This window comes from Streptomyces sp. 1114.5 (genome assembly GCF_003635085.1).
Taxonomy (GTDB): Bacteria; Actinomycetota; Actinomycetes; order Streptomycetales; family Streptomycetaceae; genus Kitasatospora.
The window spans coordinates 344,664-401,235 of record NZ_RBXE01000001.1 but is presented as its reverse complement, the minus strand read 5'-3'; the positions used below and the strand labels follow the sequence as shown (position 1 = coordinate 401,235).

Sequence of the window (56,572 nt, the reverse complement as noted above, 5' to 3'; positions counted from 1 at the left end):
CGGCGGGAAGTTCGTCGCGGGCACCGGCACCATCGACGACGACGGCAAGGTCGGCCCGATCGGCGGGATATCGATGAAGCTGATCGCCGCCCGGGACGCCGGGGCCGAGTACTTCTTCACCCCGTCCTCGAACTGCGCCGAGGCCACCAAGAACACCCCGTCCGGGCTGACCCTGATCAAGACGGACACCCTGGACGGCGCGCTGAAGTCGCTGGAGCAGCTCCGCTCCGGGCAGACCCCCGCGCTGCCGTCCTGCCCCAAGTAGTCCTCGGGTAGGGCCCGGGCTCGTCCTCGGGGGCGTCCTACGCGAAGGTCGCCAGCAGGGCGTCGGTCAGGCCGGGCACCAGGTCCGGGCCGGTCAGCACCTCGCGGGCGACGTCCTTGGAGCGCAGCCGCAGGGCGATCTCCTTCTTGCCGTCGCGCAGCACCGCGGCGGTGATCCGCACCTCCTCGCGCTGGGGGTGATTGGCCACCCAGTCGGCGAGCTGGGCGTCGGAGGCGCCGCGCGGGCGGGACTGCTCGGCGCCCGGGGGCAGCATCAGGCGCTCGACGACCAGGGCGCAGCCGGCCACCGCGTCGGGCCAGGCGATGGTGCCGAGGAACTTGTCGAGCTCCATGCCGGCCGGCAGCTCGTCCTGCTCGACGGGGGTGAGGCCGGGCTCGTCGCTGTCGGCGAGGCCGAGCTGCTTGGCGACCCGGGGGTCGGCCTTGCGCAGGGCGGCGCTGTCCACCAGGGCGAACAGGCGGGCCGGGAGGTCCCAGCCGAGGGTGGCGGCGTACTCGTCGATCTCCAGCGCGGCCCGGGTGAGCGGGGACGCGGCCGGGAGCTTGGAGACGTCGTCGGGGGAGTTGGTGAATGCAGACGCGTCGGACATGCCTCAATCCTCACACGTCGGGCGGGGCGCGCTCGCCGGGCGGCCCGGGCGGCCGGCCCGGGGGTCGACCGTCGGTGCCGGATCAAGAGCGCCCCGGAGGCGAGCGGGCGGGCAACCGTAACCGTCTGCTAACGGTGGGAACTCGGCCAAAGCCTGGTTAAGTTGCTCTGACGACCGATCGATCCCAGACGACACAGCTGAGGTGCCACCGTGGTATTCCAGATGCCGGAACGCTCAGGGCCGGGTTTCCGGCGAAGGGTGGGTCCGCCCTCGCGGCGGGCGCGGGTGGCCCTGCTGACCCTGGGCGTGCTCGCGGTGCTGTTCCTGCTGTTCGTCATGTTCGCGGGCTTCTGGACGGACTGGCTGTGGTTCAGGTCGGTCCACTACTCCTCGGTGTTCACCACCCAGCTGTGGACCAAGATCGGGCTGTTCGCGGTGTTCGGCCTGCTGATGGCGGTGATCGTCGGCTTCAACATCTGGCTGGCGCACCGGCTGCGGCCGCCGCTGTCGGCGATGTCGGTGGAGCAGCAGAGCCTGGACCGCTACCGGGCCGGCCTGGCGCCGTTCAAGCGCTGGGCGCTGATCGGAGTCTCGCTGGTGATCGGGCTGGTGGCGGGCGCCGCGGCGTCGGGCCAGTGGCGGACCTGGCTGATGTGGACGAACTCCACGTCCTTCGGGGAGAAGGACGCCCAGTTCGGGATGGACGTCTCCTTCTACGCCTTCGACCTGCCGTTCTACGAGTTCGTGCTGGGCTTCGCGTTCAGCGCGGTGATCGTCTCCCTGCTGACCTCGGCGCTGGTGCACTACCTGTACGGCGGGTTGCGGCTGCAGGGCCCGGGCCGGCGGGCGAGCGCGGGCGCGCAGGGGCACCTGGCGGTGCTGCTGGGCGTGTTCGTGCTGCTGAAGGCCGTGGCGTACTGGCTGGACCGGTACGCGCTGGCGGTCAAGACCGGTTCGTACAAGGGTGTTTCGGGCTGGACGGGCCTGCGTTACGTGGACGCGAACGCGTTCCTTCCGGCCAAGACCATCCTGTTCTTCGTCGCGATCATCTGCGCGGTGCTGTTCTTCCTGACCCCGGTGCGCCGCACCTGGGCGCCGGCCCTGATCGGGCTGGGGCTGATGGTGCTGTCGGCGGTGCTGATCGGCGGCCTGTACCCGGCGATCGTGCAGCAGTTCCAGGTCAAGCCGAACGAGCAGGCCAAGGAGACGCCGTACATCCAGAAGAACATCGACGCGACGCGGCAGGCGTACGGGATCGCGGACGCGCAGCCCACTCCGTACACCCCGCAGGGCTCGACCACCGGTGACGCGCTCAAGCCGGACGCGCAGACCATCGCGGACGTGCGGCTGCTGGACCCGAACATCGTGTCGCAGACGTTCCAGTCGCTGGAGCAGCAGCGCAACTACTACGCCTTCCCGAGCACGCTGGACGTGGACCGCTACGGCAAGGGCGCGGACAAGCAGGACACCGTGATCGGCCTGCGCGAGCTCGACCTCAACGGCGTGCAGCGCAACTGGATCAACGACCACTTCAAGTACACCCACGGCTACGGTGCGGCCGTCGCCAAGGGCAACCAGGTCGACGACAAGGGCGGGCCGGTGTTCACCGAGTCCGGCCTGCCCGCCACCGGTGCGCTGGGCGACTACGAGCAGCGGATCTACTACGGCGAGAAGACGACGACGTACTCGATCGTCGGCGGCTCGAACAAGGAGATCGACTACACCGACACCAAGACCGGCCAGAACGTGGAGTACACGTACGGCGGTGCCAGTGGCGTCTCGCTGGACAACCCGCTCACCCGGGCCGCGTACGCGGTGCGCTTCGCCGAGCCGCAGATCCTGTACGCGGGGGCGATCACCGACGGCGCCAAGGTGATCTACAACCGGACGCCGAAGGAGCGGGTGGAGAAGGTCGCGCCGTGGCTGTCGATCGACGCCGACCCGTACCCGGTGGTGCAGGGCGGGCACCTGGTGTGGGTCGTGGACGGCTACACCACCTCGGACGGCTTCCCGTTCTCGTCGAAGACGACGCTGGGTGCGGCGACCAAGGACTCGTTGACCAACCAGCGCGGTGAGCTGCTGACGGTGGCCAACCAGGTCAACTACATCCGCAACTCGGTGAAGGCCACGGTGGACGCCTACACCGGCGAGGTGAAGCTCTACCAGTGGGACGAGAAGGACCCGGTCCTGAAGACCTGGATGAAGGCCTTCCCGGGCACCGTCGAGCCGAAGGCGGACATCCCGCAGTCGCTGCTGCCGCACCTGCGCTACCCGCAGGACATGTTCAAGGTGCAGCGCGACCTGCTCGGCCAGTACCACGTGACCGACGCCAACTCCTTCTTCAACGGCAGCGACATCTGGCAGGTCCCGGTGGACCCGACCAGTGACACCAAGCAGGTCCAGCCGCCGTACTACGTGACGCTGCGGATGCCGGACGCCGCCGCCGCGAGCTTCTCGCTGACCAGCACCTTCGTGCCCAACGGCCGCCCGAACCTGGCGGCGTTCCTGGCCGTCAACGCGGATCCGGGCGACGACTACGGGAAGATCCGCCTGCTGAAGATGACCGGCGAGTCCGGAGCCCCCGGCCCCGGGCTGGTGCAGTCGAAGTTCAACTCCCGCCAGGAGGTGGCCAACCAGATCTTCGCGCTGAAGAGCGGCGGGGACACCGAGCTGGAGTACGGCAACCTGCTGACCCTGCCGGTCGGCGGCGGGCTGCTCAACGTCGAGCCGGTGTACGTGCGCGGGCGCGGCGCCAAGTACCCGACGCTGTCGAAGGTCCTGGCGGTGTACGGGGACGACAACGTGGCGTTCGAGGACACCCTGGAGAAGGCGCTGACCAAGCTGTTCGCCGGGCAGGCCCCGCCGGCCACGCCGGTGGCGCCGTCCAACCCGGGCAACGGGACGGCCCCGGCCTCCCCGACGACGCCGACCAGCCCGACGGCCCCGGCGACGCCCGCGCCCACCGCTTCGGCCACGCCGGCGCCGGGCGGGACGATCTCGCCCGAGCTGCAGAAGGCGCTCTCGGACGCGGCGAAGGCGTACAGCGACAGCCAGACCGCGTTCAAGAACGGCGACTGGGTGGCGTACGGCAACGCCCAGAAGGCGCTCGGCGACGCGCTGAAGGCGGCCGACGCGGCCCGCGGCGCCGGCCCGGCCCAGGCCCCGACCGCGCCCGCGACCCCGGGCGCCACCCCCGCCCCGGGGGCCGGGGGCAGCGGATCGCCGAGCCCCCAGCCGTAGCCCCAGCCGTGACCGCGGCTGCGGTCCGGCGGCCGCGGCTTCCGGCCGTGGCCGCTGAGCTGCGGCAACCGTTTTCCGATCCACCCCGCGTCCGTGCTATGGTTCAACCACCGACGCGGGGTGGAGCAGCTCGGTAGCTCGCTGGGCTCATAACCCAGAGGTCGCAGGTTCAAATCCTGTCCCCGCTACAAAGGCCTGAGGCCCGGAGGATCCTTCCTCCGGGCCTCAGGTGTTTCCCGGGGAGAGTTTCCGCCCATAAGCGGTGGGAACCGCTCCGGTACTATCGACCGTCGCCAAGGAGGACGGCAGCGGGGTTTGTGAGGTTGACGTGTCGGGAAATCGACAAAGCGCCGAAGCAATGTCGTCGGCTTCGGGTCAGCCCCGCCCGAATTCGGCCGGGGCAGGTGTACGCGGGTAGCGGGTGATGCGACGATGGGACACATGGGGGACGGTGCACGGCCGCTGATCGGCCGTCGGGTCCGGCGCCTCTCCTGGGAGTCCCCCCGGCCGCACGCCGGGGCACGATGCCGCGACACTCTGGGGGAGCGGGAGTCGGCATGAGGCTGATCGGCAAGTCAGGAGGCAAGCCCTCGGCGGCCGTCGAGGCGGACACCGACGCGTGGGCGGAGAGCGCCGAGAGCCCCGAGAACCGTCCCGGAACCCTGCCCGCCCAGCGCACCAGCGGACTGTCCGAGCGCCCCGCACCGGGCTGCGGCCCCGACAGCCTGGTCCACGTGTCCACCCGTCAGTTCGCCGCCGCCGTCGGCGCGTACGGCGAGCCGGCCGGCGGGGAGAGCGCGCCCGGCGCCGCACTCGACCCGGCGGGCCTGGACCCGACCAGCTTCGAGACCGCGCTCGCCGCCCGGGAGTCCGCCGCCCTGGAGGCCCGGCACCGGCAGGCCGCCGACGGCGGGGACGCGGACGCCGCCGGCCGGCTGGGCACCCTGCTGCTGCGCCGCGGCGACCTGGAGGACGCCGAACCGTACCTGCGCGCCGCCGCGGCCGCCGGGGTGCGCGCCGCCGCCAACAACCTCGGGGTGCTGCTGCACCAGCAGGGCCACCGGGGCGAGGCCGCCCAGTGGTGGCGCCAGGCCGCCGTCGCGGGCAGCGCGCCGGCCGCGCACGCGCTCGGGCTGCAGCTGCGCGACCAGGGCGAGGAGGAGGCTGCCGAGTACTGGCTGCACTTCGCCGCCGACCACGGGCACCCGCTGGGCGCCTACGCACTGGGCGACCTGATGGAGCACCGGCGGGACGTCCGGGCCGAACGCTGGTTCAAGGTCTCCGCCGACGCCGGGCACCGCGAGGCCGCCTACCGGCTGGCCCGGATGCGCGAGGCCGCCGGGGACAAGGACACCGCCGAGGCCTGGTACCGCACCGCCGCCGCCCGCAGCCACGCCCGCGCCGCCCTGCGCCTGGGCGTGCTGCTGGAGGAACGCTCCCGCACCGACCAGCCGCTGCTGGAGGAGGCGGCCCGCTGGTACCGGCAGGCCGCGCAGAACGGGGAGCCGCGCGCGGCCTGCGCGCTGGGCTTCCTGCTGCGCGACTCCGGGGACACGGCCGCCGCCGCCGACTGGTGGCAGGAGGCCGCCGAGGCCGGCGACGGCAACGCGGCCAACGCGCTCGGCGCCCTGCACGCGAGCCGCGGCGAGGTCAAGGAGGCCGAGCACTGGTACCGCGCGGCACTGGACGCGGGCGACCAGAACGGCGCCTTCAACCTGGGCCTGCTCTGCGCCGGCGAGGGCCGCGAGCAGCAGGCCGAGCAGTGGTACCGCCGGGCCGCGTACGCCGGGCACCGGGAGGCCTGCAACGCGCTGGCCGTGGTGCTGCTGCAGCGCGGTGACGAGTCCGGCGCCGAGCCGTGGTTCTCCAAGGCGGCCGAGGCCGGCAGCGTGGACGGCGCCTTCAACCTCGGCGTGCTGCACGCCGGGCGCGGTGAGCAGCAGCAGGCCCAGGAGTGGTACGCGCGGGCTGCTGCCGAGGGGCACGGCGAGGCGGCGCTGCAGCTCGCCGTCGCCCAGGAGCAGCGCGGCAACCTGTCCGGGGCACTGGAGCGCTACCGGCAGGCGGCGGCCGGCGGTTCGGCGGAGGGGGCGTTCCGGCTGGCCTCGCTGCTGGACCGGCGCGGGGACGCGGACGAGGAGGCCGAGCACTGGTACGCGCTGGCCGCCGACGCCGGGCACCGGCGGGCCCAGGTGCGGATGGGCGTACGGGCGGCCGAGCGCGGGGCGCTGGAGATCGCCGAGAGCTGGTACCGGCGGGCGGCCGAGGCCGGCAGCCGCAGCGCGGCGTTCAACCTGGGGCTGCTGCTGGCCCGGCAGGACAGCGAGGCCGAGGCGATGCTCTGGTACACCCGGGCCGCCGACGCCGGGCACGGGCGGGCCGCACTGCGTCTGGCGCTGCTGGCGCTGCGCCGGGGTGAACCGGTGCAGGCGGAGAACTGGTGCCGGCGGGCGATCGACTACGGGCCGGCCGAGGTCGCGGAGCGGGCCGGGCGGCTGCTGGGCGCGCTGCACGCCGAACTGAGCGCGTAGGCCGGCCTGTGCCGGAACTACCCCGCTATGGGCGGCAGTTCGGGCACAGGCCGCGGTAGGTGACCTCGGCGGCGGTGACGGCGAAGCCGAAGCGCTCGGTGGCCGGCAGTGCGGCGAGCGGGTCGCCGTGCGGGTGGACGTCGCGGATCGCGCCGCAGCCCGAGCAGACCAGGTGCTGGTGGGCGCGGTGCGCGTTGGGGTCGTAGCGCCGTGCGCGGCCGTCGGTGGCGACCTCCAGGACCTCACCGAGGGCGACGAGTTCGCCGAGCGTGTTGTAGACGGTGGCGCGGCTGATCTCGGGCAGCCGGGCCGCCGCGCGGGCGTGCACCTCGTCGGCGGTCAGGTGCACGTGGTCGCCGTCCAGGACCTCGGCCACGACCCGGCGCTGCGAGGTCAGCCGCCAGCCGCGTCCGCGCAGTCTCTCCAGCAGGTCGCTCATGGGATTCAGGGTAAGCCAGGTCTCGGATTGGTTCCAGTGTTGACTTGGACAAAGTCCAAGTTAGGATCGTGTCATTACGACCGGACCCCCGTGGAGGCACCCGCATGACCACCCAGGACGAGCTGCGCCCGATCCTCACCACGGAGGCGGGTGCCCCCGTCGCCGACAACCAGAACACCGAGACCGCGGGCATCGGCGGCCCGGCGCTGATCCAGGACCAGCTGCTGTTCGAGAAGCTCGCGCACTTCAACCGCGAGCGGATCCCGGAGCGCGTGGTGCACGCCCGCGGCGCCGGGGCGTACGGCACCTTCACGGTCACCGCGGACGTCACGCCCTGGACCCGGGCGGCCTTCCTGTCCGAGATCGGCAAGCAGACCGAGGTCTTCCTGCGCTTCTCCACCGTCGCGGGCAACCTCGGCGCGGCCGACGCGGTGCGCGACCCGCGCGGTTTCGCGCTGAAGTTCTACACCGAGGAGGGCAACTACGACCTCGTCGGCAACAACACCCCGGTGTTCTTCATCAAGGACGCCATCAAGTTCCCCGACTTCATCCACACCCAGAAGCGCGACCCGTACACCGGCTCGCAGGAAGCCGACAACGTCTGGGACTTCTGGGGCCTGTCGCCCGAAGCCACCCACCAGGTCACCTGGCTGTTCGGCGACCGCGGCATCCCTGCCTCGTACCGGCACCTGAACGGCTACGGCTCGCACACCTTCCAGTGGCAGAACGAGGCCGGCGAGCACTTCTGGGTCAAGTACCACTTCAAGACCGACCAGGGCATCCGCAACCTCACCCAGGCCGAGGCCAACGCCCTCGCCGGCGAGGACCCGGACAGCCACCAGCGGGACCTGCGCGAGGCGATCGAGCGCGGCGAGTTCCCCAGCTGGACGGTGCAGGTGCAGATCATGCCGGCGGCCGACGCGGCGACCTACCGCTTCAACCCCTTCGACCTGACCAAGGTCTGGCCGCACGCCGACTACCCGCCGATCGAGATCGGCCGCCTGGAGCTCAACCGCAACCCCGACAACGTCTTCGCCGAGGTCGAGCAGTCGGTCTTCTCCCCGGCCCACTTCGTGCCCGGCATCGGCCCGTCCCCGGACAAGATGCTGCAGGGCCGGCTGTTCGCCTACGCCGACGCCCACCGCTACCGGGTCGGCATCAACGCCGACCACCTGCCGGTGAACCGCCCGCACGCCACCGAGGCCCGCACCAACGGCCGCGACGGCCACCTCTACGACGGGCGGCACGGGCGGCAGAAGAACTACGAGCCGAACAGCTTCGGCGGCCCCGTGCAGACCGGCCGCCCGCTGTGGGCCGCCACCGCCGTCGACGGCAGCACCGGCAACCACGCCGCGCCCTCGCACGCCGAGGACGACGACTTCGTGCAGGCGGGCACCCTGTACCGGCTGTTCTCGGAGGACGAGAAGCAGCGGCTGATCGCCAACCTGGCCGGCTTCATCGCCAAGGTCTCGGCCGACCGCGAGGACATCGTGGAGCGGGCGATCGACAACTTCCGCAAGGCCGACGCCGACTACGGGCAGCGGCTGGACGCGGCGGTCCGGGAGCTGCGCAAGCAGTAGCCGCAGCCGGGCCGAGAAAGCAGCAGGCCCTGTGACCAGCTCCCACTGGTCACAGGGCCTGCACTGTTATTCGCCCGCACTGTTACTCGCCCGCTCGCCTTCGGCTCGGGGCGGGGACTCGCCCGATCGGGGCGGGGCTCAGACCGAGAGGCGGCGCAGCGCTTCCTCGTGCAGCAGGCCGTTGGAGGCGACGGCGTCGGCGCCGCCGGGGCCGGGGACGCCGTCCAGGCCGGTGAAGCGGCCGCCGGCCTCCTCGACGATGACGCAGTTGGCGGCCATGTCCCACAGCGACAGCTCGGGCTCGGCGGCGATGTCGACGGCGCCCTCGGCGACCATCATGTAGGACCAGAAGTCGCCGTAGGCGCGGGTGCGCCAGCAGGCGCGGGTGAGGTCCAGGAACGGGTCGAGGCGGCCGCGCTCCTCCCAGCCGCTGAGCGAGGAGTACGAGAAGGAGGCGTCCTCGATCCGGGAGACGCCGGAGACGTGGATCCGGGAGGCCTTGGCCAGGCTGCGGCCGGCGAAGGCGCCCAGGTCCTTGGCCGCCCACCAGCGTCGCTGCAGGGCGGGGGCGGAGACGATGCCGACCACCGGGCGCTCCACGCCGTCCGGGCCGTCCTCCAGCAGGGCGATCAGGGTGGCCCAGACCGGGACGCCGCGGATGTAGTTCTTGGTGCCGTCGATCGGGTCGATCACCCAGCGGCGCGGGCCGGAGCCCTGCAGGCCGAACTCCTCGCCCAGGACGGCGTCGCGCGGGCGGGCGCGCTGGAGCACGCTGCGCACGAGCTCCTCGGCGGCCTTGTCGGCGTCGCTCACCGGGGTGAGGTCCGGCTTGGTCTCGATCTTGAGGTCGAGGGCGCGGAAGCGCTCCAGGGTGACCGAGTCGGCCGAGTCGGCGAGGACGTGGGCGAGTCGGAGATCGTCGTGGTAGTCGGCCATGTCCGAAACCCTAGCGAGCCCACCCGGATCGGGACAGCCGGGCTCGCGGAGCGGGACGGGGGCTGAGGGCGCGTGGGCCCCGCCGCGAGCCACCCCGAGGGCGAGTGGGCGAGAACGCCGCCCCGAGCCGAAGGGGCGCGCCGGTGCCGAAAGGGAGAACGCGAGGGAGCGACGCAGGAGCGAGGGAGCGCCGGCCGTCGGCGCCGGGTCGGAGCGTCCCGGAGGCGAGCGGGCGAGATTTCAGTGCGCCGTGCCGCTGAGCTGGAGGCCGATGACGCCGGCGATCACCAGGGAGATCGAGACCAGCTTGAGCACCGAGGTGGTCTCGTCCAGGAAGACCATGCCGTAGATGGCGGTGCCGGCCGCGCCGATGCCGGTCCACACCGCGTAGGCGGGACCGACCGGCAGGCTCCTCAGGGAGAGGGTGAGCAGACCGAAGCTGCCGAGGGCGAACACGCAGAAGCTGACGGTGGGCCAGAGCTTGGTGAAGCCCTCGCTGAGCTTGAGGTTGATCGCGAAGCCGGTCTCCAGCAGGCCGGCCAGGACCACCAGGGCCCATGCCATCGCGTGCCCTCTCTGTCGATCGACGGGTCGGGCCGCGCTGTGGCCCGACTTTCCTATGATCGCCAGGCGGGCGCGGTCCGACACCTCGAACGGGCCGCGGACCCGGGGGAGCGGTGCGGCGGGGCCGGCTCAGTCGCCCTCGCGGGCCTCCTTGCTGGCCAGCAGGCGGCGCAGCGAGTAGAGCCGGGCGGCCTCGGCGTGGCCGTCGGCGACCCAGGCGTCCAGCGCGCAGTCCGGCTCGTCGTGGCTGCAGGCGCGCGGGCAGTCGGCGGTGCCGGGCTCCAGGTCGGGGAAGGCGTGGATGACCCGGGACGGGTCGATGTGCGAGAGGCCGAAGGAGCGGAAGCCCGGGGTGTCGATGACCCAGCCGGGGTTCAGCGCCTTCTTGGAGCCCGGCTTGGCGCCGGGCGGCGGGGGCAGGCGCAGCGCGAGCGCGGAGACGGTGGTGTGTCGGCCGCGGCCGGTGACCGCGTTGACGTGGCCGGTCTGCCGCTGGCGGTCCGGGACGAGGGCGTTGACCAGGGTGGTCTTGCCGACGCCGGAGTGGCCGATGAACACCGTCGACAGCCCGCGCAGGTGCTCGCGGACGGCCTCGGCGCCGGTGGTCTCCAGCTCGTCGCGGCGGGTGACCACGTAGTCGATGCCCAGCGGCGCGTACGACTCCAGCAGGGAGGCGGCCGGTGCGAGGTCGGACTTGGTGAGCACCAGCAGCGGCTCCATGCCCGCGTCGTAGGCGGCCACCAGGCAGCGGTCGATCAGGCGGGGGCGTGGCTCCGGGTCGGCGAGGGCGGTGACGATGGCCAGCTGCTGGGCGTTGGCGACGACGATCCGCTCGTACGGGTCGTCGTCGTCCGCGGTGCGCCGCAGCACCGAGCCGCGCTCCTCGACCCGGACGATCCGGGCGAGGGTGTCGGTGTCCCCGGAGAGGTCGCCGACGATGTTGACGACGTCGCCGACGACGACGCCCTTGCGGCCCAGCTCGCGGGCCTTCATGGCGACGACCTGGCGCTCCTGCTTGGTGCCCGGGTCGACCAGGCAGGTGAGCCGGCCGCGGTCGATGGTGAGCACCATCGCCTCGGCGGCGTCCTCGTGTTTGGGCCTGATCCGGGTCCGCGGCCGGGAGCCCCGGCGGGCGGGGCGGTTGCGGATGTCGTCCTCGTCGGCGTCCTTGCCGTAGCGGCGCATGGCTTCAGTCTCCGCTCAGGCGTCCGCCGCCGCTTCGCCGAGCAGTTCGGTCCACATCCCGGGGAAGTCGGGCAGGGTCTTGGCGGTGGTGGCGACGTTCTCCACCTCGACGCCGGGTACGGCGAGGCCGAGCACGGCGGCGGCGGTGGCCAGGCGGTGGTCCTCGTAGGTGTGGAAGACGCCCCCGTGCAGCGGGCGCGGGCGGATCCGCAGGCCGTCCTCGGTCTCGGTGACGTCGCCGCCCAGGTCGTTGATCTCCTTGGCGAGCGCGGCGAGCCGGTCGGTCTCGTGCAGGCGCAGGTGGGCGATGCCGTACAGGTGGGACTCGGAGTCGGCGAGCGCGGCGACGGCGGCGATCACCGGGGTGAGCTCGCCGACGTCGTGCAGGTCGGCCTCGATGCCGTGGATCCGGCCGGTGCCGGTGAACTGCAGGCCCTCGTCGGTGAACTCGTAGGCGCCGCCCATCCGGGTGTAGATCTCGCGCAGCTGGTCGCCGGGCTGGGTGGTGTGCTTGGGCCAGTCGCGGACGGTGACCCGGCCGCCGGTGACCAGGGCGGCGGCGAAGAACGGCGCGGCGTTGGACAGGTCCGGCTCGACCACCAGGTCGCGGCCGATCAGGGCGCCGGGGGTGACCCGCCAGACGTCCTTCTCGCCGCCGTCCTCGGGGGCGTCGACCTGGGCCCCGGCCAGGCGCAGCATCTCGACGGTCATCCGGATGTGCGGCAGCGACGGCACCGGGCCGCCCACGTGCCGGACCTCGATGCCGTGGTTGTAGCGGGCGCCGGAGAGCAGCAGCGCGGAGACGAACTGGGACGAGGAGGAGGCGTCCAGCTCCACCGGGCCGCCGTCGAGGGACCCGGTGCCGTGGACGGTGAGCGGGAAGGCGCCGCGGCCGCCGTCGTCGATGCGGGCGCCGAGCGCGCGCAGGGCGTTGATCACGCCGTGCTGGGGGCGCTCGTAGCAGCGCGGGTCGCCGTCGAAGTGGACCGGGCCGTCGGCGAGGACGGCGAGCGGGGGCAGGAAGCGCATGACCGTGCCGGCGTTGCCGACGTCGACCGAGGCGGGGCCGCGCAGCGCGGGGGCGGGGATGACCCGCCAGGCCTCGCCGCCGCCGGTGCCGCCGGCGTCGTTGTTGACCTTCTCCTCGATGGTGACCCCGAGGGCGCGCAGGCCGTCGGCCATCAGCTGGGAGTCGCGGCTGCGCAGGGGGCGGCGCACCCAGCCGGGCTTCTCGGCCAGTGCCGCCAGCAGCAGGGCCCGGTTGGTGACCGACTTGGAGCCGGGGATGGTGACGGTGGCGTCGACGGGGCTGGTCGCGACGGGGGCGGGCCACAGGGTCTCGGTCATGTGGCAAGTCTAGGGGCCGTACCGGAACGGTTCCCGCGCCGGTTGGGCGGCGGGCCCGGGGCGGTTCGGTGCGGGGGTCGTGGACGGTTCGGCGCGGTTCGGTGCAGGGGCTGGAGTCAGTGCAGGGGCTGGAGGAGCCAGTCGGCGCCGAGGGCGAGGCAGCCGAGGGCGACGAGCAGGAAGACGGTGACCCAGGCGAGGGCGGGGACGTGGGTGAGCCGGGCGAGCTGGTCGGCGTCGGAGTCGCGGGCCCAGCCGATCCGGCGCTGGTGCTGCAGTTCCAGGACGGGCCGTACGGCGCCGAACAGCAGGAACCAGCAGCCGAGGTAGGCGAAGCCGGCCTGGACCTGGGCGCTGCCGAACCAGGAGACCAGGAAGAAGGCGCCGCCGGCGACCAGGACGACGAACAGGCCGAAGGCGTTGCGGATGCGCAGGAGCAGGGCGAGCAGCAGGACGATCGCCAGCCACAGCAGCAGGGTGATCCGGTCGGCGGCGAGCAGGGCGGCGCAGCCGAGGCCGAGCAGGGCGGGGGCGGTGTAGCCGGCGGCGGCGGTGAGGATCATGCCGGGGCCGGTGGGGCGGCCGTAGGAGAGGGTGAGGCCGGAGGTGTCGGAGTGCAGCCGGATGCCGGCGAGCTTGCGGCGGGTGGCCAGGGCGACCAGGCCGTGGCCGCCCTCGTGGGCGATGGTCACGGCGTTGCGGGCGACGTGCCACAGCGGGCGGGCGAGGACGGTGAGCAGGGCGGCGGCGCCGGTGGCCAGCACCAGCCAGCCGGGCGGGGCGGTCTGGGTGCCGGTGACCTGGTCCCACAGGGCGCTCAGGGTCTGATCGTCGGTGCTCATGCGGTCGTCCCCGCCTCCGTTCGCTGCGTTGGGCCGTTCGGGGCAGCCTCCCATGCGGGGACGGGCGGGCGGCAGCCGGTGGTTCTGGTGCGGGCGTGAGGAAGCGGTGAGAACGGTCGCGTGGCGGGGACGGGCGCAACGTGAGGACCTGGTCTCGTGATGAGGACGGGCCGGTGGCGGCGCCGGCGGCGTGGCAAGCTGGCCCGCATGTGCGGTCGGTTCGCAGCCAGCAGCAAGCCCGAGTCCATCGTCGAGCTGTTCGACGTCGAGCAGTGGGATCCCGAGGAGACCCTGGACCCGAACTGGAACGTCGCGCCGACCAACAGTGCCTTCGTGGTGCTGGAGCGGATGAGCAGGGAGCAGCCCCGGGCGGTGCGGCAGCTGCGGGTGCTGCGCTGGGGGCTGGTGCCGCAGTGGTCGAACTCCGCGGAGACGGCGGTGAAGATGATCAACGCCCGGTCGGACACGGTGCACGAGAAGCCCTCGTACCGGCAGGCCTTCGCCGCGCGCCGGTGCGTCCTGCCGGTGGACGGCTACTACGAGTGGCAGACGCTGCCGGGCGAGCGGGGCAAGGCGCGCAAGAAGCCGTTCTTCGTCTCCCGGGCGGACGGCGCCCCGCTGGCGCTGGCCGGGCTGTACGAGTTCTGGCGCAACCGGGCGGTGCCGGCCGGGCACCCGGAGGCGTGGCTGGTGACCTTCACGATCGTCACCACGGACGCGGAGGAGTCGCTGGCGCCGATCCACGAGCGGATGCCGCTGTTCCTCGACCCGCAGTCCTGGGACGAGTGGCTGGACCCGCGGCTGACCGACCCGGACGAACTGCGCCGGCTGCTGATACCGCCGCCGCCCGGCGCGCTGCTGGCCACCCCGGTGTCGCCGGCGGTCGGCAGCATCCGCAACAACGGCCCGGAGCTCAAGGAGCCGTGGGCCGAGGTCGAGTACGAGACCACCCTGTTCTGACGTGCCTCGCAGCATTGGAGTAGCGGAGATGACCACCGAACCCGTCGCCACCGGACCCGTCGCCACCGAACCCGTCGCCACCGAACTCGTGCCCACCGAGGCCGGGGAGGCCCGGATCACCCACCACCGGGCGGCGGCGCCGAAGGCCGTCCTGGCGCTGGGGCACGGCGCGGGCGGCGGGATCGAGGCCCGGGATCTGGTGGCGCTGGCCGCGCGGCTGCCGGCGCGTGGGATCAGCGTGGCGCTGGTCGAGCAGCCCTGGCGGGTGGCGGGGAAGAAGCTGGGCCCGGCGCCGAAGACGCTGGACCTCGGCTGGCGGCCGGTGGCCGAGCACCTGGCCGGGCAGGGGCTGCCGCTGGTGGTGGGCGGGCGCAGCGCCGGGGCGCGGGTGGCCTGCCGGACGGGGGCGCAGACCGGGGCGGTGGGGGTGGTGGCGCTGGCGTTCCCGCTGCATCCGCCGGGCAAGCCGGAGAAGAGCCGGGCGGAGGAGCTGCTGGGCTCGGGGCTGCCGACCCTGGTGGTGCAGAGTGCGCAGGACCCGTTCGGCGGGCCGGAGGAGTTCCCGGAGCTGCCGGCCGGGCACGAGCTGGTGGGGGTGCCGTACGGCAGTCACGGCTTCGCGGTGCCCAAGCGGGCGCCGGTGGGGCAGGACGAGGTGCTGGAGCTGATCTGCGCGGCGGTGGGGGACTGGGTGCTGCGGCTGGTGTGAGCGGCTGCTGTCCGCAGGGTCGTGCGCGGCAGTCGTGGGCGGGAATGCGGGCGGGGCCGGGGTGGTTGTCGTGTCCGTCAGCACGAGTCACCGGTGAGAGGCAGGGCAGATGGGTTCGATCGCGTGCCCCGAACGGCCTGAGGAGCGCGAGGCCACCACGGCGTTCGCCCCCTCCTGGCCGGAGTGGTTCGACGCGGGCGAGAAGCCCGTCAGCCCGATATCCTCCATTTCTGGGCGGCCCGCCGTGGGCCGTGCCCGTCATGCCGAGGAGGTGGGTACGGTCGTCGGGACCGAGCACGAGGCCGAGTCCGGCCGTGGCCCGGACGAGGTCCGGCCTGCGGGCGAGGCGCTCACCGGTGAGGAGCTGGCCGACGCGATCGGTGAGGACACCTACCGGGTGTCGTCGGAGGAGAGCGAGGAGGCCCGGCGGGAGCGCTTCGAGCGCGACGCCCTGGGCTACCTGGATCCGATGTACTCGGCCGCGCTGCGCATGACGCGCAACCCGGCCGACGCGGAGGACCTGCTCCAGGAGGCGTTCGCCAAGGCGTACGCGTCCTTCCACCAGTTCCGTGAGGGCACGAACCTCAAGGCCTGGCTGTACCGCATCCTCACCAACACGTTCATCAACTCGTACCGCAAGAAGCAGCGGGAGCCCCAGCGCACCGCGGCGGAGGAGATCGAGGACTGGCAGCTCGCCAGGGCCGAGTCGCACATGTCGACCGGCCTGCGCTCGGCCGAGACCCAGGCGCTCGACCACCTCCCCGACAGCGATGTGAAGGACGCGCTCCAGGCCATCCCGGAGGAATTCCGGATCGCCGTCTATCTCGCGGACGTAGAAGGCTTTGCGTACAAGGAGATCGCGGACATCATGGGTACTCCCATCGGTACGGTGATGTCCCGGCTGCACCGTGGCCGCCGTCAACTGCGCGGCATGCTGGAGGATTACGCCCGCGAGCGCGGGCTGGTCCCGGCCGGCAGCGGGGCAGGGCAGGAAGCGAAGGGCTCGGGCTCATGAGCTGCGGCGATCCGCACGACACCGAGTGTGGCGAGGTCCTCGACCACCTCTATGAATTCCTCGACAACGAGATGGCCGAGGGCGACTGCGCCAAGCTGCGCGTGCACTTCGAGGAGTGCTCGCCCTGCCTGAAGCAGTACGGGCTGGAGCAGGCGATCAAGGCGCTGATCAAGCGCTCCTGCGGGTGCGACGACACCCCGGCCGACCTGCGCAGCAAGGTGCTGGCCAGGATCGACTCGATCCGGTCCGGGCAGCGTTCGGGCGAGCAGGTGGTCGTCGCGGTGGAGCCCACCGTCGAGCTGCACGCCGAGTCCGCCCGGCCGGCGCCGCGGCCGGCGAAGGCCGAGGCGGCGCAGGAGCCCCAGCGGGAATCGGCCCAGCGGGAGTCGGCCCAGCGCCCCGGTGCGCCGGTGGAGGCCGGCGCCCCGGCGGAGTGAGCTGTCGGCCGGTCGCGTGTCGACCGGTCACTTGTGAGGAGCCAAGCGGCCCCGGGAGCGTGCGCCCCCGGGGCCGCTCCCGTTCTGCTCGCATGCGCCCTCACTCGTTCGGGTGAGTTGGCGGTGCGCCAACTGCGCCATTGGGCCATCATGCGTCCCCGCGCCCGGACGGCGGCCTATCCTCCTGACGGGCACTCACCGCCGGTCTCCCCGGCGTGCTGAGGCAACACGGGGTCCGGACGGCGGGGAGGTCGAGATCGCTACCGACAGTGGAGGCGCGACCCTGCCGCCGGGCGCGGCGCGCTACCTGGTGGCCGTTCCGGTGGCGGCGCTGTGCTGCCTGGTTCCGCTGCTGCCCGCGGCCATCGCCCCCGGGCTGCCGCGCTGGCTCGGCGCACCGGTGGACTGGCCCAAGGTCGGGCTGCTGGCCTTCCTGCACGGCTGCTGGGAGTCGCTGGCCCAGGGCCAGCCCACGCCCTGCCTGGTACTGGTGCGCCGACTGCTGCGCCGCCCGGCACTGCCCGAGCGGATGCCCGCCCGGTCCGGGGCGAACGCCTTCTTCCCGGTGCTGTTCGCCGGAGTGCTGATGCTCCCGCCGGCCGCCGCCGCCCTGGTCGCCGTCCCCGCCGCGGTGCTCGGCGGCCCGAACGGGCCCGGCTGCCGCCGGCGCCAGCTGTTCAACGGCGCCCAGCTCGCGCTGTGCGCCTTCGCCTCCTCGGCCGCCTTCCACCTGCTGCGCGGCCCGCAACTGCTGCTGGGCTCCCGCTTCCCGGCCGCACTGCTGCCCGGATTCGCCGCCGTCGCCGCGTTCTGCCTGGTCAACGGGGTGGTGGTGGGCGTCATGTTGATGCTCAGCGAGGATCGCCGCGCCGGGGTGCTGCTGCGCGGGGCCTGCGCGGTGTGCGGGCTGCCGGTGCTGGTGCACGCGGCCGGCGGGCTGATGGTCGCGGTGCTCTGGCAGGGCCCGTACGGCGCGTTCGCGGCGCTGCTGGCGCTGCTGCCGCTGTCCATCTCCGCCTGGGTGTTCGCCCAGGGGCAGCGCGAGCGGGACGCCCACCAGGCCACCGTCCAGTCCCTGGTGCAGGCAGTGGAGATCAAGGACGCGTACACCCGCGGGCACAGCGAACGGGTCGGCCGGGCCTCGGTACTGATCGCCACTCAGCTCGGCATGGAGGCCGACCGGCTGCGCACCCTGCGCTTCGCGGGCATCCTGCACGACGTCGGCAAGCTCGGCGTGGCCACCGAGCTGCTGCGCAGAAACGGTCCCCTCACCGAGGCGGAGCGCCGGGCCGTGGAGGTCCACCCGGTCTACGGGTACGAGCTGGTGCGCGGGATCGACTTCCTCGGCGACGCGCACGCCGGGATCCTGCACCACCACGAGCGGATGGACGGCCGCGGCTACCCGAGCGGGCTGGCCGGCGAGCAGATCCCCGAGTTCGCCCGGATCATCTCCGTCGCCGACGCCTTCGACTCGATGACCTCCACCCGCTCCTACCGGCGCGGGCGCCCCGTCGCCGAGGCCGTGGCCGAGCTGGAACGCTGCTCGGGCAGCCAGTTCGACCCGGCGATGGTCCGGGCCCTGATCGACGCGCTGGCCGTGCACGACTGGCAGCCGGTCGTGCACTCCGAGGACTGCATCCAGGCCGTGCCGGACATCCCGCTCGGGGTGCCCGAGCCGGCCCGGGCGGCGCCCGGCCGGGTGCCCGCCGGCGGCGGGAGCATCCCCACGGCCGGGCCGTCGTGACGGGGCACGGGCGCAGCAGGTCGGGCCGTACGCGGCGCGACGGTACGGGGGCGGGCCGTACGGGGCACGGGCGTACGGGGTCGGGCCGTACCGGGTGCGGGCGTGCCGGGCACGGCCGTGCCGAGTACGGGCGGGCGGCGTGCGGGCGCACCGCCCGGGCGGTGCACGTGGGGGCGGCCGCGCTGCTGGCGCTCGCGCTGGGCACGGCCGCGCTGCGCGGGGTCGCCGAGCCCAGGGTCGCGCTGGCGTTCACGGTGCTGATCGCGCTCGGCGAATGCGTCCGGATCACCCTTCCGGGCGATCGCGAGCAGGCGCCCATCGGCGCGGCCGGCGCGCTGGCGTACGCCCTGCTCGGGCCGCTGCGCGGAGTGCCGACCGCGCACGGCACGCTGCAGGTCGTGGCGGTGACCGGGGCGGGACTGCTGCTGGCCTGGCTGCCCGGGCTCGCCCTGCCGCACCACCCCGGCCGCCCGCACCGCCGGCCGCCCTGGGCCGACCCGGCCCGCCGGGACAGCGCCGCCCGCCGGCTGCTCGCCGTCGGCTTCGCCGCCGCCGTCTTCCAGCCGCTCTACAACGGCGGCCTGGTCGACCGGTTCTCGCCCGAAGGTCCGGCGTACGGGGCGTTCCTGACCGCCGTCGCCGCGCTGGCCGCGCTCTGCGACGCGACCCTGGCGGCGCTGCTGCGCTGCGACTGGGTCGGCCGGCCGGAGGCGGGGCTGCCGGGGCCTGCGGGCTCTCCCGGCGTGGAGGGCGGGCCGCGGTTCCCGGCGGCGCTGGAGGACGAGCTGCGCTCGCTGTTCGGCATCGGCTCGGCGATCGTCGCCACCGGCATGCTGGTCAGCCTCGCGGCCGGCGAGGTCGGGCTGTGGGCGCTGCCGCTGTTCTGCACCCCGCTGCTGCTCGCCCAGGTGTCGTTCCGGCGGGCCGCCGCCGTACGCGCCACCACCGGGCAGACCATCGCGAGCCTCGCTCGCGCCACCGAGGTGGCCGGCTACACCCCGCACGGGCACGCGCGCAGGGTCGCGGACACGGCGTGCGCGCTCGGGCGCGAGCTCGGCCTGGGCACCCGCGAGCTCGCCCTGCTGGAGTACGCCGCACTGATGCACGACGTCGGCCAGCTGTCCCTGGTCGAACCGGTGCCGGACGGCGCCACCGCGCTGCTGCCCTGCGCCGAGCAGCAGCGGATCGCCCGCCTCGGCAGCGAGGTGATCAGCCGCACCGGAGTGCCCCGGCAGGTCGCCGAGCAGGTCGCCCGGCTGGCCGACCCCTGCCCCGGTCCGGTCGCCGGCGAGGGCCCGGTGCCGCTCGCGGCCCGGATCATCCGGGTCGCCAACGCCCACGACGACCTGCTCACGGCCGCCCGCGGCCGGGGCGTCGGCGAGGCGGTGGGGCGGCTGCAGGCGCTGGAGGTGCTGCGGCTGGGGCGCGGGCGGGTCTACGACGCGCGGGTGGTGGACGCCCTGGCCAGGGTGGGCGGGCAGGCCCGGGGCTGACGGTCCCCGTGCGGCGCTCGTGCGCTGGCCGTGCGGTGCTCGTGGGGTGCTCGTGCGGTGCTCGTGCGGTGCCGGAGCGCGGCTGCGGCTCCGCCAGGGGTTGAGAGGCTGCCATCGGGCGGGCAGGCTGGGGAGGGCGGGCCCCAACCTCGGCGGTGGGGAGCGCGGGCGGGGGCGGGCGTGGTTGGATGCGGTCGTAGCGTGGAACACCGACCCGGGGCAGCGGGCCTCGTACCCCCGCCGAGGCGGTACGGGCACGGTGGCACGGGACTTGAGCGGACGACGACGGCAGGGACGAACGTGAGGATCTTCCACCGGGCACGGCACCGGCCGTCCGCCACCTGGCGGCAGACGACCGACCGGGCCTTCACGCTGATCGGCGACGGCCGCTACGAGGACGCCGGCGCGCTGCTGGTGATGGCCGCCGACCTGGAGCCGTGGCTCTCCGACTCCTGGTTCAACCTCGCCCTCCTGCACAAGTTCCGCCGCGACTGGGAACAGGCCCGCTCGGCCGGCCTGCGCGCCGTAGCCCTGCTCGACCGCGAGCACGGCGCCCCCGACTGGTGGAACCTCGGCATCACCGCCACCGCCCTGCAGGACTGGCCGCTCGCCCGCCGGGCCTGGCAGGCCTACGGGCTCAAGCTGCCCGGCGGCCCCGGCGGGCTGCCCGACGGCCCGGTCAGCCTCGACCTCGGCACCACCCCGGTACGGCTCTCCCCGGACGGCGAGTCCGAGGTCGTCTGGGGCAGACGGCTGGACCCGGCCCGGATCGAAGTGCTGTCCATCCCGCTGCCCTCCTCCGGCCGCCGCTGGGGCGAGGTCGTCCTGCACGACGGCGCCCCGCACGGCGAACGCGTCACCGACGGCGTCGCCTACCCCGTGTTCGACGAGATCGAGCTGTGGGCGCCGTCCCCGGTGCCGACGTACGTGGTGCTGCTGCAGGCCGCCACCGCCGGGGACCGGGACGCGCTGGAACGGCTCGTCGCCGACGCCGGGTACGCGGCCGAGGACTGGACCTCCTCGGTGCGGCTGCTCTGCCGCGCCTGCTCGGAGAGCCGGATGGCCTCCGACGACGGCATCGCCGCCCATCACGACCCGCACGACGACGGCGACGCCTCGCACCCCGGCCACCTCAGCCACCTCAGCCAGGGCGGCGCCGCCGGGATGTCCTGGCTGGTCGAGCGGGAGTGCGGGATCGCCGCCCCCGCCCACCTGGTGCGCACCCTGCTGGACCGCTGGGTCGCGGCAGCCCCCGCCACCCGGGCGTACCGGGACCTCGAAGAGGTCTGCTGAGCCCGCCGAGTGCCGCTGAGTACCCTGGTGAGGTACGCGGTAGACCTAGGGAAAGCGGAAGACGGAGACATGGCGGAGCAGGCCGAGCAGCACGACCACTCGCACGAGCACGAGCACGACGTGGAGGGGGCGGCGCCCGAGACCCCCGTGAAGGTGATCGGCGAGGAGCCCGACCTCACCAAGGGCACCGCCCGTCCGATCACCGTCGTCGGCAACCCCGTCCTGCACCGCGAGGTCAAGGACGTCACCGCCTTCGACGGCGAACTCTCCGCGCTGATCGACGACATGTTCCAGTCGATGTACGCCGCCGAGGGCGTGGGCCTCGCCGCCAACCAGATCGGCGTCGACCTCAAGGTCTTCGTCTACGACTGCCCGGACGACGAGGGCGTGCGCCACATCGGCCACGTGATCAACCCCAAGCTGGAGGAGTACCCGGCGGACCGCCGGCGGGTGCTGGACGACGGCAACGAGGGCTGCCTGTCCGTCCCCACCGCCTACGCCGAGCTGCCGCGCCCGGACTACGCCGCCGTGACCGGCGTCGACAAGGACGGCAAGGCGATCCGCGTCGAGGGCACCGGCTTCTTCGCCCGCTGCCTGCAGCACGAGACGGACCACCTGTACGGCACCCTCTACATCGACAAGCTGTCGAAGCGCGACCGCAAGGACGCGCTGAAGCAGATGGCCGAGGGCACGGCGAAGTACGCGACGGTGCCGAACGCCTGACGGCGGGGCGGTGGTCGGCCGCCGGTTGTCGTCGAAGGCCGGTGCGGAGTTGTCCGCGCCGGCCTTCGGGCTTTCCGGGGCCGGGGTGATGTCACGTTCTTCCGGGGTGTCCGGTCCATCTGTCGGGTGTGACCGCGAGCGGGAGGAGAACCGTCATGAGGGCCGTCATCGTCTGCGCCTCCGTGTCCCACGGCAACACGAGGAGGATCGCCGAGGCCATGGGCCGGGTGCTGTCGGCGCCGGTGGTCGAGCCGGAACGGCTCGATCCGGCGGGGCTCGCCGCGTACGACCTGGTGGGATTCGGCTCGGGGATCTTCTCGGGGCGGTTCCATCCGCTGTTGCGCGGGTTCGTCCGGTCGGTCCCCGAAGGGCAGTGCGGCAGGGCGTTCGTGTTCGCCACCAGCGGGCTGCCGGAGCTGCGGGTTCGACCGTTCAGCCGGCCGCTCGTGCGGGAGCTCGAACGGAAGGGGTTCGAGGTGGCCGACACCTTCGCGTGCCGGGGCTTCGACACCTGGCTCCCGTTCAGGCTCGTCGGCGGCATCAACAAGGCGCGGCCCGACGGCGGCGACCTGGCGGCGGCGGGTGCGTTCGCCGAGGGACTGCTGCGGACCGGCGGGCGGTGAGGACGGGGCCGGTGCGGGGAGCGCCCCGCACCGGCCCCCGGACCGGGCTAGGGGATGAAGAGCCACTCCGGGCCGTAGAAGGAGTTCGGGTCGGAGGGGAGCTTGATGGCGTTCAACCTCCGTGCGGTGACGGCCAGATCGCTCATGCTGCTGGTCGCGTCGAACAGCCGGTCCGGCTGGCCGCCCCAGGCGTCCTGGAGGGCCCTCAGCATGTCGCTGTAGGTGGTGTTGAAGTCGTGCAGCGCGGCGGCGGTGGACAGGTCGGGCGCGTTGGCGGGGTCGTTGGCCCAGCCGCCGGAGGGGACGCGGGGGACCGGCGCGGTGGGCGGGAGCGGGACGTCGGCGCCGGTGAACTCGAACCTGCCCGTCGCCGGGTTCTTCACCAGCTTCTTGCCGACGGCGATCTCCTTGAAGGAGTAGTAGTGGGCGAGTTCGCCCGGGGCGCCGAAGAAGGGGTTGTCCGGTGAGGTCGTGGTGCCCTCGCCCTGGGTCTGGATGATGTTGATCGCCTTCAGGACGTCGCCGATGGTGTTCATCGCCACGATGTCGTTGCCGGCGCCGTGGCCGATCGCCCCGAGGGGGAAGGTCACCTGGTTGTTCCCGGTCAGCAGGTGTGCGAAGTTCGGGAAGACGTTGGCGATGCGCTGGTAGAAGGCGCCGATCGTGTTGCCGTCGGCGGCGAAGGCCAGCGGGTTCTCGGGCTTCTCGATGGCGGCGAAGAGGGCGGCCGACTCGCGGGTCAGCCCGCTGAGGAACACCTCCAGCCCCGGGTTGACGCCACCGGGCAGCTCGCTCGGGTACTTGGGGACGGTGAGCGGGTCGATGAGCTGGACCGTGCCGCCGATGCTGGTGAGCATGTTGCAGACCAGGCCGAAGTGCGACATCTCGTCGAAGACGATCTCGCGGATGGTGTGGGCGACGGGCTCGTCCTTGTTCGGGTCGATGATCGACCAGAGGGCGGTGGCGTAGGGCGGGATGGTGGAGAGCTCCAGCATGATCGCCCGCTGGAGCGCGTCCTTGAGCTCCTGCTCGGTCCAGTCCTCCTCGGGGATGCTCATGAGCTGGACGATCGCGTCGCTCTCGTAGTCCAGGATTCCGGTCGTCGTCACGCTGGGCCCCTTTTCGTTCGGCTGTGCGCCGGACGGTAATCGGGGGCCGGCCGTGCGCATGCGTACCGGGCCGGTGCGGCCCGGGAGTTCAGCCGGACGGGCGGCGTGAGTGGGTGGCCACCCCGCCCGGCATCTGCGCCGGGCGGAGCGGGCGTCGGAGGTGGGGTGCCCTTACGAGCAGCCGCCGCCGCACTGGCAGGAGCCACCGTTCTGGCACCCGCAGGAGCAGCCGGGGCCGCACTGACAGCCCGAGGAGACCGTGCCCTCTGTTGACGTCGTCATCGCAACTTCCTTCCAGCGGGAGCGGATTGACCAGGAGGCGTCGCCGGATCGCGACTGAACCTGCCCGCTCCCGGAATCGGTACGCACACCTTCACGCGAAGGAGCTGTCTCTCCGTACCTGGCTTGACAGTTGGACCGTCTGCCGCGGTGGGCCGAAGCGCAGGAAGTCGACGGGGCCGACTTCCTGCGCATGTAGGTGGGCCCGTGATGTGGCCCGGACCAGGCGTGCTGCAGCCGAGGCCGAGCATCGTAGAAGGCGCTTATGACACGCCTGTGCGGTTGGCGAACTCTCGCACGCCGGCTACGGTCGTCGGCGCGTAGAGCAGATCGGCGGTCAGTCGGCCCGCCGCCATGATCCCCCCCCTGCACCAGCCCGTCGCCCGGTAGCCTGCCGAGCAGCGACCCGGACGCCGCAGCCCGTGTGTGCCCGGTCTGCGGGTCGAGTGCCACTTACTGGACGGCCGTTGGTGCTGCACCTCGTGCGGCTCCACCTGGGCCTGAGAGAGCGAGGAGGCCGGCAGCATGCCGATCTGCGCGGAGTGCCGCACTGCTGAGGCGGCTATCGAAGACCTGGACGTGCACCCGCCCCGACCGTGGTGCGGGGTTGCGCGAGCGCGCTGGTCAGGGCGGGTGATCCGGTGCTCAACTACCGTGCGCTGACCGGGGAGGCTGCCGACTACTCGCGCGTTCTGGCCCAGCGGAGCACCGCTGTTCTCCCGTTCGGGTGACCGGCCCGGCGGGCGGTGGGATGCGGGCCAGGAGCTCCTGGGCCACCTGGGTCAGGTCTGCGGTGATCCTGTGCGGGGAGCCGCTGTGCTCCGCGGGGCCCAGCATGGCGTCGATGAGGGGGCTCAGTTCCTCGCAGCGGCCGTAGGGCTCGGCGACCTCGTAGAGGATGAGTGAGGCGCCTTCGAAGGGGTCGAGCCAGCCGCCGACGATCTCGGTGGCCCACCAGCGGGCGAGTGCGAGTCGTCCCTCCCAGTAGTCCTCGGGCGGGTGGAAGCCGAAGCCGAGTTCTTCCATCACTCGGTCGAACAGCTCCGGGGCCTGCTCGTGTTCGAGGCTGCTCAGTGCGGCGAGGTGCAGCAGTGAGGGTGAGTAGCCGCCGGCGGTCAGGGCGCGGAGCGCCGCTTCGATCAGGAGCTCCGGGGCGGTGCGCCGGCCGTCGACCCAGCTGTGGGCGATCTCCCGGAGTTCCCGTACGGCCTCGGGTGCTGGGTTCGTCTCCATGGCCGCATGCTGCCACGCGTCGCGGGGAGTCAGAAACGGATTCGGTGGCGTTGCTGCCAGTCGGTGAACGGCTCGGCGTGGTGCAGGGCGGTGTCCCGGTGGTGGATCCAGGTGTGGGGTTCGGGCTGTTGTTCGGCGCAGAGGAAGCTTCCGGTGGTGCCGTAGGCGAGTGAGACGGCGGTCGACTCGTCGAACAGCCAGAAGTCCGGGACGTCTTCGAGGGGGTTGGGCTTCTCGGTGATGTCGAGGATGAAGAACTCTTCGCCGGCGGTGGTGTTGGTCCGGTACCCCCAGCTCAGCTCGTAGTGGAGGTACGGGGTGAGGGGGCGGGTCAGGATGTGGACCCGGTAGACGCGGTGGCCGGCGGCGGTGTGCCGCTGGACCTTTGCTCGCCAGGCGGCGTTGTGGTGGGAGGGTTTGGGCTCCCCGGCGAGGAATGCCTGGTAGGCGTCGGAGGTGCCGTAGTCGGCCAGCGTCGCCAGGCGGAAGGCCTCGTGTTGGAAGCCGTCGAAGAGGGCGCCGAAGGTGTCACGGGAGATGGTCACGGGGGTCCTCGGCTGACCGGCCCCTGCCCGGCGTAAACGACGGGCAGGGGCGGGGGAGTTCAGGCGTGGGGGCGGGTGGTGATGGTGATCGGGTGGGCGGTCCAGTCGGTCATCCCGCCGACGTAGAGGGTGAAGCTCCAGTCGTCGCCCCGGGAGAGGCAGCGGGCGACGCCCTCACCGCCGCCCGGGCCGATGCAGATCCGGATGAAGTCCCGGTGGGCCTCGCGGATCGGGAGGTCGCGGACGCGCTCCCAGAGGACGGGCAGGGCGTGGTCGAGGCTCGCGAAGAGGGTCGGTTCCATGATGCCGGTGATCCCGGCCCGGACGATGCTCACGCGGCGACCCCCTCGGGGGAGACGTGGCACCAGACCAGCTTGCCGACGCCACCGGTGCGCGGGTCGCAGCCCCAGCTGTGGGCCAACTCGTGGACGAGGAGCAGGCCTCGGCCGGTCTCGGCGGAGGCGGGGGAGTCGCGGAGGGTGGGCTTCTCGCTGTCGGCGTCGTGGACCTCGATGCGGAGGGTGTCGTCCGGGGAGAGCTGGAAGCGGACGAAGATCAGGCGGTCGCGCGGCGTCCGGGCGTGCTGCAGCGCGTTGGTGACCAGCTCGCTGACCAGCAACTCGGCGGTGGGGAGCAGGAGTTCGGCGCAGGGGTGGGGGCGGAGGAAGGAGCGGAGCTCCCGGCGGGCGGCACGGGGGGACTTGTCGTGCCGGGGCAGCCAGCAGGAGTGATCGGCAGGGCTGGGGGAGGGGGAGACGGTTTCAGGCATGGCGGGGCCACCTCTGGAGTGTGCGGGTGACAGCGGCTGAAGAAGGCATGGGAATGCCCGGGTGATGAGCCCGCCATGATCACTCTGTGTTGCATCGCGGACTACGCCAAGTAGCATGCTCCGGAAATGAGTCCAGGCGCAACTTGCCCAATGGAAATTTTCCAAGATCATTTTTTGAGGCGTATGATCTGGGGCTAAAACGGCGTGATGGAGCATCAGATGAGCCAAGCGCGACCTACAGTGCGCCGCAGGCGGTTGGCGGCCGCTCTGGTCAGACTGCGAGAGGAAGCCGGCAAGTCTCCGGAAGGAGCGGCAGAGCGTATCGGCTGTCATCGTTCGAAGATCAGCCGGATAGAGAATGCCAGGCTGGGCATCTCGCTCGGCGAACTGCGGGATCTGCTGACGTTCTACGGCGTGGAAGACCAAGGCCGTGTTGATGAGTTGGTTGCACTTGCCCGTCGTGGCCGTGAGCCTGGATGGGTGCAACGGGCAAGCTTGGCTCGGCCGTCCTACTCGGACTTCATTGACTACGAGGAGACGGCTGACTACATCAAGTCGTTCGAGAACATGCTGATCTCGGGCCTGTTGCAGACTCCCGACTACGCTCGCGCAGTCATGCAGGCCAAGCCTTCCGGGCTGACTGCCGAACAGGTGGATGCCTTGGTGACCGCTCGAATGGAGCGGCAGGAGGTACTCAACCGGCCGAACCCGCCGCGCTTGTGCGTGATCGAAGGCGAATCGGCGTTGCGCGTCCAAGTCGGTGGAGCGAAGGTGATGGCTGGGCAGCTCGACAAGCTGGTCGCAATGGCTGAGCATCCCTATGTGGAGCTCCAGGTCTTGCCGGACCGCGCTGGCGCACATGCTGGCCTGATGGGGTCGTTCGTGATGTTCAGCTTCCCGTCACCGGACTACTCCGACGTTGTCTGTGTGGAACACCGGACCGGGACGCTCTACATGGAGACGGCAGCCGAGATCGACGAGTACACCTTGATCTTCGACTCTCTCCGCTCGATTGCCTTGAGTCCGGCTGACAGTCTCGACATGATCGCTCGGGTACGGCGGGAGTTCTGCTCCGGGCAAGGGATGGGTGAGTCATGACCGAAAACACCGAGTGGCACAAGAGCACATACAGCGGGCAGGGCGGGAACTGCGTCGAGACCCAAGCCAGGTTGGCGGCAGTGGCCGTCCGCGATTCGAAGGACCCGAGTGGGCCAGCGCTGTCGTTCACCGTGGATGCCTGGGCTGATTTTCTCCGTGCTGTGAGAGCTGGCCAGTTTCAGGGCGGGTAGGTATCTCTCGACTGGTCGCGTTGGTGCGGCAGGAGCTGCACCACTGAGCCGTGGAGAAGTGGCACATGCGCGCAGCGGATCTGGGAAACGTCCTCTGGCAGAAGAGTAGTTACAGCGGCCAAGGCGGTGATTGCGTGGAGGTAGCTGGCCTCGTGTCGGTGCCCGCCTTTGGGAACTGGCGCAAGTCCTTTCACTCGGGCGCACAGAGCAACTGCGTCGAGGTGGCCGACCCCTTGCCAATACCTGCCGCTGGGCTCAACTGGCGCACATCGTCGTTCTCAGGCGCGCAGAGCGAGTGTGTTGAGGTGGCCGGGGGCGTGACGGATGTAGTACCGGTCCGCGACTCGAAGGACCCGGAGGGGCCGGCGTTGCTCTTCCCGGTTGAGGCTTGGTCGTCTTTCCTCGCTGGGGTCAAGGGCGGGGAGTTTTCGGCCTGACAGTGGTGCCCCGCGCGGGCTGTGGCCGTGCGGGGCACCACTATTGCTCAGCTGAAGTTGTCGACCCAGAAGAACACGGTCCGCAGGACGATGCCCGGGGCGCCGGCGCCGAAGGCCAGGACCATGGCTTGGCCGATCGCCACATCCGTCGGGTCGATGGCCTGGGTCCACTTGACCTGCGCGTCCATACCGGGGATTCCCCTGCCCGGGCCGTACGACCTGAGCGTGCCGCTTGCGTTGGCGATGAGCACACCGTTGCGCCGCAACTCTGCCCGGCGGAGGCTGGTGGGCCGCAGCTCGTAGCTGCGATCACCGACAACGGCCGTCCGGGTGCGGTTGCGAGACCGGCTCACCGGGATGTTCTGGCCGTTGATGTTCATGGCGCCGTGGTCGCGGTTGGGCACCACCGTCACAGTGGGCATTCCTGCCCCCTGCACATGTGCCACGACGGACGGCCAGCGGTCATGGCTGACCTGTATCGGCCCGAAGGGGCCTTCGATCACACGCTGTTGGAGCTTGGACATGCCTGGGCTACTCCTGAACACCGGGTATCAAACAGCGGAGCTGCCGTGACGGCAGCTCCGCTGTTTGCTGAACGATATGGACTTAGAAGTCGTCGTCGAAGGCGACGGACCCCTCGACCGCGACCTGGTACGCCGACACCCGGCGCTCGAAGAAGTTGGTCAGCTCCTGCACGTTCTGCAGCTCCATGAAGCCGAACGGGTTCGCCGAGCCGTACCGGATCGGCAGACCCAGACGCGCCAGGCGCTGGTCCGCCACCGCCTGCAGGTACTCCCGCATCGACGCCGTGTTCATGCCGGGCAGGCCCTCACCGCACAGGTCCTGGGCGAACTGGAGCTCGGCCTCGACGGCCTCCTCCAGCATCTCCGTGACCTGCTTGCCCATCTCCTCGTCGAAGAGGTCGGGCTCCTCCTCGCGCACCGTGTCCACCACGGAGAACGCGAAGTCCATGTGCATGGACTCGTCGCGGAACACCCAGTTGGTGCCCGTCGCCAGCCCGTGCAGCAGACCACGCGACCGGAACCAGTACACGTACGCGAACGCGCCGTAGAAGAACAGCCCCTCCACACACGCCGCGAAGCAGATCAGGTTGAGCAGGAACGCCCGCCTGTCCTCCTTCGTCTGCAGCGAGTCGATGTGGTCGACCGCGTTCATGTACTTGAAGCAGAACTTGGCCTTCTGCGCGATCGACGGAATGTTCTCGACCGCCGCGAAGGCCGCCGCGCGGTCCTCCGGGTCGGGCAGGTACGTGTCGAGCAGCGTCAGGTAGAACTGCACATGCACGGCCTCCTCGAACAGCTGGCGCGACAGGTACAGCCGCGCCTCCGGGGAGTTGATGTGCTTGTAGAGGCTCAGCACCACGTTGTTCGCGACGATCGAGTCACCGGTCGCGAAGAACGCGACCAGCCGGCCGATCATGTGCCGCTCGCCCTCGCTCAGCTTCGCCAGGTCGGCGACGTCCGAGTGCAGGTCCACCTCTTCCACGGTCCAGGTGTTCTTGATGGCGTCCCGGTACCGGTCGTAGAACGACGGGTAGCGCATCGGGCGCAGGGTCAGCTCGAAGCCGGGGTCGAGCAGCATCTTGCGGTCTTCGGACTGAGACATTACTGGCAGGCCTCGCAGGACTCGGGGTTCTCCAGGGAGCAGGCGAGGGCGGCTTCCTGCTCCGGGGTGAGGGTCGGGGTGTTGACCGGCACGGGCGCGGCGGCGCGGGCGGCGCCGGGGGCGGCCTGGGCGATGCGGGTGGCCGGGCGCGAACGCAGGTAGTAGGTGGTCTTGAGACCGACCTTCCACGCGTAGGCGTACATCGAGCTGAGCTTGCCGATGGTCGGCGCCGCCATGAACAGGTTCAGCGACTGGCTCTGGTCGAGGTACGGCATGCGGGCCGCGGCCAGGTCGATCAGGGCGCGCTGCGGCAGCTCCCACGCCGTGCGGTACAGCGAACGGACCTCGGCGGGCAGCCAACCCAGGTCCTGCACCGAGCCGTTGGCGTCGCGCAGCGAGTCGCGGGTCTGCTGGTCCCAGACGCCGAGCTCCTTGAGTTCGCGCACCAGGTACGGGTTGACCTGCAGGAACTCGCCGCTCAGCGTCTCGCGCTTGAACAGGTTGGACACCTGCGGCTCGATGCACTCGTACACGCCGGCGATGGAGGCGATGGTCGCGGTCGGGGCGATCGCGAGCAGCAGCGAGTTGCGCAGGCCGGTCTCGGCGATGCGGGCGCGCAGCGCCGTCCAGCGGTCGGCCCACTGCGGGGCGGCCGTCGGGAAGTGGTCGATGTGCAGTTCGCCGCGGGCGGCGCGGGTCTCGCCGTACGCCTCGTGGCGGCCCAGCTGCTCGGCGAGGTCCGCGGAGCGCTCGTAGGCGGTGAGCATGATGCGCTCGGCGATCAGCGTGGAGAGCTGCTTGGCCTCGGCCGAGTCGAAGTCGATCCGCAGCTTGAAGAAGACGTCCTGCAGGCCCATCACGCCGAGGCCGACCGGGCGCCAGCGGGAGTTGGAGGTGCCGGCCTCGGTCGTCGGGTAGAAGTTGATGTCCACCACGCGGTCGAGGAAGGTGACGGCGGTGCGGACGGTGGCGTCCAGGCGCTCCCAGTCCATGGCGTTGATCAGGTCGTCGGCGCGGGCATCAAGAGCCACGTGCGCACCGAGGTTGACCGACCCCAGGTTGCAGACGGCGGTCTCGGAGTCGTCCGTGACCTCCAGGATCTCGGTGCACAGGTTGGAGGAGTGCACCGTGCGGCCGGGCAGAGCGGTCTGGTTGGCGGCGCGGTTGGAGGCGTCCTTGAAGGTCATCCAGCCGTTGCCGGTCTGCGCCAGGGTGCGCATCATGCGGGCGTACAGGGTCTGCGCGGGGATGGTGCGCACGGCCTTGCCGGCCAGCTCGGCCTTGCGGTAGGCCTCGTCGAACTCGGCGCCCCACAGGTCGACGAGCTCGGGCACGTCGGCCGGGGAGAACAGCGACCAGTCCTCGTTGGCGTTGACCCGGCGCATGAACTCGTCCGGGATCCAGTGCGCCAGGTTGAGGTTGTGGGTGCGGCGGGCCTCTTCGCCGGTGTTGTCGCGGAGCTCCAGGAACTCCTCGATGTCGGCGTGCCAGGTCTCCAGGTAGACGCAGGCCGCGCCCTTGCGCCGGCCGCCCTGGTTGACGGCGGCGACGGAGGAGTCGAGGGTGCGCAGGAACGGCACGATGCCGTTGGACTTGCCGTTGGTGCCGCGGATCAGGCTGCCGCGCGAGCGGATGCGCGAGTAGGACAGGCCGATGCCGCCGGCGTGCTTGGACAGGCGGGCGATCTGCGCGTAGCGGTTGTAGATCGAGTCCAGGTTGTCCAGCGGGGAGTCGAGCAGGTAGCAGCTCGACATCTGCGGGTGCCGGGTGCCGGAGTTGAAGAGCGTCGGCGAGGAGGTCAGGTACTCCAGGCGGCTCATCAGGCCGTACAGCTCGGCCACCTCGCGCACCGACTGCTCGTTGTCGCCGACCGCCAGGCCACAGGCGACGCGGAGCAGGAAGTGCTGCGGGGTCTCGATCACCTTGCGGGTGATCGGGTGGCGCAGCAGGTAGCGGGACTGCACGGTGCGCAGGCCGAAGTACTCGAAGCGGTCGTCGCCGGCGGTGTCGATCAGCGCGTCCAGGGCGGCGGCGTGCTTGGCGACGAACTCCGCGGTGGTGTCGCCGATCAGGCCCTCGGTGTGGCCGACGGCGATCGAGGCGGAGAAGGACGTGGAGCCCTGGCTGTTCGCCTCGTCGACGATCTCCAGGGCGAGCAGGCGGGCGGCCAGCTTCGAGTACTGGGGGTCCTCGGCGATCATCGACGCGGCGGCGTCCACGGCCAGCCCGCGCAGCTCGGCGAAGTCCGAGCCGGCGTGGCGGCCGCGCAGCGCGGCAGCGGCGACGTGGCCGGGGTCGACCTCGGGGAGGTCGGCACTGCGGTCGGTGAGAAGCCGCAGCAGGGCGCCGCCGGGGTCGGTGACCGTCGGGTCGGTGAAGGCGGTACCGGAGCCCTGGGCGGGCAGGGTGGCTGAGGCAGCGGTGGTCAAGGCGCTCTCTCCTGGCGGCGATCGGCGGCGGTGATCGGGGCCACCGGGCCGATCGGGGCAGGGGAGCACGGCACGAACGCAAGGCGGCGTCGCGCGACGGTGTCTCCCCGGCCCGCCCGCGAGGCCCGGAGGGGTACTGCTGGTGCTGGCGCGGCCTCTTGCGGGAGGGCCGTGGCGCACGCTGGCGGCAGGTACTCGGACTCGCGGGCACGGCTGCTGGAACCGCCCGCTCACCGCTGCGGGGCAGTCCCGGATTCGCACCGGGTTCCCCTGCATCGACAGCAGGAGTGAGCATACATGTAGTGCCACCGGACTGCGGCGGCACCATATGTTGTGCCTGTCGTGTCGGCTGTGCGGGCGGGCCCGGTGGCCCGTCAGTGCTTGAGATAGACCTTGTACGTGCTCGAATCGCCGGTCGGCGAGGTGAACTGGGCGACCAGCCGGTAGTGCCCGCTGCCCGCCAGGGCGTCGCTCAGGGCCCGGTCGGTGGCCCGCGGCGCGGTGCTGTCGAGGACGACCATGGTGAACCACCCGTCCCGGATCGCGGCGGTGCTGCCGTCGTCGCCGTGGTGCTGCACGCCGGCGCCGTCGCGGTAGTCCGTCCCGGCGCGGGCCGAGACCCACTGCTCGGGCTTGCTGACCGCGCCGAGGTAGTACTCGGCGAGTCCGTCGACCTCGGTGAGGTAGTGGGCCTGCGGCGCCGTGTGGACCCGCAGGACGGCCAGCAGGCGGCCGGAGTCGGGACCGTTCTGGTAGCGCAGGGCGGACTGCTCCAGGCCGAGGGCGAGCAGCGCGACCCAGACCAGGATGCCGAGCTGGGGGTGGCGGAAGTGGGCGCCGACCAGCCGGGTCAGGCCGACCCCGGCCAGCGGGGCGGCGAGCAGCATGCCGTAGCCGAGGTGGCGGAACAGCGCGCCCGAGGTGCCGGTCCACAGGTGGGCGGCCGGGACGAGCAGGGCGGTGGCGGTGAGCACGGTGCCGAGCAGGGCGCGCCGGCCCCGGGAGGTGGGCGCGGCGTCCTTCTCGGAAGCGTCGTGCTCGTTCATCTGCTCCTTGCGGGCGTAGGCGATGGTGCCGGCGACCGCGAGGACGGTGAACAGGCCGCTCCACTGGAGGGTGGAGAGCAGGATGGACCCGGCCGAGCCGGGGGCGTTGCCGTGCGAGGGCGACCAGCCGGCGACCCGGCCGAGCGTGCCGTACGGCAGCAGCAGGACGAGGGTGGCGGCGGCGAGCGGCAGTGCGCGCAGGGCGGCCCGGCCGAGCCGGCCGCCCGGCCGGGCGGTGGCCACGGCGAGGGCGACCACCGCGGGGACGGCGAAGGCGGCGGAGTAGGCGACGGCGCAGGCCAGCGCGAGGGGCGGGGCGGCGGTCAGGACCAGGGCCGGATGGCGCCGGGAGGTGAACACCACGGCCCAGGCGGCGAGGGCGACCAGCAGGACGGCCGCGGACTCGGGGGCGGCGTAGAAGCCGACCACGACGGTGGACTGCAGCACGGCGTAGACGGCTATCGCGCAGATCGCGACCCGCTCGTTGAACAGCCGGCGGGTCAGCGAGTAGAGCAGCACCGTGGTGATCAGGGCGAAGCCGAGGCTGAGCAGCCGGGTGCCCCAGATGCCGTTGGCGTCGGCGGCGGCACCGGCCAGCGGCGGGTAGAGCCAGGGCGAGCCGTTGATCCGGTCGACCAGGTCGGTAGTGACCGGGGTGCCGTGCAGCAGGTGGGCGAGCTGCTGGCGGCCGGCGACCATGGCGGCGGCCTCGTCGGGGTGCGCGGCGGCGAGCAGGCGCAGCGAGAGCGCGGCCTGGACGGCCAGGACGGCGCCGAGCAGGCCGCGGGCGATCCAGCGGCGGCGGGGGCTGGTGCCCGGGTCCCAGCCGATCGCGGGGACCGGGGGGATGGTGTACGGGGCCAGCTCGACGCCGTCGGGGTTGTCGACGGCGACGGCGGTGTCGGTGTCCGCAGCCGTGGCCGCTTCTTCGTCGGCGGGGTGCTGCGGGCCGACGGGGTGCTGCGGGCCGGCGGGGTGCTTCGGGCTGGGGGAGAGGTCGCTGTTCATCATGGGTTCCGGAGGTCGAAGCCGTAACGGGGGGCGGCCACCCGCTTCTTGAAGGCGGCGAGGGTGTCCGGAACGGTCTCGACCCGCCAGTCCGCCCGCTTGATCATGTTGAACCAGATGAAGCCGACGATGTCGTCGTGCGCCTCCATCCCGGAGAACAGCTGGTCGACGAAGGCCTGTTGGTGCCTGCCCTGCTCGGCGGCGGTCTCGCTGATGAAGAACGGCTTCTGGGAGAAGGTGCGGATCTCGGCCATGGTCGGGCCGTACAGGGCCTCGAAGGTCTTGGGGCCGTCGTTGGTGAAGTAGCCGGTCATGCCGGCCCAGTCGACGTAGGTGTCGCCGGGGTAGTACGGCGCCAGGCGGGTGTTGGGCGCGGGGACGGTGATGTTGGGGCTCCAGACCCAGATCACGTTGGTGGCGCCGGCCTGGTCGAAGAGGTCGTGGACGTGGCGCCAGGCGGCGACGAAGTCCTCGGGGCTGGCGGCTTGGCGCCCCCAGGGGTACCAGTCGCCGTTCATCTCGTGCGCGATGCTGATGGCGATCGGCAGGTTGAGCTTGGCGACGGCCTTGGCGACGCCGCGCACGTAGTCGTCGGTGTCGCCGGCCGCGATCGCGGCGAGCGAGGGCTCGTGCGGCTCCCAGGCCATGAAGGGCAGGGCGCCGGCGTCGTGGATCCGGCGCACGCCGGCGGTGTCGAAGCCGCCCTTCCAGTGGGCGTAGAACTCCAGGACGTTGGGCTGCTTGCCGATCGTGCTGCCGTAGACGGGCAGCGCGTCCATGGTGGCGGGGACGCCGGGCAGGGCGGCGCCGAGGTACTTGTTCGTCGGCTTGAGCAGCGGGGTGACGTCGTACGGGACGCCGGCGGGCAGGGCCTTGGGCTTGGCGGCGGCCTGGGTCGGCACCGCGGTGGCGGTGCTCGCAGAAGGGGCCGTGCCCGGGGTCGCGGGCGCGCCGGCCGGGGCCGGCGCGGCGAGGTCCTGCTGCATCGCGAAGCCCGGGTCCTCCGGGCCGCAGCCGGTGAGCAGGAGCAGTCCGGCGGTCAGCAGCGGGAGCGCCAGCCGGCGACGGAGCCGGCCGGCCCGTCGGGGGTGGGCGGTCATGGCGATCACACTGCTTCCGTGGGCCGCGGCTGGACGAGGACCCGGCCCACGATGGTCGCGTAGAACAGGCCGGAGGCGAGGACGAGGGCGAAGTTCAGCGGGCCCATGGTGAGCATCCGCCAGATGCTCAGCAGCACCCAGAGCAGGGCCGTGCCACCGCCCCAGACGATGACCCCGAGCCAGAACCGGCGGGTCTTGTTCTTCTTGGCGCCGCTGGAGCCGGTCGGCTGCCAGGCCATCCGGTTGCGGCGCACGATGTCCCAGATGGCGAAGACGTGCGCCCAGCCGTACATCATGCGGGCGGCCCAGGCCTCCAGGCGGTACGGGTTGCGGTGCCAGAGCGGGAAGACGACCGTCGCGTAGAGCAGGCCGGGCAGCACGAGCGCGGTGTTCTGCCAGCGGATCAGGTCGGGCCGGGCGAGCAGCAGGACGATCGGGATGAGAGGCGAGACGACGGTGAACAGCGCCGTGTGGATGTAGTAGAAGAACCCGGAGAGGTAGCAGGCCCGGGTGACCGGCCGCAGTTTGGTCTGCCAGAACTTCTTGCTGCCGAGCAGGCTCATCGAGCCGGTGCACCAGCGGTACTGCTGGTTGAAGAAGCCGCCGACGTTGTCCGGGCAGACGCCGGTGGCCAGCGCGATGGGTATGTACTGCAGGTCCCAGCCGAGGCGGCGCAGGTCGAAGCCGGTGTGCACGTCCTCGGAGTGGCCGATCAGCGTGGTGCCGCCGTTCTCCTCCAGCGCGGCGCGCCGGTAGATCGCGCAGCTGCCGACGCAGATGGCGCCGTCGTTGCGCTGCCGGGAGACCTGGACCGTCCGGTAGAACAGCTCCTGGACGGCGCCGGCGCCGCGCTCGATCCAGTTCTGCGAGTCCAGGATGCGGAAGAACTGCGGGGACTGGACGATGCCGAGGCGGGGGTCGGCCTCCAGGTAGGGGAGCATCTCGTTCAGCAGGTCCGGCCTGGGCGCGAAGTCGGCGTCCAGGATGAGGATGTAGTCGCTGTCGGAGTTGCGGAAGCCGAACTGCAGGTTGCCGGCCTTCTTGAACCAGCCGAGCTTGTCGCGGGTGCCGTAGACGAACTCGAAGTCGACGGCCATCTGCGCGAGTTGCGGGCTGTTGCTGTCGTCGAGGACGTACGGGGTGACCTCGCCCGGGTACTGGTCGCGCAGCCGGGCGACGTGCGTCCAGGTGTTGTGCAGCACCTCGATGGGCTCGCCGGCGACGGGCAGGAAGATGTCGACGGTCGGGTACTGCTCCGGCTGCCAGGACTTGACCAGGGCGCGGTGCGCGGCGAGGTCGAAGGTCTGGTTGAAGCCGTGCACCCACCGGGATATCAGGTAGTAGCCGATGGTGAAGGCGAGCGGCGGGAGGAACACGAAGAACCACGGCGTCGCGCTCAGCAGGCCGATCTCGCTGGCCACCATGCAGGCGAAGCTGATGACGGAGAAGCAGGTCAGCACCCAGAGGTTGGTGCGCGCGTACAGGTACTTCTCGGTGTTGTCCGGCGGTTGGGGGAGCAGGCCCCACTGGTTTCGGGCGGCCGGGTCGCGCCGGCTGCGGCGTCGTGAGACGGGCGGTTGACCGCTGCCCGCGAGTCGCGTGCTCTCGGTGACAGTCACGTGCTCTACTCCCCCGAAACCGTATTGGGTCTGAACCGTCCCCGCCCGGTGGCCGTTGTCGGCCGGGCAGCGGGGGGACGCCAGGATCGTACGGGACCGGTCACATCGAGTTCCCTTCCCCCCTCCTCCGTCGGCTCTTCGGAACCGATATCGATTTCCGATCGTGATGTGAACGGGGGTGCTGGTGGCGCACTTGTGTACGGTTTCCGCCCAGCAGCTGAGGACGGTTCGGGGAAAAGTGATGATCATCGAGGACGGGCCGGCCGGGCGCGCGGCACGGGGCCTGAGGGACCGGCAGGGCCGGCGGGGCCTGCGCGGCTTCCGGGCGGCGGCCGCGTTCGGCGCGGTCGCAGCGCTGCTGGCCGGCTGCAGCGGCGAGGTCGGGGCGGTGGAGCAGCCGCCGGCCGCCACGGCGACGGCGGCGGCCGTGCCGGGCCTGTGTTCGACCGTGCAGGAGCCGTTCCCCAAGCTGGCCATGGACGGCGGGTCGAAGGTCCTCGAACCGAACCCGTGGAACACCGCGGGCACGGTCTGCGTGGACCCGGTCGGGGACAACGGGTTCACGGTGTCCCGGATCCGCGACTTCGTCCCGAAGAACCCGCTCGCCCCGGGCGCCTACCCCAACGTCTCCACCGCCCCCGGCGCGAGCGGACTGCCCGTACCGGTCAGCGCCCTCGGCGACGCGACCGCCGACTGGGACGCCAACGGCAGGGTGAGCGGCTCCTTCAACCTCTCCTTCGACCTCTGGTACGGCTCCACCCCCGACAACTGTCTGCCGGGGGACAGCGCCGAACTGATGGTCTGGCTGGACGCCACCGACAACGTGCGCCCGGCCGGCGACAAGGTGGCGGGCGCCCAGCAGTTCGGCGACGCCGACTACGACGTCTACCAGGCGCCGATCACCGGCCCGCACAGCGTGATCAGCTACGTCCGCACCGCGCCGACCCACACCACCCGCGGCCTCGACCTGCGGCTGTTCACCGCCGACGCGATGGCCCGCGGCTACGTCCCCAAGGGCTCCTACCTGTGCCGGGTGCAGGCGGGCTTCGAGGTGTGGAGCGGCGGCACCGGTCTGCGCAGCGAGTCCTTCGCCTTCCACAACCGGATCGGCCTGCCGGCCGGCGAGGTCCCGGCCGGGGCGCCCGGGATCTGCCTGCGGCACGGCGGCGGCGGGCTCGCCGGCACCCCGGTGACCGTCGGCTCCTGCGGCGACCCGGGCGTCTCCACCGGCTGGACGGTCGGCAACGACGGCTCGCTGCGCGGCGGCGCGGCCTGCCTGGCGCCGACCGCCGACCGCAGCGCGGTGACCCTGGCCGAGTGCACCGGCGGCTCCGCGCAGCGCTGGACGCCGGTCGCCGGGCAGCGGCTGAAGCACCCGGACTCGGGCCTGTGCCTGGGCACCGCGGGCGGCGCCCTCGCGGACGGGACGGCGGTGACCTTGCGGCCGTGCGCGGACACGGTCGCGCAGCGCTGGAAGCTGCCGTACAACGGGGTTGCGTGACGGGGCGCGTGACGGGTTGCGGGACGGGTGGTGTGCGTGGTGGTGCGGCGGGCCGCATGCCGCCGAGCCGGGCGGCGCACCGGGCCGCGCGGCAGGCGGCCGTGCCCCGGTTTCCTCTGCGCACCCCCCATGGGCGTGCCGGGGCGGATGCCCTAGCATTCCGGCCATGAGCGATCGACCGGTACCGAGTGGCGAGCCGGGCCAGCCCCCCACGCCACCGCAGCAGGCACCGGCCGGGGGGACCGCTCCGGCCACCGGTGTGCCTCCGCAGTCCCCTAGCGGCGCCTTCGGCCCCGCCTCCGGCTACGGGCCGCCGCCCGGTGCGCCTGCGCAGCCCCAGCAGATGACGCCGTATCCGGCGCCGCAGCCGGTGCCGCCGGTGCCCGGGCCGGTGCCGCCGGGGCCGGTGGCCCCGCAGCCGCAGGGCATACAGCCGCTGCCCGGCCAGCAGCCCGCGCAGCCGCAGCCCGGCCCGCAGCCGCTCGTGCCGCAGCCGCCGGCCGGCCCGCAGGCCTTCCCGCCGGTGCCGCAGTCGGCGCAGCCGGCCCAGGCCGCGCAGCCCGCGCCGCCGTGGCCGCAGCAGGGCGGCTTCCCGCCGCCCGCCGGCCCGACCGGCCCGGCAGGCCCGACCGCTCCGGCCGGCACGCCGGACTGGGAGGCGCTGGCCGAGCAGAACGAGAAGGCCGCCAAGCGCGGCCGCCGGAACAAGCTGATCGGCGCGGCGACCGCCGTCGTCCTGCTGGCCGCGGCCGGCGGGGGCTTCTGGTTCTACCAGCACTCCAAGAACGACAAGAAGACGACCCAGAGCAGCGGCCCGTCGAGCCCGACGACCCCAGGCTCGCCCGGCCCGTCGAGCCCGTCGAGCGCCCCGCCGGTCAAGGGCATCGACAGCCCGCCGACCGTCGGCAGCGTGCCGGCCAAGACCGGCCCGGCGGCGCTCAACCTGGGCGCCGACGCCAAGCCGGGGACGATGGCCGGGTTCTCCGGACAGGTCCTCAAGCTGCCCAGCGGCCAGGACTCCTTCGCCTCGACGACCACCCAGGTCGTCGACGTCAGCAAGAGCTTCACCGTCTCCGCGCGGGTGCTGGTCGACCTGCCCAACGGCAACCGCAGCGCGGTCAGCCAGGGCGACGGCCCGTACTACGCGTGGTCGCTGGGCCGGGCCAACAACAACGGGCACGACCAGTGGTACTTCAAGGTCCAGGTGCCGGGCGGCGGTTCGGCGATCGCCTGGTCCAAGGGCGACGCGACGGTCAACCAGTGGGTGCTGCTGACCGGCGTGTACGACGACCCGTCGGGCCAGCTCACCCTGTACGTCAACGGCGCCCCGCAGTCCTCGGCGAAGTCGGCCGGGGTGCAGCCCAGCGGCACCAACTCCCTGCAGGTGGGGCGGCTGAGCTCCAACTCGCAGTGGGCCGACCCCTGGCACGGCGCGGTCGCCGACATCCAGGCCTGGGGCCAGGTGCTGCCCGAGGCCGACATCGTCAAGATCGTGGCCGGCCCGAGCTCGCCGCCGTCCGTCCCGCCGACGGGCGCCTGGCTCAGCGGCTGAGCCGGCCCGAACGCGGCTGAGCCCGGCCGGTCCCGGTCGAACTGAGCCGTGCGGGGGCCGGGGCCGGCCCTCCCGAACCTCCGGCCGCCGCCCCCGGCAGTGTGGGGCGGCGGCCGAAGCACGCCCCGGAGCGTGCGTCCGCCAGGACGCGTCCGGACGTGAAGTCCCAGATGAGGAGCAGTACTGATGAGCGCGGACGGCCGCTGGATCCGGCCCCACTCCACCCGCAAGCCCGTCCTGGGCGGGGCCCGGCGGGGCGGGGTGGGTCTCGGTGAGCGCGACCGCACGGCCGCGGTGCCCGCACAGCCCTACCAGGCCGACCGGCGCCGCCGCCGGCCCGGCCCGCTGCCGGTGCCGCACCCGGCCCGCCCGGCGCTGCGCGCGGACTGGCTGCCGTTGCTGGCCGTGCTGCTGGTGCAGGGCGCGCTCTCGTACCACCTGATCCTCAGCAACACCGCCTTCATCGACGAGGGCACCTACATCTACGCCGGCTACCAGGAGATCGCGCACCTGCGGCACGGCACCCCGGTGTCCACGTACGAGACCTTCTTCTCCGGCTCCCCGCTGATCTACCCGGTGGTGGTGGCCGTCGCGGACTTCGTCGGCGGGCTGAACGGCGCCCGGCTGCTGAGCCTGGCGTTCATGCTCTCCGCCACCGTGGCCGTCCACCTGGCGACCCGGCGGCTGTACGGCTCGCTCGCGGCGTTCGGCGCGGCGGCGGCCTTCGTGGCGCTCGGCCCCACCCAGTTCCTGGGCGGCCTGGCCACCTACGACGCGATGGCGCTGGCGATCCTCGCCTGGGCCGGGTACTTCGCGGTGCGGCTGACCACCGGCGGCGGCTACCCGAGCCTGGTCGCCTCCGGGCTGCTGCTGGCTCTGGCCGGCGCCACCAAGTACGCCGCGCTGCTCTGGGTGCCGGTGGTCGCGGGCATCGCGGTGCTGGCCGGGCCGCGCGGCTCGCTGCGCAGCTGGGAGGCCTGGCGGCGCGGGCTGCTGGTGCTGCTCACCTTCGTGGTGGCGGTCGGCGCGGCGGCGCTGGCGGCCGGCGAGCGCTACGTCAACGGCTTCAACCACACCACGCTCAAGCGCGCCCCCGGCCATGACGCTTACTCGTACGTGGCCTCGGAGGCGGCCCGCTGGGTCGGCCCGCTGCTGGTGGTGGCGCTGGTCGGGGTGGTGGCGCAGCTGGTGCGGGCGCGCCGGCGCGGCGGGGCGGCCTGGCCCGAGTTCTGGCTGGCGCTGCTGCTGCTGGCGGCCGGTCTGCTCGCTCCGGTGAACCAGATCCGCATCCACACCTGGCTGTCGCTGCAGAAGCACGTCGACTTCGGTGCCTGGTTCTCCTGCATGGTGGTGGGCCTGGTGCTGGCCCGGGTGGTGCTGTGGCTGAAGGGGCGGTTGCACCTGGTGGCCGGGGTGGCGGCCGCGGCCCTGGTGGTCGGGCCGCTGGCCTGGGTGGGCGCGGCGCAGGGCCGGGAGATGTACGGCGAGTGGTCGAACTCGGAGGAGTTCGTCGCCGCGCTGGAGCCGTACGTCGTCAAGGGCGAGGACCGGTACCTGGTCGAGAACTACAACGTGCCCGCGTACTACCTGCGCAAGCAGAGCAACTGGCAGCAGTGGCACGACCTGGTGGCGGTCTTCCGCCGCGACCCGGCCACCGGCCAGATGCAGAACGGGGTGCCCGCGATCCAGGCCGGGATCCAGGCGCACGAGTGGAAGGTCGTGGTGCTGGACTTCACCCAGACCGCGGCCATCGACAAGGCGATCCAGCCGACGCTGAAGGCGGCCGGGTACCGGGTGGCGACCGTGGTGAAGAGCGGCGAGCACGGCCGGTACACCGTCTACGTGGCGCCGGGGTACGACAGGAAGCCGTGACGGGCGCCCGGTGGTGACGGGTCCTCAGAACGCCAGGGTGTAGACCATCAGGTCCATCCCCGGGTAGGGCGCCCAGTCCCGCTCGGGGGTGCGCCGGAAGCCGACCCGCTCGTAGATCCGGTGGGCGGCCTTCATCTCCGGGCGGGTGGAGAACGCCATGCCGTCCAGGCCGAGTTCGCGGCTGCGGGCGAGCGAGGCGCGCACCAGCGCCTCGCCGACGCCCCGGCCGCGGGAGGCCCCGGCGGTGGCGAGCATGCGGATCTCGCCCTCGCGCGGGGTGGCGATGTCCGCCCACTCGGTGCCGCCGACGGCGAAGGTCACGCAGCCGAGGACCCGCCCGGTGACCGGGTCGACCGCGACCAGGAGTTCGGCCTCCCGGGCCCGGCGGGCGGCGTCGCGCAGGTGCTCGACGTAGCTGCTCCCGGGCGAGGTGAAGCCGCCGCCGACGAAGGCCTCGACGGTGATGCGGCCGGCGTCTTCGAGGTCCTCCGGAAGGGCCTGGCGGATGAGGTAGTCCATGCGGTCAGTGTGCCGGAGCCGGGCGCGGCGGGAAGATCCGGGGTCGAACGGGCCGCGGGGGCGGCCGGTGCGGCGGGCGCGGCCGGTGCGGCCGGTGCGGCCGGTGCGGCGGGCACGGTGCCGTGCAGCCGCTCGGGTCGGCCGGGGTCGGCCGGGTAGCCGCCCGGGCGGTGGTAGTTGTCGCGCCCGGCCGCCGGGCCGCGGGAGACCTCGCGGCCGATCAGCACGCCGAGCAGGCCGAAGCCGCCGACGGCTCCGGCCAGGGCGAGTGCGCCGGAAAGGATGTCGCTGTCCATGGCGTCCACTCTGGCCGGGCGGGCCGGCGCCCACGAGTGGCAGGAATGACCGATTGCCTCGAAATCCTGCCACCGGGCGTCTTCCGCCGGAGCGGGCGCCCGGGGCATCCTGGACGGCGTGCTGAAGAACGTGGTCGCGGTGGTGCTGGAGGAGATCCACCCCTTCGAACTGGGCGTGGCCTGCGAGGTGTTCGGCCTCGACCGCACCGCCGAAGGGCTGCCCGGCTACGACTTCGCGATCGCCGGCGCCCGTCCGGGCCCGCACGCCACCCACGCCGGCTTCGCCGTCGACGTCCCGTACGGCCCCGAGCGGCTGGCCGGGGCCGACCTCGCGGTGGTCACCGCGGCGGCGATCCGGCGCGAGTACCCCGAGCCGCTGCTGGCGGCGCTGCGCGGGGTGGTGGCGGCCGGCGGCCGGGTGCTGTCCATCTGCAGCGGCGCCTTCGTCCTGGGCGCCGCCGGGCTGCTGGACGGCCGCCGCTCGGCGACCCACTGGCGGCACAGCGAGCAGCTGGCGGCGCGCTTCCCGCTGACCACGGTCGAGCAGGACGTGCTGTACGTGGACGACGACCCGGTGATCACCTCGGCCGGGACGGCGGCCGGCATCGACGCCTGCCTGCACCTGGTCCGCAAGGTCCAGGGCGCCGAGGTGGCCCGGGAGATCGCCCGGCGGATGGTGGTCGCGCCGCACCGGGAGGGCGGGCAGGCCCAGTTCGTGAACCGGCCGCTGCCCGAGGGCGACGGCGACTCGCTGGCCCCGCTGCTCGACTGGATGCGCCACCACCTGGACGAGGAGGCCACCGTCGAGCAGCTGGCCGCCCGGGCGCTGATGTCGCCGCGCACCTTCGCCCGCCGCTTCCAGCAGGAGACCGGCACCACCCCGCACCGCTGGCTGACCGGGCAGCGGGTGCTGCTCGCCCAGCGGCTGCTGGAGTCCACCACCGAGTCGGTGGACGCGATCGCCGCCCGCTGCGGCTTCGGCAACGCCGCCGCGCTGCGGCACCACTTCGGCCGGCGGCTGGGCACCACGCCGCTGGCGTACCGGCGCTGCTTCGCCGACCCGGGCCTGAGCTGACCGGCGCCCGGGCTGACCGGTGCCTGAGCTGACCGGTGCCTGAGCTGACCGGCACCGCACATGTGGCGGACCGTCAGGCCACTTCGGCCGTCAGGTGGTCGACGCCGTTCCAGCCGTCCGGGCGCAGCCGCCCGTCCCGGGCCCGCCAGAGGCTGGTGGAACAGTTGTGCACCGGCCCGAGCGCGGTGAGCTCCGCCTCGTCGAGCCGGTCCAGCGCGTAGCGGAGCATGAGCACCGTGCAGTCGTGCGCGACCAGCAGGACGGGCCGTCCGGCGTCTTCCTCGCAGACGTCCCGCAGCAGGCTGCGCACCCGCAGCGCGACGTCGGCCCAGGACTCGCCGCCGGGCGGGCGGTAGTAGAGCTCGCCCATCTTGCGCCGCCTGGCTGCTTCCTCCGGGTACTTGGCCTCGATGGCGGCCCTGGGCAGCATCTCCAGGATGCCGAGCTCGCGGTCGCGCAGCCGCTCGTCGTAGCGGACGGGCAGCGAGGCGGGGACGGCGCCGAGCCCGGCGGCCCGGGCGATCGCGACTCTGGCGGTCTCGGCGGTGCGCAGGTACGGCGAGCACCAGACGCTGCGCGGGCGGTCGACACCGGGCAGTTCGGCCCACCAGCGGCCGAGCGCCCGGGCCTGCCGGCGGCCGCGCCGCGACAGCGGGATGTCGGCGTCGCGGCAGCTGATCGGGACGCTGAGCGCGCCGGTGGCCTCGGCGAGCTGGAACTCGACGTTGGCGGTGGACTCGCCGTGCCGGGTCGCGATCAGCAGCGAGGGCAGCCTGGTGGCCGCCGCCGAGCCGTTGGCGCCGAGCGGGTTCAGGGTGGACTGGTGCTTGCCGTTGAGGGTGGTGCCGAGTTCTGCCATGGCCGCGAGCTCCCCGTGGTCGATCAGGTTCCGGCCGGTTGCCGGTCCGGTCTGGTGCTGCCCGGCGTGCACGCCTGTTCATACATATGATCGCGCCGCCTCCTCCAGTGTTCACGGAGAAGGCGGCGCGATCACAGGGCGCGTACGGCGCGAATCAGTGCGCCGCTACGGGCTCCGGCGCGTTCTCCGGCTCGTCGTCGCCGGCGTCGGCGCTGTAGTCGGAGGGCTTGGTCTCGTCCGGGAGGTCGGGCGCCTTGACCGCCCGCAGCACCAGGGTGAGCGCCACCGCGATGATCAGGTTCAGCGCGAAGGCGGTCAGGCCGATGTAGCCGATCTCGCCGATGCCGGGGATCTCGGCCGCGTTGCCGCCGAAGTGCTTGGTCGCCTTGCTGGAGATCCCGTACGCCGTCCAGGTTCCGTAGACCATGCCGGCCGCCCAGCCGGCGAACAGCGCCCAGTGGTGGAACCAGCGGGTGAACAGGCCGCCGACGATCGCCACGAAGGTCTGCAGGATCCACAGGCCGCCCAGCAGCTGGAGGTTGATCGCGGCCTGCTTGTCCATGCCGAGCACGAAGACCAGCGCGCCGACCTTCACCAGCAGCGAAACCAGCTTGGCGATCCGGGTCTCGTCGGCGGGGGTGGCGGCGGGCTTGAGCCACTCCTTGTAGACGTTGCGGGTGAAGAGGTTGGCCGCGGCGATGGACATGATGGCGGCCGGCACCAGCGCGCCGATCCCGATCGCGGCGAAGGCCACGCCGGTGAACCAGTCCGGGAACATGCTCGCGAACAGCTGCGGCACCGAGAGCTGGGAGTTGTAGCCCTTGACGCCGTTGCCGATGCCCGCCGCCACCGCCATGAAGCCGAGCAGGGCCAGCAGGCCCAGCATCAGCGAGTACGCGGGCATGATCGCCATGTTGCGGCGCACGGTGTTGCGGGACTTGGAGGCCAGCACGCCGGTGACCGAGTGCGGGTACATGAACAGCGCCATCGCCGAGCCGAGGCCGAGCGTGGCGTACGTCCACTGCTTGTTGTCCGGGAGGGTCAGCGATCCGGCCTTGGCCTCCTTGAAGTGCTGGGCGGCCGAGTCGAAGATGTGCCCGTAGCCGCCGAGACGGATCGGGATGTAGATCACCGCGACGATGATCACGATGTAGACCAGGGCGTCCTTGACGAAGGCGATCAGCGCCGGGGCGCGCAGGCCGGAGGAGTAGGTGTAGGCGGCCAGCACGCCGAAGGCGATGAACAGCGGCAGGTCCTTGACGAACCAGTTGGCGTTCTCCCCGCCGCCGAGCCCCAGCACGTCCAGCACCGCCTGGATGCCGACGAGCTGCAGGGCGATGTACGGCATGGTGGCCAGGATCCCGGTCAGCGCCACCACCAGGGACAGCGGCCGCGAGCCGTACCGGCCGCGCACGAAGTCGGCCGGGGTCACGTAGCCGTGCACCCGGGAGACCGACCAGAGCCGGGGCAGGAAGAGGAAGACCAGCGGGTAGGCGATGATCGTGTACGGCACCGCGAAGAAGCCCGCCGCGCCGCTCGCGTACACCGCCGCCGGGACGGCGACGAAGGTGTACGCGGTGTAGAGGTCGCCGCCGAGCAGGAACCAGGTCACCCAGGTCCCGAAGCTGCGCCCGCCCAGGCCCCACTCGTCCAGGTGCGCCGCGTCGCCGGCGCGGCGCCAGCGCGAGGCGAGGAAGCCCATCACGGTGACCAGGGCGAAGAACAGCACGAAGACCACGAGGGCCGGCACGTTGACGTCCTTCATCGCGCACCGCCCTTCCGGGCCGCCTTGCGGGCCTTCTCGTCCCGGTTGATCAACAGGTAGGCGGCGACGGTGAAGACCGCCGAGGCCGGCACCCAGAGCAGCTGGTACCAGTAGAAGAACGGCATCCCGCCCACGGCCGGGTCCGTCTTGTCGTACGAGGGCACCCAGAGCATCGCGACGATCGGCACGAGCAGGGCGAGAGCGGCCAGCACGCGCTCGGGCGTCACCGCCGGGACGGGCGTCCCCGGTGGCTCGGGCATGACATTTTCCAGGGCATCGGGATCAGACGGCATTGCGGCTCCGCTCCGGAGGGTTCCCCGTCGGCGCCGCAGCCCCGGCGGCGTGGCGCGCCCCCGTGAGCCCGCCGAGCAGCACCATCGGTGATCGGCAGTCAGTATGGGTGCGCAATCTAGAGCATGGGGTGATCCATGTCACCGGAAATGACGGAACTTCCCGTCATCCGGACGCCACCGGGCGGATTTCGGAGGCGGAGGCGCGAAAAGGCACCGGCGCGCGGGTCGCGTGCGCCGGTGCCCAGGGGTGCGGTGGGGGAGTGCGAACTCTCCGGTTACTCGGGGCGCTTCAGCCGGGTGATGAACTTGTAGCGGTCGCCCCGGTAGATGGAGCGGACCCACTCGACCGGGTCGCCCTCGGCGTCGAAGGAGTGCCGGGACAGCTGGAGCATCGGCAGGCCGAGGTCGGAGCCGAGCAGGCCGGCCTCGCGCGGGTTGGCCAGGGTGGTCTCGATGGTCTCCTCGGCCTCGGCCACGGTGACCCCGTACACCTCGCGCAGCGCCGCGTACAGCGAGTTGTGCTTGGCCAGGTTGCGGCGCAGGGCGGGGAAGCGCTTGGCGGACAGGTGGGCGACCTCGATGGCCATCGGGTCGCCGTTGGCCAGGCGCAGCCGCTCGATCCGCAGCACGCGGCCGCCCGGCTTGATGTCGAGGAGCGGGGCGAGCCGGTCGTCGGCGGTGATGTAGCCGATCTCGATCAGCCGGGAGGTGGGCTCCAGGCCCTGGGCCCGCATGTCCTCGGTGTAGGAGGTGAGCTGCAGGGCCTGGGCGACCTTGGGCTTGGCGACGAAGGTGCCCTTGCCCTGGATGCGCTCCAGCCGGCCCTCGACGACCAGCTCCTGCAGGGCCTGACGGACGGTGGTGCGCGAGGTGTCGAACTGGGCGGCCAGCGCGCGCTCGGGCGGGACCGGGGTGCCGGCGGGCTGGGTCTCGGTGAGCTGCAGCAGGTGGCGCTTGAGGCCGTAGTACTTGGGGACGCGCGCGGTCGGGTCGGCGCCGGTCTGCGTCGGGAGGTTCTTCACCTCGGGGTCGTCGGCCTGGGCGGTGGTTCCCCCGTCGCTGCTCATCGGACCTGTTCTCCCGCTTCTCGCGGGGCCTTCACAAGCCCCGCCACATCGTTAACGGGTCACATCGTTGCATGTATGGCTACGGAACGAATACCTCATCACGCGATGAACGATGTGCGGTGTCGGCTTGATAACGGGTGGTCGAGATCGGTCGAGCAGCCGTTGACAGGCCCATTGGTCTAGGCCAAGCTCCAGGCATCTGGTCTACACCACTAGGCCGGTCACTACGAATCCCCCACCCGTTCGAAGGGGTCCGCGGCGCCATTTCCCCCGCTTTGTGTGGGTCTGCCGCAGCCGCCCGACGGGGGTAACCCAGGCATCCCTCAGGAGGATGGCGTGAAGCGTCAGCTCATCGCGGCGGTCGGCGTCGCAGCAATGGTCGTCGGCCTGGCGGCCTGTGGCTCGGACGGCAAGAGCGACGACAGCAAGAACGGTTCGTCCTCGGCGGCCAAGAACTACGACGGCAAGACCCTCACCGTGTGGCTGATGGACGGCTCCGCCCCCAAGGGCTGGGAGGACAGCGTCAAGGCCGACTTCGCCGCCGCCTACCCGGGTGCCAAGCTCGACGTCCAGACCCAGAAGTGGAACGGCATCGGCCAGAAGGTCACCGCCGCGCTCTCCGAGGGCTCGGTCGACGTCCTGGAGATCGGCAACACCCAGACGGCGGGCTACGCGGCCACCGGCGGTCTGCTCGACATCACCAAGGACAAGAACGACCTGGGCGGCGCCGACTGGGCCGCCAACCTGAACGAGTCCTCGATCCTCGACGGCAAGCAGTACGCCGCCCCGTGGTACTTCACCAACCGCGTGGTGACCTATAACAAGGACATCTGGACCAAGGCCGGCATCACCGCCGCGCCGAAGACCCTGGACGAGTTCTACGCCGACCTGGACAAGGTCAAGACCGTCCAGGGCGTCACCGACCCGCTCTACATGCCCGGCCAGGAGTGGTACGTCTACTTCGGCCTGCTGACCAGCGAGGGCGGCAAGCTCGCCAAGAAGGACGGCGACAAGTGGGTCGGCGGCCTGTCGACCCCCGAGGGCCAGAAGGCCTTCGAGACCTTCAAGAAGCTGCAGAGCTACTCCTCCACCGCCCCGAAGGACAAGGACGAGGCCACCCCGCAGCAGAAGGACGTCTTCGCCAAGGGCGACATCGGCACCATCATCGGTCTCGGCTGGGAGGTCCCGAAGCCCGAGGAGCTGGCCGCCGACAAGATCGGCTACTTCCCGCTCCCCGGCAAGACCGCGGACAAGCCGTCCAGCGTCTTCCTCGGCGGCTCGAACCTGGCGATCGCCCAGCAGACCAAGAACCCCGAGCTCGCCAAGGGCTTCCTGAAGATCGCCCTCAACGACAAGAACGAGGGCCTGTTCGCCGCCTCCGGCTCCATCCCGAACAAGACCGCCCTCAACAGCAAGGTCGCCGGCGACTTCGCCAAGGCCGCCCTGCCGGCCTCCGCCAACGGCGCGGTCACCCCGAACGTCGCGACCTGGACCAACGTCGAGAACGAGCCGAACCCGATCAAGGACTTCCTGACCTCGGCGCTGACCGGCGACTACGCCGCCGCGGCCAAGAAGGCCGACGACGAGATCGCGAAGCGTCTCAACACCAAGCAGTAAGCAGTCGAGCGGCGTCGCTCACCGGCTCCCGGCGGGGGGCCGGTGGGCGGCGCCCGTCCGTCGTGGTCGGGTTGTGAGGAAGAGGGAACGATGGCTGTGCATTCGGACCGGGTGCGGACACAGTCCCCGGAGACAGGCAAGGCCGTCGCGGTCGGCACTGACGTGACGGCCGGCGGCGCCGGAAGCACTCCGAAGAGGACCGGCAGAACCGCCGGCGAACCGGGCCTCGGCGCCCGTCTCGCGCCGTACCTGCTGCTGCTGCCGGCCACCGTGGCCACCGTCGGCCTGCTCGGCTGGCCGCTGCTGAAGACGGTCCTGCTGTCGTTCCAGAACCTCAACAAGCGGCAGTTCATCCAGCACCTGACCGAGTGGAACGGCTTCGACAACTACAAGGAGCAGCTGACCGACTCGCAGTTCTGGACGGTCACCGGCCGGACGATCGGCTTCACCGCGGTCAACGTGGTGCTGATCATGGTCGGCGGCACCCTGGTCGGCCTGCTGCTCAACCGCCTCGGCAAGGTGATGCGGCTGCTGCTGTCGGTGGCGCTGGTCCTCGCCTGGGCGATGCCGGTGGTCGCCGCGACCACCGTCTACACCTGGCTCTTCGACCAGAACTTCGGCGTCGTCAACTGGTTCCTGGACCAGCTGGGCTGGCACTCGATGGCCCACTTCAACTGGTACAGCGGCGAGTACTCGACCTTCTTCGTGGTCGTGCTGCTGATCGTGTGGATGTCGATCCCGTTCGTGGCGTTCAACATGTACGCCGCGCTGACCACGATCCCCAGGGAGCTCTACGAGGCGGCCCGGATGGACGGCGCCGGCCCGGTCAAGATCTTCACCGCGGTGGTCTTCCCCAGCCTGAAGCCGTTCTTCCTGGCCACGACCTTCCTGGAGATCATCTGGGTCTTCAAGGCCTTCACCCAGGTCTACCTGATCAACCACGGCGGGCCGGACGGGCTCACCCGCACGCTGCCGGTGCACGCCTTCCTGGAGGGCATCGGCGCCCAGCGCTTCGGGGCGGGCTCCGCGATCGCGGTGCTCACCATCCTGATGCTGGCCGCGCTGATGTCGTACTACTTCCGCATCATCCTGAAGCAGGAGGACGAGCTGTGAGGCGCTCGCTCATCGGACGTACCTGGCCGAACGTGATCGCGGTCGTCCTCTTCGTCTTCTTCATCTTCCCCGTCTACTGGATGATCTCCACGTCCTTCAAGCAGGACAAGGACATCATCAGCAGGACCCCGGTCTTCCTCCCGCTGGACGCGACCCTCGACCACTTCGACCGGGCCGTCCACGCCGACAACTTCTGGACGTACGTCGCCAACAGCCTCACGGTGACCGTCGGCGCGGTGGTCATCTCGCTGGTGATCGCGACCCTGGCGTCCTTCGCCGTCGCCCGGATGAAGTTCCGCGGCCGCAAGTCCTTCGTACTGGTCATCATGGTGGCCCAGATGGCGCCGTGGGAGGTCATGACCATCGGCGTCTACATGCTCTCCCGCGACAACGACCTGCTGAACAGCCTGCTCCCGCTCACCGCCTTCTACATGATGATGGTGCTGCCCTTCACCATCTGGACGCTGCGCGGATTCATCGCCGCGGTGCCCAAGGAGCTGGAGGAGTCGGCCATGGTGGACGGCTGCACGCGCAGCCAGGCCTTCCTGAAGGTGATCTTCCCGCTGCTGGCCCCCGGCCTGATGTCGACCTCGCTGTTCGGCTTCGTCACCGCGTGGAACGAGTTCCCGCTCGTCCTGTGGCTGAACAAGAAGCCCGACAGCCAGACCCTGCCGCTGTGGCTGTCCTCGTTCCAGACCAACTTCGGCACCGACTGGGGCGCGACCATGGCCGCGTCGACCCTCTTCGCGGTGCCGATCCTGATCCTGTTCCTCTTCCTGCAGCGCAAGGCGGTCGGCGGTCTGACCGACGGCGCCGTGAAGGGCTGAGCCATCGTGAGCATCCTCGTTCCCACCGTTCCGGACAGCGACCAGCTGCACCGCGATGCCCTGACCGTCCTGCAGCCCGGCTTCGTCGGCACCGAGCCGCCGCCGTGGGTGCTGCGCCACCTCGCCGCCGGGCTCGGCTCCGTCGCGCTGTTCGACCGCAACGTGGTCGACCTCGACCAGCTCTCCGCGCTCACCCGGGCGCTGCGCGCCGAGAACCCCGACCTCCTGATCGCCATCGACGAGGAGAGCGGCGACGTCACCCGGCTGGAGGCGGGCTCCGGCTCCTCCTGGCCCGGGAACCTCGCCCTCGGCGCGATCGACGACCCGGCGCTGACCCGGGACGTCGCCCGCGAGCTGGGCCGGGCGCTGGCCGCGGCCGGCGTCAACTACAACTGGGCGCCCACCGCGGACGTCAACTCCAACCCGCGCAACCCGGTCATCGGCGTCCGCTCCTTCGGCGCCGACCCCGAGCTGTGCGCCCGGCACACCGCCGCCTGGGTCGAGGGCCTGCAGTCGGCCGGCGTGGCCGCCTGCTCCAAGCACTTCCCCGGCCACGGTGACACCGCGGTGGACTCGCACCACGGCCTGCCGGTCATCGACGTCGACCTGGACGTGCTGCGGGCCCGCGACCTGATCCCGTTCCAGGCGGCGATCGCGGCCGGCACCAAGGCCGTGATGACCGCCCACATCATGATCCCGGCGCTGGACCCGAAGCTGCCGGCCACCCTGAGCCCGACCGTGCTGCGCGACCTGCTGCGCGCCGCCCCCGCCGACGGCGGCCTCGGCTACCAGGGCCTGATCGTCAGCGACGCGATCGAGATGGGCGCCATCGCCGACACCTTCGGGATGGGCGAGGGCACCGTGCTGGCCCTGGCGGCCGGTGCGGACGCGATCTGCGTCGGCGGCGGGCTGGCCGACGAGGAGACGGTGCTGATGCTGCGCGACGCCATCGTCGCGGGCGTGCGGGCCGGCCGGCTGGACGAGGAGCGGCTGGCGGACGCTGCCGCCCGGGTGCGGACGCTGGGCAGCTGGGGCCGGATCTCGGCCCAGGGCGAGCGCCCGGAGCCGGACCTGGCGGTCGGCCTGCGGGCCGCGCGCCGGGCGTTGCGGGTGGTTCGGGCGCCGGGCCGGGTGGCGCCCCCGGTGAGCGAGCGCCCGTACGTGGCCTCCTTCTCGGACGAGCCGAACATCGCCGTCGGCGACGTCACCCCGTGGGGCGTGGCGGGCATGCTGGCGGACCGCTTCCCCGGCACCCGCACCCGCGAGGTGTCGGCGGCCGAGGCGACCCCCGAGCTGCTGGACGCCCTGGTCGGCGAGCTGGTGGCGGAGGCCGAGGGCCGTCGCCTGGTGCTGGTGGTGCGGGACGCGCACCGGTACGCGTGGATGTCCGCCGTGCTGAGCCGCCTGGTGGCGGCCCGGCCGGACGCCGCGGTGGTGGAGATGGGGCTGCCCCAGTCCGAGCCGGTCGGCGCGCTCCACATCGCCACCCACGGCGCCGCCCGGGTCTGCGGGCTGGCGGCCGTGGAGGTGCTGACCGGGCAGTACGGGGCGATCGCCTGAGAACCGGGCTCCGGGCCCGTCGTGCGCCACGCGCATGACGGGCCCGTTTGCTTTTCCCCGCCATTTCCCGGAATTTGCCCGGCGGATTTCCGGAATGACCGTGCTCCATCAAACCAACCCGGAATCCGCCCGAATTCCCACCCAGGGTGATGGCCCGGCGACGGATCGCCATGCGGTGACAACGGCTCTGCAACGGCCGTGCTGACAAGGGGTGTTGGCCGTTGACATCACATTTGGTCTAGGCCAAAGTCCACTCCATCCCTGCAGCACCACCCTTGGCTCTAGCACCCCGGAGAATGACGTGATGAAGCGTCAGCTCATGTCCGCGTTCGGTATCACCGCCCTGGCGGTCGGCCTCACCGCCTGCTCCTCGACCGGCTCGCCCTCGGCCGACGACAAGAGCGCCGCCGCTGATCCGAAGGCGGCCCGCGGCACCGTCACCGTCTGGCTCATGGACGACGCCCAGAAGAACTGGCCCGACCTGGTCCAGCGGGTCAACGACGAGTTCGCGGCGAAGTACCCGAACGTCACCCTCAAGCTCTCCTACCAGGGTTGGGCCGACAAGGTCGGCAGGCTGGACAAGGCGATCGCCGACGGCACCGCCCCCGACGTGGTCGAACTGGGCAACACCGAGACCATGAAGTACGTGCTCTCCGGCGCGCTCGCCCCGGTGGACCGCACCACCTTCGACAACTCCGACAGCTGGATCAAGGCGCTCGCCAACACCTGTACGTACCAGGACAAGCTCTGGTGCGTGCCCTACTACGCCGGCGCCCGGGTCGCGATCTACAACTCCTCGGCCTTCCAACAGGCCACCGGCAGCGCCGAGTTCCCCAAGACCGAGAACGACCTGCTGGCCGCCCTGGACAAGATCGCGGACAGGAACAAGGCGGACCGGACCTACTCGCCGCTCTACCTGCCCGGTCCGTACTGGTACGCCGCGATGAGCTACGTGGCCGCGTACGGCGGCAGCATCGCCAAGTTCGACAGCGCCGGCAACTGGCACGGCACCCTGCACGACCCCAAGTCCCAGGAGGGCATCGGCCACTTCGCCGACCTGGTGCGCAAGTACAACAAGGGCGACCTGGCGGTGAACGAGCAGAACCAGTTCGAGTCGATGGCCCGCGGGCACGCCGCGTCCTTCTACGGCAACGGCTACGAGGCGGCCAGCGTGACCGCGCCGGTCACCGGTGACGCGAGCCTCAAGGACGCCGTCAAGGTGGCCACCATGCCCGGCCCGGACGGCAAGCCGCTGCCGACCTTCATCGGCGGCTCCGACCTCGCCGTCACCGCCAAGTCCCCGTCGGTGGCGCTCGCGATCGACTGGGTCCGGATGTTCACCGGCACCAAGTCCGAGCAGGCGCTGGCCGACAAGGACATCCTGCCGAACAACCTCACCCAGCTGAACCCGCTGAAGAGCAAGCCGACCACCGCCGCGGCGGCCAACGCCGTCCCGGACGCCTGGTTCACCCCGCTGGCCCCCGGCTGGGGCGCGGTCGAGAAGCAGAAGATCATCCCGGACATGCTGACCGCGATCCTCAAGGGCAAGTCGGTGGACCAGGCCACCAAGGAGGCCGACGCCGCGATCGACCAGCTGATCAACAAGGCGTCCTGACCCGCCAGTCGGCGCCCGTCACCGCCCGCCGCCACCTCCGGGAGGCCGCGGCGGGCGGTGACGGGCGCAGGTGCCCGGAGGCGGGCGTCACCGTAGGATTGCCGGACGAAGAACCGCAGCGAGTGTGCGGACTCGCCGCCGTGGAGATCCCCCGCCGGGCAGCCGCCCGGGCGGGGTCGACCCATCTCATCGGAGGCAGACCCGTATGTCCGACCCGCAGACCGCTTCCGTCCCCGGCCGGATCATGGCGGCGGAGATGGCCGAGCAGCCGGCCGTCCTCCAGCGCATCCTCGACGAGGGTGCCCCGAAGATCCGTGACATCGCGGCCGAGATCGCCGCCCGCAACCCGCGCTTCGTCCTGCTCACCGGGCGCGGCACGTCCGACAACGCCGCGCTGTACGCCAAGTACCTGGTCGAGATCCTGCTCGGCAAGCCGGCCGGCCTGACCTCGATGTCCACCACCACCGCGTACGGGGCCAAGCCGGACCTCACCGACGTCCTGGTGATCACCGTCAGCCAGTCCGGCGGCTCGCCGGACCTGGTGGCCTCCACCAAGGCCGCCCGCGAGGCCGGCGCCATCACCCTCGCGGTCACCAACAACGCCGACTCGCCGCTGGCCGAGGTCTCCGAGTTCCACATCGACGTGCTGGCCGGCCCGGAGAAGGCGCTGCCCGCCACCAAGACCTACACCGCCGAGCTGCTGGCGCTCTACCTGCTGGTCGAGGGCCTGCGCGGTGGGGACGGCTCGGCCGCCAAGGGGCTGCCGGGCCTGGCCGCCGGCGTACTGGCCCGGCAGGCCGAGGTGAAGGCGCTGGCCGAGCGCTACCGCTTCGCCCAGCGCCTGGTCATCACCTCGCGCGGCTACGGCTACCCGACCGCCCGGGAGGCCGCGCTGAAGCTGATGGAGACCACCTACATCCCGGCCAGCCCGTTCTCCGGCGCGGACCTGCTGCACGGCCCGCTGGCGATGGTGGACAACGTCTCGCCGGTGATCGCGATCGTCCCGGACGGCAAGGGCGGCGAGGCCCTGCAGCCCGTGCTGGACCGACTGCGCGGGCGCGGCGCGGACCTGGTGGTGGTCGGCCAGCAGGCGCAGGTGGACGCCGCCTCGGCGGGCTTCGCGCTCCCGGAGGGCGTACCCGAGGAGGTGCAGCCGATCCTGGAGATCCTGCCGCTGCAGCTGCTGGCGTACGAGGTCACCATCGCCCGCGGCCAGGACCCGGACGCCCCGCGCGCCCTGGCCAAGGTGACCGAGACACGTTAGTCGCCCGCACGCCTCCGGGGCGCTCGGGGCGGGAGTCGCCCGTGACAGCCGACCGGGATTCGGACCGGCCCCGTCCACAGCCTGTGGACGGGGCCGGTCCGCTGAGCGGCGGAACATGGTTCGGGGGCCACCGGACCGGGGCCGGAAAGCACTACGGGCCACGGCGCCGACACGGGACCCTCAACCCATGCGGCACCGCAGCCCGGAGCTGTCGTCGGGCGCCGGAGTCGATCGAGGACTGTGCGGGGTCCTCGCTCGTCGGCGTCCGACCGAGGAAAGGCCGCGCGCGGTCAGGGCAGTTGCGCGGGGGCCTCTCCTTGGTGCTCTTTCATTGTGGACTAGACCAATCTGGGTTGTCCAGGCCGCTCGGCACATTGGTCTAAACAACTCCTCCGCGTCGCGAGCCCTGCACGCCCGGTCCGCCCACCGGTCCGCCGCGCCCCGCCCGGACCGGCGGCGCTACTCTCGCCATGTGCCCTCGCTGAACGAACTCGTCCGCCGCCACACCACCCTCACCGGGGCCGACGTGGAATGGCTCCACATGCTGGTCTCGGAGTGGCAGCTGCTCTCCGACCTCTCCTTCGCCGACCTGGTGCTGTGGATCCCCACCTGGGACGGCATCCGCTACGTCTCGGTGGCGCAGATGCGGCCCAACACCGGGCCCACCTCCTACCAGGACGACATGGTCGGCCACCTCGTCCCGCGCGGCCGCCGCCCGCTGCTGGACGCCGCCTTCGACGAGGGTCGGATCG

Annotated in this window: 50 protein-coding genes, 1 tRNA gene and 1 riboswitch (2 of these 52 only partly in view); of the genes, 28 read left to right on the top strand and 23 right to left on the bottom strand. The window is 72.0% G+C overall.

All coding sequences use genetic code 11. The annotated features are described in order from the left end of the window. A protein-coding gene (locus BX285_RS01685; RefSeq protein ID WP_097236328.1) for a PDZ domain-containing protein crosses the window boundary here: on the top strand, positions 1-265 show its 3' portion. Its footprint begins 848 nt before the window's first position; the window shows 265 of its 1,113 coding nt (coding positions 849-1,113); its start codon lies off the left edge, out of view; it ends in the stop codon at positions 263-265. 37 nt (positions 266-302) lie between these two features. On the opposite strand, the gene BX285_RS01680 is transcribed toward BX285_RS01685, so the two are convergent. Next, entirely contained in the window at positions 303-875 is a 573-nt protein-coding gene (locus tag BX285_RS01680) for a PPA1309 family protein (protein ID WP_097236327.1), read from the bottom strand. A gap of 222 nt (positions 876-1,097) precedes the next feature. Here BX285_RS01680 and BX285_RS01675 point away from each other — a divergent pair, with 222 nt between their 5' ends. The 3 genes from BX285_RS01675 to BX285_RS01665 all read left to right on the top strand — a co-directional run bounded on the left by BX285_RS01675 (position 1,098) and on the right by BX285_RS01665 (position 6,646). Then, positions 1,098-4,115, top strand: a complete 3,018-nt coding sequence (locus tag BX285_RS01675; RefSeq protein ID WP_121174273.1) for a UPF0182 family protein — start codon at positions 1,098-1,100, stop codon at positions 4,113-4,115. A 114-nt stretch (positions 4,116-4,229) separates the two neighbouring features. Beyond that, positions 4,230-4,303, top strand: a tRNA-Met gene (locus BX285_RS01670). 369 nt (positions 4,304-4,672) lie between these two features. Beyond that, positions 4,673-6,646, top strand: a complete 1,974-nt coding sequence (locus BX285_RS01665) for a tetratricopeptide repeat protein (protein WP_257032427.1) — start codon at positions 4,673-4,675, stop codon at positions 6,644-6,646. Positions 6,647-6,671: 25 nt separating this feature from the next. On the opposite strand, the gene BX285_RS01660 is transcribed toward BX285_RS01665, so the two are convergent. Further along, entirely contained in the window at positions 6,672-7,085 is a 414-nt protein-coding gene (locus BX285_RS01660; RefSeq protein ID WP_121174272.1) for a Fur family transcriptional regulator, read from the bottom strand. A gap of 104 nt (positions 7,086-7,189) precedes the next feature. Here BX285_RS01660 and BX285_RS01655 point away from each other — a divergent pair, with 104 nt between their 5' ends. Beyond that, positions 7,190-8,665 carry a catalase gene (locus BX285_RS01655; RefSeq protein ID WP_097236324.1) on the top strand — a complete coding sequence of 492 codons (1,476 nt, stop codon included), beginning with the start codon at positions 7,190-7,192 and terminating at the stop codon, positions 8,663-8,665. A gap of 138 nt (positions 8,666-8,803) precedes the next feature. Here the strand turns inward: BX285_RS01655 and hisN are convergent, their stop codons facing one another. From hisN to BX285_RS01630, 5 genes are all read right to left on the bottom strand, one after another. Beyond that, a complete protein-coding gene (hisN, locus tag BX285_RS01650; protein WP_121174271.1) occupies positions 8,804-9,601 on the bottom strand; it encodes a histidinol-phosphatase in 798 nt (265 codons plus the stop codon). Between the two features lie 240 nt (positions 9,602-9,841). Further along, positions 9,842-10,165 carry a multidrug efflux SMR transporter gene (locus tag BX285_RS01645; protein ID WP_097236322.1) on the bottom strand — a complete coding sequence of 108 codons (324 nt, stop codon included), beginning with the start codon at positions 10,163-10,165 and terminating at the stop codon, positions 9,842-9,844. Between the two features lie 129 nt (positions 10,166-10,294). Next, positions 10,295-11,350, bottom strand: a complete 1,056-nt coding sequence (gene rsgA / locus BX285_RS01640) for a ribosome small subunit-dependent GTPase A (protein ID WP_097236321.1) — start codon at positions 11,348-11,350, stop codon at positions 10,295-10,297. A 15-nt stretch (positions 11,351-11,365) separates the two neighbouring features. Further along, positions 11,366-12,697 (bottom strand): 3-phosphoshikimate 1-carboxyvinyltransferase, encoded by a 1,332-nt coding sequence (gene aroA / locus BX285_RS01635; protein WP_121174270.1) that lies wholly within the window; start codon positions 12,695-12,697, stop codon positions 11,366-11,368. A gap of 116 nt (positions 12,698-12,813) precedes the next feature. Continuing rightward, a complete protein-coding gene (locus BX285_RS01630) occupies positions 12,814-13,539 on the bottom strand; it encodes a M50 family metallopeptidase (protein WP_097236319.1) in 726 nt (241 codons plus the stop codon). A gap of 207 nt (positions 13,540-13,746) precedes the next feature. On the opposite strand from BX285_RS01630, the gene BX285_RS01625 reads away from it, so the two are divergent. The 9 genes from BX285_RS01625 to BX285_RS01585 all read left to right on the top strand — a co-directional run bounded on the left by BX285_RS01625 (position 13,747) and on the right by BX285_RS01585 (position 22,536). Then, the gene (locus tag BX285_RS01625) at positions 13,747-14,499 is read left to right on the top strand and encodes an SOS response-associated peptidase (protein ID WP_097240018.1); all 753 of its coding nucleotides are present in this window, start codon (positions 13,747-13,749) and stop codon (positions 14,497-14,499) included. 28 nt (positions 14,500-14,527) lie between these two features. Further along, positions 14,528-15,208, top strand: coding sequence for an alpha/beta family hydrolase (locus tag BX285_RS01620; RefSeq protein ID WP_121174269.1), 681 nt, complete (start codon positions 14,528-14,530; stop codon positions 15,206-15,208). A gap of 109 nt (positions 15,209-15,317) precedes the next feature. Beyond that, complete coding sequence (locus tag BX285_RS01615; RefSeq protein ID WP_373560479.1) at positions 15,318-16,223, top strand: sigma-70 family RNA polymerase sigma factor; 906 nt, start codon at positions 15,318-15,320, stop codon at positions 16,221-16,223. Then, entirely contained in the window at positions 16,220-16,660 is a 441-nt protein-coding gene (gene rsrA / locus BX285_RS01610) for a mycothiol system anti-sigma-R factor (RefSeq protein ID WP_121174268.1), read from the top strand. Before BX285_RS01615 ends, rsrA begins: the two co-directional genes overlap by 4 nt. A gap of 310 nt (positions 16,661-16,970) precedes the next feature. Continuing rightward, positions 16,971-18,404 carry an HD-GYP domain-containing protein gene (locus BX285_RS01605; RefSeq protein ID WP_259470404.1) on the top strand — a complete coding sequence of 478 codons (1,434 nt, stop codon included), beginning with the start codon at positions 16,971-16,973 and terminating at the stop codon, positions 18,402-18,404. Between the two features lie 161 nt (positions 18,405-18,565). After that, on the top strand, positions 18,566-19,897 hold the full coding sequence (locus BX285_RS01600) for an HD-GYP domain-containing protein (RefSeq protein ID WP_097236316.1): 1,332 nt from the start codon (positions 18,566-18,568) through the stop codon (positions 19,895-19,897). 300 nt (positions 19,898-20,197) lie between these two features. Continuing rightward, positions 20,198-21,190 carry a hypothetical protein gene (locus tag BX285_RS01595; protein ID WP_097236315.1) on the top strand — a complete coding sequence of 331 codons (993 nt, stop codon included), beginning with the start codon at positions 20,198-20,200 and terminating at the stop codon, positions 21,188-21,190. Positions 21,191-21,259: 69 nt separating this feature from the next. Beyond that, positions 21,260-21,913 (top strand): peptide deformylase, encoded by a 654-nt coding sequence (gene def / locus BX285_RS01590; RefSeq protein WP_097236314.1) that lies wholly within the window; start codon positions 21,260-21,262, stop codon positions 21,911-21,913. A gap of 155 nt (positions 21,914-22,068) precedes the next feature. Further along, positions 22,069-22,536: a flavodoxin family protein gene (locus BX285_RS01585; protein ID WP_121174267.1), complete on the top strand. Its 468-nt coding sequence runs from the start codon at positions 22,069-22,071 to the stop codon at positions 22,534-22,536. 47 nt (positions 22,537-22,583) lie between these two features. Here BX285_RS01585 and BX285_RS01580 read toward each other — a convergent pair whose 3' ends face one another. The 5 genes from BX285_RS01580 to BX285_RS37045 form a co-directional block, all read right to left on the bottom strand. After that, positions 22,584-23,645: a ferritin-like protein gene (locus BX285_RS01580; RefSeq protein ID WP_183106975.1), complete on the bottom strand. Its 1,062-nt coding sequence runs from the start codon at positions 23,643-23,645 to the stop codon at positions 22,584-22,586. Between the two features lie 924 nt (positions 23,646-24,569). Continuing rightward, entirely contained in the window at positions 24,570-25,157 is a 588-nt protein-coding gene (locus tag BX285_RS01575; RefSeq protein ID WP_121174265.1) for a hypothetical protein, read from the bottom strand. Between the two features lie 29 nt (positions 25,158-25,186). Continuing rightward, positions 25,187-25,702, bottom strand: coding sequence for a DUF6879 family protein (locus BX285_RS01570; RefSeq protein ID WP_121174264.1), 516 nt, complete (start codon positions 25,700-25,702; stop codon positions 25,187-25,189). 59 nt (positions 25,703-25,761) lie between these two features. Continuing rightward, positions 25,762-26,037: a hypothetical protein gene (locus BX285_RS01565; protein WP_121174263.1), complete on the bottom strand. Its 276-nt coding sequence runs from the start codon at positions 26,035-26,037 to the stop codon at positions 25,762-25,764. Then, a complete protein-coding gene (locus tag BX285_RS37045) occupies positions 26,034-26,471 on the bottom strand; it encodes an ATP-binding protein (protein ID WP_183106974.1) in 438 nt (145 codons plus the stop codon). The genes BX285_RS01565 and BX285_RS37045 overlap by 4 nt, the downstream gene beginning before the upstream one ends. A 207-nt stretch (positions 26,472-26,678) precedes the next feature. Here BX285_RS37045 and BX285_RS01555 point away from each other — a divergent pair, with 207 nt between their 5' ends. The 3 genes from BX285_RS01555 to BX285_RS01545 are packed head-to-tail and all read left to right on the top strand — an operon-like array spanning position 26,679 to position 28,197. Beyond that, positions 26,679-27,569 (top strand): helix-turn-helix transcriptional regulator, encoded by an 891-nt coding sequence (locus tag BX285_RS01555; protein ID WP_259470403.1) that lies wholly within the window; start codon positions 26,679-26,681, stop codon positions 27,567-27,569. Continuing rightward, positions 27,566-27,760, top strand: a complete 195-nt coding sequence (locus BX285_RS01550; RefSeq protein ID WP_121174260.1) for a DUF397 domain-containing protein — start codon at positions 27,566-27,568, stop codon at positions 27,758-27,760. The genes BX285_RS01555 and BX285_RS01550 overlap by 4 nt, the downstream gene beginning before the upstream one ends. Before the next feature lie 50 nt (positions 27,761-27,810). Continuing rightward, on the top strand, positions 27,811-28,197 hold the full coding sequence (locus BX285_RS01545) for a DUF397 domain-containing protein (RefSeq protein WP_398899355.1): 387 nt from the start codon (positions 27,811-27,813) through the stop codon (positions 28,195-28,197). A 47-nt stretch (positions 28,198-28,244) separates the two neighbouring features. On the opposite strand, the gene BX285_RS01540 is transcribed toward BX285_RS01545, so the two are convergent. The 6 genes from BX285_RS01540 to BX285_RS01515 all read right to left on the bottom strand — a co-directional run bounded on the left by BX285_RS01540 (position 28,245) and on the right by BX285_RS01515 (position 36,830). Further along, on the bottom strand, positions 28,245-28,721 hold the full coding sequence (locus BX285_RS01540) for a hypothetical protein (protein ID WP_121174259.1): 477 nt from the start codon (positions 28,719-28,721) through the stop codon (positions 28,245-28,247). Between the two features lie 82 nt (positions 28,722-28,803). Then, positions 28,804-29,823: a ribonucleotide-diphosphate reductase subunit beta gene (locus tag BX285_RS01535; RefSeq protein ID WP_097236303.1), complete on the bottom strand. Its 1,020-nt coding sequence runs from the start codon at positions 29,821-29,823 to the stop codon at positions 28,804-28,806. Further along, the gene (locus BX285_RS01530) at positions 29,823-32,228 is read right to left on the bottom strand and encodes a ribonucleoside-diphosphate reductase subunit alpha (RefSeq protein ID WP_097240015.1); all 2,406 of its coding nucleotides are present in this window, start codon (positions 32,226-32,228) and stop codon (positions 29,823-29,825) included. The genes BX285_RS01535 and BX285_RS01530 overlap by 1 nt, the downstream gene beginning before the upstream one ends. Before the next feature lie 192 nt (positions 32,229-32,420). After that, positions 32,421-32,585, bottom strand: a riboswitch (cobalamin riboswitch). 41 nt (positions 32,586-32,626) lie between these two features. After that, on the bottom strand, positions 32,627-34,309 hold the full coding sequence (locus BX285_RS01525; RefSeq protein ID WP_121174258.1) for a glycosyltransferase family 39 protein: 1,683 nt from the start codon (positions 34,307-34,309) through the stop codon (positions 32,627-32,629). Further along, positions 34,306-35,406: a glycoside hydrolase family 26 protein gene (locus tag BX285_RS01520; protein WP_147465095.1), complete on the bottom strand. Its 1,101-nt coding sequence runs from the start codon at positions 35,404-35,406 to the stop codon at positions 34,306-34,308. Before BX285_RS01520 ends, BX285_RS01525 begins: the two co-directional genes overlap by 4 nt. Before the next feature lie 5 nt (positions 35,407-35,411). Further along, positions 35,412-36,830, bottom strand: a complete 1,419-nt coding sequence (locus tag BX285_RS01515) for a glycosyltransferase family 2 protein (protein WP_257033045.1) — start codon at positions 36,828-36,830, stop codon at positions 35,412-35,414. Positions 36,831-37,266: 436 nt separating this feature from the next. On the opposite strand from BX285_RS01515, the gene BX285_RS01510 reads away from it, so the two are divergent. From BX285_RS01510 to BX285_RS01500, 3 genes are all read left to right on the top strand, one after another. After that, positions 37,267-38,526: a GH12 family glycosyl hydrolase domain-containing protein gene (locus BX285_RS01510; RefSeq protein WP_121174256.1), complete on the top strand. Its 1,260-nt coding sequence runs from the start codon at positions 37,267-37,269 to the stop codon at positions 38,524-38,526. A gap of 343 nt (positions 38,527-38,869) precedes the next feature. Continuing rightward, complete coding sequence (locus tag BX285_RS01505) at positions 38,870-40,078, top strand: LamG domain-containing protein (protein ID WP_121174255.1); 1,209 nt, start codon at positions 38,870-38,872, stop codon at positions 40,076-40,078. A 186-nt stretch (positions 40,079-40,264) separates the two neighbouring features. Then, positions 40,265-41,950: a glycosyltransferase family 39 protein gene (locus BX285_RS01500; RefSeq protein WP_097236298.1), complete on the top strand. Its 1,686-nt coding sequence runs from the start codon at positions 40,265-40,267 to the stop codon at positions 41,948-41,950. Between the two features lie 24 nt (positions 41,951-41,974). On the opposite strand, the gene BX285_RS01495 is transcribed toward BX285_RS01500, so the two are convergent. Further along, positions 41,975-42,469 carry a GNAT family N-acetyltransferase gene (locus BX285_RS01495; RefSeq protein WP_097236297.1) on the bottom strand — a complete coding sequence of 165 codons (495 nt, stop codon included), beginning with the start codon at positions 42,467-42,469 and terminating at the stop codon, positions 41,975-41,977. A gap of 414 nt (positions 42,470-42,883) precedes the next feature. Between BX285_RS01495 and BX285_RS01490 the strand changes: the two genes are divergently transcribed. Next, positions 42,884-43,840 (top strand): helix-turn-helix domain-containing protein, encoded by a 957-nt coding sequence (locus BX285_RS01490; protein WP_121174254.1) that lies wholly within the window; start codon positions 42,884-42,886, stop codon positions 43,838-43,840. Positions 43,841-43,913: 73 nt separating this feature from the next. On the opposite strand, the gene BX285_RS01485 is transcribed toward BX285_RS01490, so the two are convergent. From BX285_RS01485 to BX285_RS01470, 4 genes are all read right to left on the bottom strand, one after another. Next, on the bottom strand, positions 43,914-44,699 hold the full coding sequence (locus tag BX285_RS01485) for a histidine phosphatase family protein (protein WP_121177156.1): 786 nt from the start codon (positions 44,697-44,699) through the stop codon (positions 43,914-43,916). A gap of 154 nt (positions 44,700-44,853) precedes the next feature. Then, entirely contained in the window at positions 44,854-46,464 is a 1,611-nt protein-coding gene (gene mctP / locus BX285_RS01480) for a monocarboxylate uptake permease MctP (RefSeq protein ID WP_097236296.1), read from the bottom strand. Next, positions 46,461-46,724 (bottom strand): DUF3311 domain-containing protein, encoded by a 264-nt coding sequence (locus tag BX285_RS01475; RefSeq protein WP_097236295.1) that lies wholly within the window; start codon positions 46,722-46,724, stop codon positions 46,461-46,463. Before BX285_RS01475 ends, mctP begins: the two co-directional genes overlap by 4 nt. Before the next feature lie 308 nt (positions 46,725-47,032). Next, entirely contained in the window at positions 47,033-47,824 is a 792-nt protein-coding gene (locus BX285_RS01470) for a GntR family transcriptional regulator (protein WP_259470402.1), read from the bottom strand. Positions 47,825-48,160: 336 nt separating this feature from the next. Here BX285_RS01470 and BX285_RS01465 point away from each other — a divergent pair, with 336 nt between their 5' ends. The 7 genes from BX285_RS01465 to BX285_RS01435 form a co-directional block, all read left to right on the top strand. Further along, the gene (locus BX285_RS01465; RefSeq protein WP_097236294.1) at positions 48,161-49,441 is read left to right on the top strand and encodes an extracellular solute-binding protein; all 1,281 of its coding nucleotides are present in this window, start codon (positions 48,161-48,163) and stop codon (positions 49,439-49,441) included. A gap of 90 nt (positions 49,442-49,531) precedes the next feature. Then, positions 49,532-50,554: a carbohydrate ABC transporter permease gene (locus tag BX285_RS01460; protein WP_097236293.1), complete on the top strand. Its 1,023-nt coding sequence runs from the start codon at positions 49,532-49,534 to the stop codon at positions 50,552-50,554. Continuing rightward, positions 50,551-51,381: a carbohydrate ABC transporter permease gene (locus BX285_RS01455; RefSeq protein WP_097236292.1), complete on the top strand. Its 831-nt coding sequence runs from the start codon at positions 50,551-50,553 to the stop codon at positions 51,379-51,381. Before BX285_RS01460 ends, BX285_RS01455 begins: the two co-directional genes overlap by 4 nt. 6 nt (positions 51,382-51,387) lie before the next feature. Beyond that, entirely contained in the window at positions 51,388-52,941 is a 1,554-nt protein-coding gene (locus BX285_RS01450; RefSeq protein WP_097236291.1) for a glycoside hydrolase family 3 protein, read from the top strand. Positions 52,942-53,245: 304 nt separating this feature from the next. Continuing rightward, a complete protein-coding gene (locus BX285_RS01445) occupies positions 53,246-54,556 on the top strand; it encodes an extracellular solute-binding protein (protein ID WP_121174253.1) in 1,311 nt (436 codons plus the stop codon). A 205-nt stretch (positions 54,557-54,761) separates the two neighbouring features. Next, entirely contained in the window at positions 54,762-55,820 is a 1,059-nt protein-coding gene (locus BX285_RS01440) for an SIS domain-containing protein (protein WP_121174252.1), read from the top strand. 472 nt (positions 55,821-56,292) lie between these two features. Beyond that, positions 56,293-56,572, top strand: the start of a protein-coding gene (locus tag BX285_RS01435; protein WP_257032422.1) for a sensor histidine kinase. 1,241 nt of this gene lie beyond the right edge of the window; 280 of the gene's 1,521 nt are visible here — the first part of the coding sequence; it begins with the start codon at positions 56,293-56,295; its stop codon lies off the right edge, out of view.

Bases quoted from the DNA above. Each gene is read 5' to 3' on its own strand.
- BX285_RS01445 (WP_121174253.1), top strand. From the start codon at position 53,246: ATGAAGCGTCAGCTCATGTCCGCGTTCGGTATCACCGCCCTGGCGGTC.
- def (WP_097236314.1), top strand. From the start codon at position 21,260: ATGGCGGAGCAGGCCGAGCAGCACGACCACTCGCACGAGCACGAGCAC.
- BX285_RS01515 (WP_257033045.1), bottom strand. From the start codon at position 36,830: ATGGTGGCCAGCGAGATCGGCCTGCTGAGCGCGACGCCGTGGTTCTTC.
- BX285_RS01665 (WP_257032427.1), top strand. From the start codon at position 4,673: ATGAGGCTGATCGGCAAGTCAGGAGGCAAGCCCTCGGCGGCCGTCGAG.
- BX285_RS01470 (WP_259470402.1), bottom strand. From the start codon at position 47,824: ATGAGCAGCGACGGGGGAACCACCGCCCAGGCCGACGACCCCGAGGTG.
- rsgA (WP_097236321.1), bottom strand. From the start codon at position 11,350: ATGCGCCGCTACGGCAAGGACGCCGACGAGGACGACATCCGCAACCGC.
- BX285_RS01620 (WP_121174269.1), top strand. From the start codon at position 14,528: ATGACCACCGAACCCGTCGCCACCGGACCCGTCGCCACCGAACCCGTC.
- BX285_RS01505 (WP_121174255.1), top strand. From the start codon at position 38,870: ATGACGCCGTATCCGGCGCCGCAGCCGGTGCCGCCGGTGCCCGGGCCG.
- BX285_RS01555 (WP_259470403.1), top strand. From the start codon at position 26,679: ATGGAGCATCAGATGAGCCAAGCGCGACCTACAGTGCGCCGCAGGCGG.
- aroA (WP_121174270.1), bottom strand. From the start codon at position 12,697: ATGACCGAGACCCTGTGGCCCGCCCCCGTCGCGACCAGCCCCGTCGAC.
- BX285_RS01680 (WP_097236327.1), bottom strand. From the start codon at position 875: ATGTCCGACGCGTCTGCATTCACCAACTCCCCCGACGACGTCTCCAAG.
- BX285_RS01585 (WP_121174267.1), top strand. From the start codon at position 22,069: ATGAGGGCCGTCATCGTCTGCGCCTCCGTGTCCCACGGCAACACGAGG.
- BX285_RS37045 (WP_183106974.1), bottom strand. From the start codon at position 26,471: ATGCCTGAAACCGTCTCCCCCTCCCCCAGCCCTGCCGATCACTCCTGC.
- BX285_RS01525 (WP_121174258.1), bottom strand. From the start codon at position 34,309: ATGATGAACAGCGACCTCTCCCCCAGCCCGAAGCACCCCGCCGGCCCG.
- BX285_RS01440 (WP_121174252.1), top strand. From the start codon at position 54,762: ATGTCCGACCCGCAGACCGCTTCCGTCCCCGGCCGGATCATGGCGGCG.
- BX285_RS01520 (WP_147465095.1), bottom strand. From the start codon at position 35,406: ATGACCGCCCACCCCCGACGGGCCGGCCGGCTCCGTCGCCGGCTGGCG.
- hisN (WP_121174271.1), bottom strand. From the start codon at position 9,601: ATGGCCGACTACCACGACGATCTCCGACTCGCCCACGTCCTCGCCGAC.
- BX285_RS01535 (WP_097236303.1), bottom strand. From the start codon at position 29,823: ATGTCTCAGTCCGAAGACCGCAAGATGCTGCTCGACCCCGGCTTCGAG.
- rsrA (WP_121174268.1), top strand. From the start codon at position 16,220: ATGAGCTGCGGCGATCCGCACGACACCGAGTGTGGCGAGGTCCTCGAC.
- mctP (WP_097236296.1), bottom strand. From the start codon at position 46,464: ATGAAGGACGTCAACGTGCCGGCCCTCGTGGTCTTCGTGCTGTTCTTC.
- BX285_RS01645 (WP_097236322.1), bottom strand. From the start codon at position 10,165: ATGGCATGGGCCCTGGTGGTCCTGGCCGGCCTGCTGGAGACCGGCTTC.
- BX285_RS01495 (WP_097236297.1), bottom strand. From the start codon at position 42,469: ATGGACTACCTCATCCGCCAGGCCCTTCCGGAGGACCTCGAAGACGCC.
- BX285_RS01510 (WP_121174256.1), top strand. From the start codon at position 37,267: ATGATCATCGAGGACGGGCCGGCCGGGCGCGCGGCACGGGGCCTGAGG.
- BX285_RS01460 (WP_097236293.1), top strand. From the start codon at position 49,532: ATGGCTGTGCATTCGGACCGGGTGCGGACACAGTCCCCGGAGACAGGC.
- BX285_RS01540 (WP_121174259.1), bottom strand. From the start codon at position 28,721: ATGTCCAAGCTCCAACAGCGTGTGATCGAAGGCCCCTTCGGGCCGATA.
- BX285_RS01615 (WP_373560479.1), top strand. From the start codon at position 15,318: ATGGGTTCGATCGCGTGCCCCGAACGGCCTGAGGAGCGCGAGGCCACC.
- BX285_RS01550 (WP_121174260.1), top strand. From the start codon at position 27,566: ATGACCGAAAACACCGAGTGGCACAAGAGCACATACAGCGGGCAGGGC.
- BX285_RS01625 (WP_097240018.1), top strand. From the start codon at position 13,747: ATGTGCGGTCGGTTCGCAGCCAGCAGCAAGCCCGAGTCCATCGTCGAG.
- BX285_RS01675 (WP_121174273.1), top strand. From the start codon at position 1,098: ATGCCGGAACGCTCAGGGCCGGGTTTCCGGCGAAGGGTGGGTCCGCCC.
- BX285_RS01485 (WP_121177156.1), bottom strand. From the start codon at position 44,699: ATGGCAGAACTCGGCACCACCCTCAACGGCAAGCACCAGTCCACCCTG.
- BX285_RS01475 (WP_097236295.1), bottom strand. From the start codon at position 46,724: ATGCCCGAGCCACCGGGGACGCCCGTCCCGGCGGTGACGCCCGAGCGC.
- BX285_RS01630 (WP_097236319.1), bottom strand. From the start codon at position 13,539: ATGAGCACCGACGATCAGACCCTGAGCGCCCTGTGGGACCAGGTCACC.
- BX285_RS01655 (WP_097236324.1), top strand. From the start codon at position 7,190: ATGACCACCCAGGACGAGCTGCGCCCGATCCTCACCACGGAGGCGGGT.
- BX285_RS01500 (WP_097236298.1), top strand. From the start codon at position 40,265: ATGAGCGCGGACGGCCGCTGGATCCGGCCCCACTCCACCCGCAAGCCC.
- BX285_RS01660 (WP_121174272.1), bottom strand. From the start codon at position 7,085: ATGAGCGACCTGCTGGAGAGACTGCGCGGACGCGGCTGGCGGCTGACC.
- BX285_RS01575 (WP_121174265.1), bottom strand. From the start codon at position 25,157: ATGGAGACGAACCCAGCACCCGAGGCCGTACGGGAACTCCGGGAGATC.